At 44.4% G+C, this 56,367-nt stretch carries 59 protein-coding genes and 2 pseudogenes (1 of these 61 running past the window's edge); 39 read left to right on the plus strand and 22 right to left on the minus strand.

The annotated features are described in order from the left end of the window. Positions 1 to 201: 201 nt before the first annotated feature. Complete coding sequence (locus tag QMG91_RS08400; protein ID WP_281830270.1) at positions 202 to 729, minus strand: DUF2726 domain-containing protein; 528 nt, start codon at positions 727 to 729, stop codon at positions 202 to 204. Positions 730 to 1,567: 838 nt separating this feature from the next. Next, entirely contained in the window at positions 1,568 to 2,923 is a 1,356-nt protein-coding gene (locus tag QMG91_RS08405) for a hypothetical protein (protein ID WP_281830272.1), read from the minus strand. A 255-nt stretch (positions 2,924 to 3,178) separates the two neighbouring features. Between QMG91_RS08405 and QMG91_RS08410 the strand changes: the two genes are divergently transcribed. Next, a complete protein-coding gene (locus QMG91_RS08410; RefSeq protein WP_281830274.1) occupies positions 3,179 to 3,478 on the plus strand; it encodes a hypothetical protein in 300 nt (99 codons plus the stop codon). 48 nt (positions 3,479 to 3,526) lie between these two features. Here QMG91_RS08410 and QMG91_RS08415 read toward each other — a convergent pair whose 3' ends face one another. The 5 genes from QMG91_RS08415 to QMG91_RS08435 form a co-directional block, all read right to left on the minus strand. Then, entirely contained in the window at positions 3,527 to 3,694 is a 168-nt protein-coding gene (locus QMG91_RS08415; RefSeq protein ID WP_200767248.1) for a hypothetical protein, read from the minus strand. Beyond that, entirely contained in the window at positions 3,694 to 3,924 is a 231-nt protein-coding gene (locus QMG91_RS08420) for a hypothetical protein (protein WP_281830277.1), read from the minus strand. Before QMG91_RS08420 ends, QMG91_RS08415 begins: the two co-directional genes overlap by 1 nt. A gap of 100 nt (positions 3,925 to 4,024) precedes the next feature. Then, on the minus strand, positions 4,025 to 4,768 hold the full coding sequence (locus QMG91_RS08425; protein ID WP_281830278.1) for a putative phage abortive infection protein: 744 nt from the start codon (positions 4,766 to 4,768) through the stop codon (positions 4,025 to 4,027). Between the two features lie 757 nt (positions 4,769 to 5,525). Further along, positions 5,526 to 5,936 carry a hypothetical protein gene (locus tag QMG91_RS08430; RefSeq protein WP_281830279.1) on the minus strand — a complete coding sequence of 137 codons (411 nt, stop codon included), beginning with the start codon at positions 5,934 to 5,936 and terminating at the stop codon, positions 5,526 to 5,528. A 974-nt stretch (positions 5,937 to 6,910) separates the two neighbouring features. After that, entirely contained in the window at positions 6,911 to 7,441 is a 531-nt protein-coding gene (locus tag QMG91_RS08435) for a hypothetical protein (protein WP_281830281.1), read from the minus strand. Positions 7,442 to 7,615: 174 nt separating this feature from the next. On the opposite strand from QMG91_RS08435, the pseudogene QMG91_RS08440 reads away from it, so the two are divergent. The 4 genes and pseudogenes from QMG91_RS08440 to QMG91_RS08455 all read left to right on the plus strand — a co-directional run. Then, a pseudogene (locus tag QMG91_RS08440) lies at positions 7,616 to 9,177 on the plus strand (phage/plasmid replication protein, II/X family); the annotation flags it as partial. A 21-nt stretch (positions 9,178 to 9,198) separates the two neighbouring features. After that, entirely contained in the window at positions 9,199 to 9,468 is a 270-nt protein-coding gene (locus tag QMG91_RS08445) for a hypothetical protein (protein WP_345739838.1), read from the plus strand. Between the two features lie 137 nt (positions 9,469 to 9,605). Beyond that, positions 9,606 to 10,298, plus strand: coding sequence for a hypothetical protein (locus QMG91_RS08450; protein ID WP_281830282.1), 693 nt, complete (start codon positions 9,606 to 9,608; stop codon positions 10,296 to 10,298). 68 nt (positions 10,299 to 10,366) lie between these two features. Beyond that, positions 10,367 to 10,813, plus strand: a complete 447-nt coding sequence (locus tag QMG91_RS08455) for a DUF3653 domain-containing protein (protein WP_281870231.1) — start codon at positions 10,367 to 10,369, stop codon at positions 10,811 to 10,813. A 768-nt stretch (positions 10,814 to 11,581) separates the two neighbouring features. Here the strand turns inward: QMG91_RS08455 and QMG91_RS08460 are convergent. Then, entirely contained in the window at positions 11,582 to 12,112 is a 531-nt protein-coding gene (locus QMG91_RS08460; RefSeq protein ID WP_281830281.1) for a hypothetical protein, read from the minus strand. A gap of 175 nt (positions 12,113 to 12,287) precedes the next feature. On the opposite strand from QMG91_RS08460, the pseudogene QMG91_RS08465 reads away from it, so the two are divergent. From QMG91_RS08465 to QMG91_RS08480, 4 genes and pseudogenes are all read left to right on the plus strand, one after another. Continuing rightward, a pseudogene (locus QMG91_RS08465) lies at positions 12,288 to 13,849 on the plus strand (phage/plasmid replication protein, II/X family); the annotation flags it as partial. A gap of 21 nt (positions 13,850 to 13,870) precedes the next feature. Next, positions 13,871 to 14,140 carry a hypothetical protein gene (locus QMG91_RS08470; RefSeq protein WP_345739838.1) on the plus strand — a complete coding sequence of 90 codons (270 nt, stop codon included), beginning with the start codon at positions 13,871 to 13,873 and terminating at the stop codon, positions 14,138 to 14,140. A 137-nt stretch (positions 14,141 to 14,277) separates the two neighbouring features. Then, the gene (locus tag QMG91_RS08475) at positions 14,278 to 14,970 is read left to right on the plus strand and encodes a hypothetical protein (RefSeq protein ID WP_281830282.1); all 693 of its coding nucleotides are present in this window, start codon (positions 14,278 to 14,280) and stop codon (positions 14,968 to 14,970) included. Between the two features lie 259 nt (positions 14,971 to 15,229). Then, entirely contained in the window at positions 15,230 to 15,484 is a 255-nt protein-coding gene (locus QMG91_RS08480) for a DUF3653 domain-containing protein (RefSeq protein WP_281870232.1), read from the plus strand. Between the two features lie 129 nt (positions 15,485 to 15,613). Here QMG91_RS08480 and QMG91_RS08485 read toward each other — a convergent pair whose 3' ends face one another. After that, positions 15,614 to 15,970, minus strand: coding sequence for a DUF3693 domain-containing protein (locus tag QMG91_RS08485; RefSeq protein WP_281870233.1), 357 nt, complete (start codon positions 15,968 to 15,970; stop codon positions 15,614 to 15,616). A gap of 250 nt (positions 15,971 to 16,220) precedes the next feature. Between QMG91_RS08485 and QMG91_RS08490 the strand changes: the two genes are divergently transcribed. From QMG91_RS08490 to QMG91_RS08550, 13 genes are all read left to right on the plus strand, one after another. Beyond that, positions 16,221 to 16,802 carry a 3'-5' exonuclease gene (locus tag QMG91_RS08490; protein WP_281870234.1) on the plus strand — a complete coding sequence of 194 codons (582 nt, stop codon included), beginning with the start codon at positions 16,221 to 16,223 and terminating at the stop codon, positions 16,800 to 16,802. Continuing rightward, a complete protein-coding gene (locus QMG91_RS08495) occupies positions 16,799 to 17,113 on the plus strand; it encodes a hypothetical protein (protein ID WP_281870235.1) in 315 nt (104 codons plus the stop codon). Before QMG91_RS08490 ends, QMG91_RS08495 begins: the two co-directional genes overlap by 4 nt. Positions 17,114 to 17,115: 2 nt before the next feature. Continuing rightward, positions 17,116 to 17,367 (plus strand): DUF3850 domain-containing protein, encoded by a 252-nt coding sequence (locus tag QMG91_RS08500; protein WP_281870236.1) that lies wholly within the window; start codon positions 17,116 to 17,118, stop codon positions 17,365 to 17,367. Next, a complete protein-coding gene (locus tag QMG91_RS08505) occupies positions 17,360 to 17,569 on the plus strand; it encodes a hypothetical protein (RefSeq protein WP_281870237.1) in 210 nt (69 codons plus the stop codon). The genes QMG91_RS08500 and QMG91_RS08505 overlap by 8 nt, the downstream gene beginning before the upstream one ends. Then, on the plus strand, positions 17,554 to 18,813 hold the full coding sequence (locus QMG91_RS08510; RefSeq protein ID WP_281830512.1) for a replication initiation factor domain-containing protein: 1,260 nt from the start codon (positions 17,554 to 17,556) through the stop codon (positions 18,811 to 18,813). Before QMG91_RS08505 ends, QMG91_RS08510 begins: the two co-directional genes overlap by 16 nt. After that, complete coding sequence (locus QMG91_RS08515; protein ID WP_281870239.1) at positions 18,806 to 19,123, plus strand: hypothetical protein; 318 nt, start codon at positions 18,806 to 18,808, stop codon at positions 19,121 to 19,123. Before QMG91_RS08510 ends, QMG91_RS08515 begins: the two co-directional genes overlap by 8 nt. Before the next feature lie 217 nt (positions 19,124 to 19,340). Continuing rightward, on the plus strand, positions 19,341 to 19,550 hold the full coding sequence (locus tag QMG91_RS08520) for a hypothetical protein (protein ID WP_281870240.1): 210 nt from the start codon (positions 19,341 to 19,343) through the stop codon (positions 19,548 to 19,550). A 134-nt stretch (positions 19,551 to 19,684) separates the two neighbouring features. Then, a complete protein-coding gene (locus QMG91_RS08525) occupies positions 19,685 to 20,950 on the plus strand; it encodes a virulence factor TspB C-terminal domain-related protein (RefSeq protein WP_281870241.1) in 1,266 nt (421 codons plus the stop codon). Continuing rightward, on the plus strand, positions 20,951 to 21,286 hold the full coding sequence (locus QMG91_RS08530; protein ID WP_281830516.1) for a DUF2523 domain-containing protein: 336 nt from the start codon (positions 20,951 to 20,953) through the stop codon (positions 21,284 to 21,286). It abuts the gene before it with no gap. A 7-nt stretch (positions 21,287 to 21,293) separates the two neighbouring features. Next, on the plus strand, positions 21,294 to 22,622 hold the full coding sequence (locus tag QMG91_RS08535; RefSeq protein WP_281870242.1) for a zonular occludens toxin domain-containing protein: 1,329 nt from the start codon (positions 21,294 to 21,296) through the stop codon (positions 22,620 to 22,622). Further along, complete coding sequence (locus QMG91_RS08540; protein WP_281870243.1) at positions 22,622 to 23,809, plus strand: hypothetical protein; 1,188 nt, start codon at positions 22,622 to 22,624, stop codon at positions 23,807 to 23,809. The genes QMG91_RS08535 and QMG91_RS08540 overlap by 1 nt, the downstream gene beginning before the upstream one ends. A gap of 19 nt (positions 23,810 to 23,828) precedes the next feature. Beyond that, positions 23,829 to 24,185 (plus strand): hypothetical protein, encoded by a 357-nt coding sequence (locus QMG91_RS08545; RefSeq protein WP_281870244.1) that lies wholly within the window; start codon positions 23,829 to 23,831, stop codon positions 24,183 to 24,185. A gap of 831 nt (positions 24,186 to 25,016) precedes the next feature. After that, positions 25,017 to 25,328 carry a hypothetical protein gene (locus QMG91_RS08550; protein WP_281870245.1) on the plus strand — a complete coding sequence of 104 codons (312 nt, stop codon included), beginning with the start codon at positions 25,017 to 25,019 and terminating at the stop codon, positions 25,326 to 25,328. Positions 25,329 to 25,357: 29 nt separating this feature from the next. Here QMG91_RS08550 and QMG91_RS08555 read toward each other — a convergent pair whose 3' ends face one another. The 5 genes from QMG91_RS08555 to QMG91_RS08575 form a co-directional block, all read right to left on the minus strand. Further along, positions 25,358 to 25,750, minus strand: a complete 393-nt coding sequence (locus QMG91_RS08555; RefSeq protein WP_281870246.1) for a DUF3653 domain-containing protein — start codon at positions 25,748 to 25,750, stop codon at positions 25,358 to 25,360. A 233-nt stretch (positions 25,751 to 25,983) separates the two neighbouring features. After that, positions 25,984 to 26,703, minus strand: a complete 720-nt coding sequence (locus QMG91_RS08560) for a transglycosylase SLT domain-containing protein (RefSeq protein WP_281830457.1) — start codon at positions 26,701 to 26,703, stop codon at positions 25,984 to 25,986. 128 nt (positions 26,704 to 26,831) lie between these two features. Continuing rightward, entirely contained in the window at positions 26,832 to 28,898 is a 2,067-nt protein-coding gene (locus QMG91_RS08565; RefSeq protein ID WP_281830316.1) for a hybrid sensor histidine kinase/response regulator, read from the minus strand. Further along, complete coding sequence (locus QMG91_RS08570; protein ID WP_281830317.1) at positions 28,898 to 30,097, minus strand: FIST signal transduction protein; 1,200 nt, start codon at positions 30,095 to 30,097, stop codon at positions 28,898 to 28,900. Before QMG91_RS08570 ends, QMG91_RS08565 begins: the two co-directional genes overlap by 1 nt. Positions 30,098 to 30,199: 102 nt before the next feature. Next, complete coding sequence (locus tag QMG91_RS08575) at positions 30,200 to 30,559, minus strand: hypothetical protein (protein WP_022550734.1); 360 nt, start codon at positions 30,557 to 30,559, stop codon at positions 30,200 to 30,202. Positions 30,560 to 30,817: 258 nt separating this feature from the next. On the opposite strand from QMG91_RS08575, the gene ccoN reads away from it, so the two are divergent. The 11 genes from ccoN (at position 30,818) to ttcA (ending at position 40,925) form a co-directional block, all read left to right on the plus strand. Next, a complete protein-coding gene (ccoN, locus tag QMG91_RS08580) occupies positions 30,818 to 32,245 on the plus strand; it encodes a cytochrome-c oxidase, cbb3-type subunit I (protein WP_022590816.1) in 1,428 nt (475 codons plus the stop codon). A gap of 12 nt (positions 32,246 to 32,257) precedes the next feature. After that, entirely contained in the window at positions 32,258 to 32,878 is a 621-nt protein-coding gene (gene ccoO / locus QMG91_RS08585; RefSeq protein ID WP_281830318.1) for a cytochrome-c oxidase, cbb3-type subunit II, read from the plus strand. A gap of 9 nt (positions 32,879 to 32,887) precedes the next feature. Further along, entirely contained in the window at positions 32,888 to 33,064 is a 177-nt protein-coding gene (locus tag QMG91_RS08590) for a cbb3-type cytochrome oxidase subunit 3 (RefSeq protein WP_004402107.1), read from the plus strand. Further along, the gene (gene ccoP / locus QMG91_RS08595; RefSeq protein ID WP_022590817.1) at positions 33,061 to 34,035 is read left to right on the plus strand and encodes a cytochrome-c oxidase, cbb3-type subunit III; all 975 of its coding nucleotides are present in this window, start codon (positions 33,061 to 33,063) and stop codon (positions 34,033 to 34,035) included. The genes QMG91_RS08590 and ccoP overlap by 4 nt, the downstream gene beginning before the upstream one ends. 79 nt (positions 34,036 to 34,114) lie before the next feature. Beyond that, positions 34,115 to 34,594, plus strand: a complete 480-nt coding sequence (locus QMG91_RS08600; protein WP_281830319.1) for a FixH family protein — start codon at positions 34,115 to 34,117, stop codon at positions 34,592 to 34,594. Positions 34,595 to 34,598: 4 nt separating this feature from the next. Further along, positions 34,599 to 36,971, plus strand: a complete 2,373-nt coding sequence (locus tag QMG91_RS08605; protein ID WP_281830320.1) for a heavy metal translocating P-type ATPase — start codon at positions 34,599 to 34,601, stop codon at positions 36,969 to 36,971. Next, complete coding sequence (ccoS, locus tag QMG91_RS28945) at positions 36,964 to 37,197, plus strand: cbb3-type cytochrome oxidase assembly protein CcoS (RefSeq protein ID WP_004403503.1); 234 nt, start codon at positions 36,964 to 36,966, stop codon at positions 37,195 to 37,197. The genes QMG91_RS08605 and ccoS overlap by 8 nt, the downstream gene beginning before the upstream one ends. Before the next feature lie 8 nt (positions 37,198 to 37,205). Further along, complete coding sequence (locus QMG91_RS08615) at positions 37,206 to 37,874, plus strand: sulfite exporter TauE/SafE family protein (RefSeq protein ID WP_281830321.1); 669 nt, start codon at positions 37,206 to 37,208, stop codon at positions 37,872 to 37,874. Between the two features lie 99 nt (positions 37,875 to 37,973). After that, on the plus strand, positions 37,974 to 38,720 hold the full coding sequence (locus QMG91_RS08620; RefSeq protein ID WP_004400333.1) for an FNR family transcription factor: 747 nt from the start codon (positions 37,974 to 37,976) through the stop codon (positions 38,718 to 38,720). Between the two features lie 167 nt (positions 38,721 to 38,887). Continuing rightward, entirely contained in the window at positions 38,888 to 39,829 is a 942-nt protein-coding gene (gene uspE, locus QMG91_RS08625) for a universal stress protein UspE (RefSeq protein WP_004400331.1), read from the plus strand. Between the two features lie 166 nt (positions 39,830 to 39,995). Then, a complete protein-coding gene (ttcA, locus tag QMG91_RS08630; protein ID WP_004400327.1) occupies positions 39,996 to 40,925 on the plus strand; it encodes a tRNA 2-thiocytidine(32) synthetase TtcA in 930 nt (309 codons plus the stop codon). A 37-nt stretch (positions 40,926 to 40,962) separates the two neighbouring features. Here the strand turns inward: ttcA and melA are convergent, their stop codons facing one another. The 5 genes from melA to QMG91_RS08655 all read right to left on the minus strand — a co-directional run bounded on the left by melA (position 40,963) and on the right by QMG91_RS08655 (position 48,394). Further along, entirely contained in the window at positions 40,963 to 42,318 is a 1,356-nt protein-coding gene (melA, locus tag QMG91_RS08635; protein ID WP_281830322.1) for an alpha-glucosidase/alpha-galactosidase, read from the minus strand. A 204-nt stretch (positions 42,319 to 42,522) separates the two neighbouring features. After that, complete coding sequence (locus tag QMG91_RS08640; protein WP_281830323.1) at positions 42,523 to 44,133, minus strand: ABC transporter ATP-binding protein; 1,611 nt, start codon at positions 44,131 to 44,133, stop codon at positions 42,523 to 42,525. After that, positions 44,126 to 45,250: an ABC transporter permease gene (locus QMG91_RS08645; protein WP_281830324.1), complete on the minus strand. Its 1,125-nt coding sequence runs from the start codon at positions 45,248 to 45,250 to the stop codon at positions 44,126 to 44,128. Before QMG91_RS08645 ends, QMG91_RS08640 begins: the two co-directional genes overlap by 8 nt. A gap of 2 nt (positions 45,251 to 45,252) precedes the next feature. After that, positions 45,253 to 46,275, minus strand: a complete 1,023-nt coding sequence (locus QMG91_RS08650) for an ABC transporter permease (protein ID WP_045964159.1) — start codon at positions 46,273 to 46,275, stop codon at positions 45,253 to 45,255. Between the two features lie 106 nt (positions 46,276 to 46,381). Beyond that, a complete protein-coding gene (locus QMG91_RS08655; RefSeq protein WP_281830325.1) occupies positions 46,382 to 48,394 on the minus strand; it encodes an ABC transporter substrate-binding protein in 2,013 nt (670 codons plus the stop codon). 180 nt (positions 48,395 to 48,574) lie between these two features. On the opposite strand from QMG91_RS08655, the gene QMG91_RS08660 reads away from it, so the two are divergent. Beyond that, a complete protein-coding gene (locus QMG91_RS08660; RefSeq protein ID WP_052704034.1) occupies positions 48,575 to 49,495 on the plus strand; it encodes a helix-turn-helix domain-containing protein in 921 nt (306 codons plus the stop codon). 45 nt (positions 49,496 to 49,540) lie between these two features. Here the strand turns inward: QMG91_RS08660 and QMG91_RS08665 are convergent, their stop codons facing one another. From QMG91_RS08665 to QMG91_RS08675, 3 genes are read right to left on the minus strand one after another with little or no spacing between them, the layout of a single operon-like run. After that, the gene (locus tag QMG91_RS08665; RefSeq protein WP_281830328.1) at positions 49,541 to 50,191 is read right to left on the minus strand and encodes a DUF2987 domain-containing protein; all 651 of its coding nucleotides are present in this window, start codon (positions 50,189 to 50,191) and stop codon (positions 49,541 to 49,543) included. Further along, positions 50,191 to 51,006, minus strand: coding sequence for a glucosaminidase domain-containing protein (locus tag QMG91_RS08670; protein WP_281830330.1), 816 nt, complete (start codon positions 51,004 to 51,006; stop codon positions 50,191 to 50,193). The genes QMG91_RS08665 and QMG91_RS08670 overlap by 1 nt, the downstream gene beginning before the upstream one ends. Next, a complete protein-coding gene (locus QMG91_RS08675) occupies positions 50,999 to 51,802 on the minus strand; it encodes a DUF2189 domain-containing protein (protein WP_022611442.1) in 804 nt (267 codons plus the stop codon). The genes QMG91_RS08670 and QMG91_RS08675 overlap by 8 nt, the downstream gene beginning before the upstream one ends. Before the next feature lie 463 nt (positions 51,803 to 52,265). Here QMG91_RS08675 and potA point away from each other — a divergent pair, with 463 nt between their 5' ends. The 5 genes from potA to QMG91_RS08700 form a co-directional block, all read left to right on the plus strand. Next, the gene (gene potA, locus QMG91_RS08680; protein WP_022590825.1) at positions 52,266 to 53,369 is read left to right on the plus strand and encodes a spermidine/putrescine ABC transporter ATP-binding protein PotA; all 1,104 of its coding nucleotides are present in this window, start codon (positions 52,266 to 52,268) and stop codon (positions 53,367 to 53,369) included. Continuing rightward, a complete protein-coding gene (potB, locus tag QMG91_RS08685; RefSeq protein WP_022550723.1) occupies positions 53,353 to 54,210 on the plus strand; it encodes a spermidine/putrescine ABC transporter permease PotB in 858 nt (285 codons plus the stop codon). The genes potA and potB overlap by 17 nt, the downstream gene beginning before the upstream one ends. After that, entirely contained in the window at positions 54,210 to 54,980 is a 771-nt protein-coding gene (potC, locus tag QMG91_RS08690) for a spermidine/putrescine ABC transporter permease PotC (RefSeq protein WP_022550722.1), read from the plus strand. Before potB ends, potC begins: the two co-directional genes overlap by 1 nt. 89 nt (positions 54,981 to 55,069) lie before the next feature. Beyond that, on the plus strand, positions 55,070 to 56,104 hold the full coding sequence (locus tag QMG91_RS08695) for an extracellular solute-binding protein (protein WP_223093833.1): 1,035 nt from the start codon (positions 55,070 to 55,072) through the stop codon (positions 56,102 to 56,104). Positions 56,105 to 56,270: 166 nt separating this feature from the next. Then, positions 56,271 to 56,367: the 5' end (the start) of an extracellular solute-binding protein gene (locus QMG91_RS08700; RefSeq protein WP_004400474.1), read on the plus strand. Its footprint extends 947 nt past the window's final position; only the first 97 of its 1,044 coding nucleotides appear in the window; it begins with the start codon at positions 56,271 to 56,273; its stop codon lies beyond the right edge, outside the window.

Raw genomic sequence — 56,367 nt, forward strand, 5'->3', positions numbered from 1 at the left:
AAAAGTGACCAAAAACAGTGAGAGATGTCTTGTTTTATTGTTTCATATATCAATAGCAGGGCGAAAATTAATCAATGACTTCCAATTGGCATTCATTGATCTATGAGAGGTGTATGGAAAAGAGAGACCTTTAGCAACACAAGAGAATATGCGTCGCTAAAGGCGAGGGTGTAGGTAATAAAGCCTTATTTAATAAGCGTTTTAAGCAAAAGAAGCTGCTGCTTCAGGTGTGGTTTCATCAAAAAGTGAGGCAATGTTTTCTGGGTTGTAACCCGAACTCACAGGTACTCGAATAAGCTTTACTCCGGCACTTTCACAAGCGTGTTCGATTAACTGATCGCGTTTGATACGAGAAGGTTTCTGGTGAGAAGCGTCATCCAGTTCAACCGTATAAAGAATTTCCAAGGTTTTAGGGCAGCACAGCACGTAATCAAAATGCTTCGCGCTAATTTGGTTAAACGCAATTCGCCATTCTTTCTTGTTGTATAAGCCTTTCTTAGGGGCAATGACATCAGCAATCCGCACTTTACTGAACACTCTGTATTTGTCGCCAACTGCGTTATTAAGCGCATGGTAGAAAGATGTCTCTGCTTTTGTAGTTAAGTACTTTTTAGGCTGGTATTGGTATTTGCTACCCGAAGCGCTAGCACCTTTACGCTTTTTCCCAGCAGAGAGCGCCAAGAGAATAAAGAAGAAAGCCAAAATCAAGATTATTTGTAGTGTTGTCATAGTCCTAGCCAGATTTGTTATTTTGTCTGAGGATTATGAAATGCCGATCCTTCGATAAAAAGATCTGCGGGCTGGAATTGAGATTCATTTCAAAGGAAGAGTAGGGTGTTCGTTTTGGTATTGGTGTCGTGGTAGCCGGCTTATTATACGTCATTACAGTTTAATGCTCGAAATATAACAGTGAAACCGTATTTCACGTGAGGATCATCCCAGGAGGACGTGAGCTTTCAGCATATGATCTCCAAGAACTGGATATCAAAGTATCGCTGGGTCAGAACGTCGTAGAGTTCAGGCGAAAAAAAAACCGTACCAGAAAAAGTAACTTGATGTTGCGTAGACAAAAAAATAGGGCGCTTTTGCGCCCTAGGTAATTTTTACTATAACACTCACCGATATGATGAAAGTATAAAAAAATTTAAATACTAGAGTTTGGAAATAAGACAATGTCTCTTTTACATTTATAGCACTCACCTATAGAGGAAAGGTATAGACAAAGCTTTAAAGGATATACTTAACTTCAAAATCTACTTTATTATTTATAGGATAAACCTATTGATAATATATCCACTGAGGATAATTATATTCAACTTTTATAAGGATAAAGCTATGTATTATGCTTTCTACGATATTTTTATTAATGAAGAAACACTCTTATCTACATTATATTTAATGAGATTTATTTTAAGATTTATTTTTAATATGAATTCAACAAGAGTTTCTTCAGGGTATTATAGACCTGTCCGTGGCGAGTTTAAATGTGTAAAATTTAAGGAAAAATAATTTAATGTTGACCAAATATCAAAATAGGGCGCTTATACGCCCTAAATGAGATGGTTTGTTAGACGTTTGTAGTCTCAGCGTTGTTGGCAGCCTTAGGTGTTTTCGCTTTTGAGATCTTTGAACCTGAAACTTCAAATTCTCCAGTACCAAATGGCACTTTAATTTTGTCAGCACTCCTTACTAGTGCTGAAGCTAGTTGATCTGCTGGATGTGAAACGTCGGAGATAGTATTACTTTTATCTTTAAAAAGCCCTTCAGTAATTGAATTTAATAGTTGGTTAGGTATTTCACCATCTTTTTGCTGATCCCACTCTAAACACATCTCAACAGCAAGGTGGGCTCTATTTAGGTCTCTGACAAATTGTTGATTTTCCAACTCTTGTTGAGCGAGTCTGTTTGCCCACGTGTTAAACCATTTTATGATGTATATTAGAGACGAAACAAGAAGAGCTGAACCCAAAAATATTCGGGTATATAAGAACCACATATAAGTTGACACACCGCCTCCAATCTCAGTTGGTGTTTCGGTTGGCGTTGTGATATGTAGCAGTTGCCTAATTTCAGAAATTGATGAAATAGTGTTCCATATAGCAATTATCATTAGAAAGGCGGCAAAAATAAATGTACCGTTACTATATCTTTGTACACTTTGAGAGAAATTAAAATTCTTAGCTTTTTCTTTTACTTCATCAAGCATCGAAGTTGTAGTTTTTCGCCTCGCTGTCGTATTATCAGAATCCTCGATTAGTTTTTGTCTTTCATCTAATTCTAATTTTCTATTATTATATTCTGTTTCAAGCTGTTCTAACTTGGCTCGGTATGAACTTTCGAGAGTTTCAGCTTTGTTATCGAATTCTTCGGTTTGCGCTGCAATGAATTCTTCTCGTTCTTTCTCGATTTTAGTATTTCTTTCAACTTGTTTGTCTATTAAGTTTGCCGTGTGATTTTCTAGCTTTGAAAGTACCTCGTGATGTAGCGACAACATTGATTCGTAGTTGAAATCATTTGAGTTGATACTCTCACAACTAAAGAGAATTTCTTGAATTTTTAAATGTGAGAGTACAATATCTTCTGGAACCTCACCTGTAGGAAGTTCGATTGAATCAATTAGAGATTCACTAGATCTGTTATATGAAAATCTGTGATTTCTTATATTTTTATCATGTATATAGATGCGTTGAATAGACGAGGTAGAAATGCTCTCATCTTTAATTCTCTGAATTATGTCTGGAATATGTAAGTGCTCACCAGACTCAGTATTTAAAATTGTGCATATATAGGTATTAGAACTAATATCTATAATCACACGTAAAGTGTTATTAAATCCGAATTTTTCGTAATTTGATAAAACTTCATCTACAAATATTTTGACCAGCCGACTGTCACTGATTCTTGGGCAAGAAACGGTACTCATAATAACTCCTAATTTTTAGGAGATCTTATAATGTTTGTATGCAATTGAGTCAATAGTGGGTCTGTTTTTAATGTTGATTTAATGGTATTTCAACAATATCAATTAATTAGTCAATATCATGGCGTTTCATTGTGGCTTTTAACCTGATAGCAAAAACTGCTTTATCTGGTTGCTGCAGCTGGCTGGTTTGATAGCATTCTTCAAGATTTTTAAGCCGGTATCGATTGATTTTGATGGCATTTCAGGGAGAGGAATATGGGAACGTTGACGATTAGACTCGACGACAAGCAAGAAGAGATCATTGGTACACTGAAAAAGCATTATCGCGAATCTGCCAGCACTAAGGCTGTGTTGAAAGCGGCGGAAAATGTGCCAGTGATGCAGAATGAGATCAATAAGCTGGAGTGCGAACTGAGCCAGGTATTAAGAGAGCTTTCCCAGCTTCGCTCTGCCAGTAACAATTTTTTGTCCAGTCTGGAGCATTTAAAGGTGGCGAGTGATAGCAAAAAGACGTCCAGGAACCGGCTCGATCAGCTGGATTTGATAGCAGATTAGCGATACCAGTTCGTCTCGAGACCAAAAAACTGATAGCAAAAAGGCGCATTACGCGCCTTTTTCTATGTCTGCCAGTCGCTTTTCTAACTGCTTGATGCGATTGGCGTGCTCTTTCAGAGTGAGCTTAATCCAGCCTATGTCCACTTTAATGGCGGCGATAGTGCCCACGCTGGAGATTAAGCCTGTCACAATTGCAATGATGTAAGGGTCTTCCATTATTGCCTCCCAAATCGTTTATCCAGCCAGTGCTCAAAGCCCACGCGCAACATGCGCCGGAATCCAAAGGTATCAATGTAAATCATGGCGAGCACATACCAGTAATCGCGAATGATTTCTAATGGTTTGGTGAATTTGCTTAAAAAGCCGGGGAGGGATTTGGGATCAGATTGGGAATGTTGAGAAAGCTCATCCTGAGCCTTCTCTATTTTAGCTAAAACGTCTTTCATGTGCTTGTTCCTTAAAGAGTATTTAAGAAACCAAGCGGTTTTCATCTATCACACATATTGTATAAAGTGATTATTATATTTTCAATGGAATGAATGTTATTCAGGTGAAGTCTAATTTTGGTGCCGCACCATTCGCATCATTCTTAGTTGCAGTAGAACTACTAAAAAAATCATTACTACCAAAGGCTTTTCTATCATACTGCGGTACCAATCTTTTCATCAAGTTATTCTCAATAGGCATATGTTCTAACATCGCGTACCTTTCAATGAGAAGCCTATAGGAATAGTAACTGTGGGACTCATCCGCTAGGTAATTTATCGCTAGTAGCTGAGTTAGCTCGTAATTTAGAAAAGATCGAATGATGTTCGTATACAATTTTTCATTATCCGTAACTTCTTTACTCTTCAAATGATCTTGGATTTTATCTCTTGCCGAAGATACAGTAGCCCCTGGACAATTGGTTGCTACAAATTTTAGTAACTGGTATAGAACTCTAAAGTAATGGCTACATTCAGAGTTATTTGATTTAAAGTCACCCTTAGCTTCATCTATGAAGAAATTTCTATCAATTACTTGGTCGTATAGTCGATCTAACTTGGTAACAGTGCTTCCTTTTGGGCATTCATTCAGTTGTTCAAGCAATTTGTTGTGCTGCTCGAGCAAAGAGAAAAATGTGGATTCAAATCTTTGCAAAGATAGGTTTTCTTCTTGAGATTCATATATTTTTTTGCTTTCTTCGTGTGCATTAGCAGCCCTCTCCAGTTGCTCCGTACTTTGTTTGAGTTCTTTGCTTTGAATAACGATAGTAACCAAAACTCCAACGAACATTAGGAAAGTTAGCATTGGGTTTATGAATCCACCTATAAAGTCACCCATTGGACCATAGGGTTATCTTTGAGCAAATTAACAAGAAGAGTGAAAAGCAGAATTATTAATGCAAATGAAAATGCCAATATGACAACTATTGAAGCAACTGCTAGTAAGTGGGAAAGATTACTAAAACCATTCCTTTCATCTAAATGTTTCCCTAAGCATCTATTTAAAATTAGATAGTTAACAGATAAATATCTTTTTAAACGACTATGGGTGTTTTTAAAAGCCATCATTTTTACTCAATTTGTTATAAAACCAATTGATTATACATTTATAGGTCTCTGCTAAGCCATCGCGAAGCGATAATACTGCCTATATCCTCTCAATATCTGCTAAAGCCAATCGTCTTTGAACCTGAACTTTCAACATCTGTAAGGCGCCAGCTCGCTCGCGAGCAAGAAGCGCCGCTTCATTAACTTATCCCCGATTTACTCGGGGTAAGGTTATAAGTTTCTTAGATTTATTAAGATCATTTGTTCTAGTCGAAGACTATGACGTCCAGTTATTACGAGTAACAAATAGGAGTGACAACTAGGAGTAGTTAATTATGGATATACAACGGGTTATCCACAGAAGTGGTGAGAAAGTAGGGGATAGGTTGAGGAATTCACCCAGAAATTGACTAGAATTGAAGTGGTGACGGCGTCACAATGGTAAAAAGTAGGGCATTTGATATATGGCGAAAACGCGCTCGACGCCAATAAAGACGCATAGAGAAAGGTTTTAGCTAGATTGGTATCGGTACGGCTTCTCTTCGGCGCATACGCAGCAATGTGATTGGGGTTTGAATGTATCCAAGCTTACGAGCGTACGCTTTGAGCCAATCTTTCGAGACTCGCTTGGCTGCCATGTAGTCTTCAAAGATACCGAGGTCTTTAAAGTAGTCCTCAGTGACGCGCTTGATAGACGCTAAACCGCACCACTTTTGGAGATTGTCTTTGCCTGTATAAGTTTCACGAGGTTGTTTAGACGTGATACAGCCTTTGTTATAGGCAAATTTGATGCACTGTTTAACGCGCCAGAGTGGTAGATTGCATTGTTCAGCAATGAATCCCCAGGAACGCAGTGCAAAGCCGTCTTTGGTCGCCACACCAATTTTATTGGATCGCAGGCACATTTCATTGACTAGAACGGTCATAACACGGGTAATTGAGTTATGAACTTGCCGCAGAGGTAGCTCAATTACTAGGTTTAGATGTAGATTTGGTTGTCTTAGCGATATTGCTGAAAGGTCTAAGAATCAGCGAGCAATAGAAAAGCTAGAGAAGATATTAGAGAAGTTTGATGCCGCTTAGGTATCAGTCAGAAAGCAAAGCTAATCATTTGATTTAATTGAGTTATTAGCTTTCTTTTTTAGTCCGAACAGTGCGCATTATGTAGGTGGAATTATGTTGAGTGGTTTGTCGTCAGTACCATTGCGCAGCACTGGCGACCTTGAAGCAGCAAAGGGAGGGGGAGCAAGGTAGCGATTCCACGCCTAGCGTGCTGAGGAACGAAGCAGGGCGACAGCGTGTGAAGATGGCGAGGGAGAACCGCTTTGCAATGAAAGCCCGTACACATAATTTCCATAATACGCTGACTACTAAAAAACTGAACGCAATAGAAAGGGGGGATCGTTTATCGATCCCCCTTTCAGCGTTTAGATAACCAGCCCCGCAGGGATAAGCGATTGCGGAGCGAGAGCGTGGCACCAAGCCCCTCGACTAACTCAAATATGCCTCTGAACTTAATGGGCGCGGTCAGTGTGCGTCAGTTATTAAGAGATTCTACTCCCCATTCCCTGCTAAGCCGGAGCGAAGCGACCCTCTTATGTCACAGCAACTGATGACCGGTTGGTCACACTTTCGCTCATAAAGATACGACACATTTGTGTTGATGCCAGCCAAAACGAGCCCCTATAGCCTTGCGCAGTATATTTCAAAAAAACAGGGGAATATTCATGAAATTTGAACGTGTTAAGGCTCTACTTTGTTTAATTATCTGCTTCTTCAAGGTGCTCTTGGAATGGCTTAAATACTTGAACTTCTAATATGGGGATGAAGCAGGGCACATAGTTTGAAGTGCCCTGATATGCTGCCAAAAAGCCGCATGCTCTAATAGCGGCTTATGGTTTCATTCTGATTTTTTCTTGGATTCTTCTATTTTTATTGAAGGGGTAAAATGCTCTTCTGCTACATCCTTCACTTCTCTCATTAATTCGCCAAATTGTATTAATGACTCAGTTTCTTTATGAGCTTCTTCTTTAAAGCCCGTGGTTACTTCATTGATAGCACTATGTATTTTTTCATGCTCACTAAATGGGAACTTCCCAATGAGCCTTTCTAACTTCTCTAATCGTTGGTTGATTATTTGTTCTGTCTGTCGTTGTTGACCAACAAAAGCCTTAAGCATTAAATCAGGAATGTCTTCAAATGCCTCTCCGATTCTTTCGATCTTGTTATCGCCATGAACAAAGTGATTTATGCCAATTCCTGTCACTCGAGAGATCTCTATGACATCAGAAAATCTAGGGTCTGTTTGACCTGCTGCAATCCTTTTTAAAGTTCTTAGGTTAATGCCAGTGCATTCACTTACATGTTCGTATCCGCCTGCAGCTTTAATTGCTTCTTTGATTCTCTCTGCCCTAGCTTGAAGTTCGCTCATAACTCAATTTCCCAAATAACTTACTGTCCTAAGTATACCCCCACTTTTTTTACTTAATTTTTGGGTGCCATATTTGTCACTTTTTAGTGTCATTTTTTGTTGATTGATAATTCCCAATATGGAACAATGATTGTCACTTGGAATGACAAATATGACACTTGACAGGTTTTTCGCTTGATAGACATGCTTAACATCAACATCCCTTTTAAAAAAGACGTGATTATCCAAATGGCTGATTGCGGCTTTGTTGATTACGTAAAGCTGTCTGAAGAAACGGGGCTAAAAATTGCCTGTGGCGATGTTGAATTTTCCGTAGTCAATGATAAGAAAGAAGTTCGTACCGATGATTTATATCATCCATGGTCAAAGATTCCTTCTTCATACACCGATATCGCTTGTAAGGTGTTCGATGCAGAGCCCAGAGCTAATGTGTACTGGGGATACCTACAGATAAAAGCGTCTCCGGCTAAGGTAATGCAAGGGCATAATGTATATGGGTCGGCTGACTTCCGTTTATGTGTTGAGCATCTATTAGACTCATTACAGCAAGCACAGCCAGAACTATGGGATATGCTGGACATTGGTTTAGCAGAATTGACCCGCATTGACTGCACATATTCCATAAAGTGTGCCAATCCTGACATTCTCCGCCAAACCATCAAGCAACTGGGCAACGTCTCCAATCGCTACATCAAGCCAGCCCGTAACTCTGATTACGAAACTACGCTTTACTTCAATCGAGCCACTAAATCGAACCCAGGGGCAGGGCGTTCATTCGAACTGTGTATTTATACAAAACACGATGAGATAGAGCATCAACTGAATGACTTAAAGCGCCGCGCAAAGCAGGGAAGTAGCGACCGTTTCAATCGTGTTATCGATGAGCTATCCAAGCCTGATTTACAGGAGTTCGCCTCTAACCGATTACGCTTTGAGGGGCGTGCTAAGAAACGTTTTATTAAGAAGCACATTGGTAGCTGTAACGTATGGAAAGTCATTAGACACGCGGAAGAGTTCGAAGCACTGAACGGTTATCGCTTCTGTGAATGGATGTTCAAAACCTTGTTCCATGACTTGCTGGAATCGTTCCAAGGTGATGAGTTAGAGCTATATAACGACAACAAAGTCAAAGGGTTGCTTCGCTCAACTTACAACTCCATCACACCTAAAGGCAACATCTCTTACGCCAAAGCTGACCGCCTGTTCCGCTTTTATATGACTCTGTGTGACCGTGGTTACGACGAACTTAAAGCCCACAGCTCAAAAGCGACTCTGCACCGAAATATGCGAGACCTTATGGCGATTGGCTTCTCTAAAGCGGACTTACAAAACCTGAGTGATGGCGAGCGCATGCCATTGGCACACGTACTGAACTTTGACTTCGACAGTCAATGCCCGAGTGATTATGTTGAGCCACTCTCTCCAACTGCACACATTGAAGATATGTCACGCCTAGCCATTGCATACGGCGTGTCACATCGACTTGCTCACGAGCTGGGACTCTCGGAAAGTCCGATTGATGATCTTAAAGAGAAATTAAATCTCTCTGAGGACATTGATGTTGATGCTCTTATCGAAGGAAAAGCGATCCCAATCAGCGAGCGTAAAGCACTCTCATTAGTTATCTTACCAGATGGCGAGATGATATTAACGCAACACGATATTACACCTGATTTATTCACTGGTAGCGTCCATCCAGTCAGCACTGGAATCTAGCTACCAACAGACCAAAAGGGAACATTATGAAAGTTGTATTTATGGGCATTAGCCAACGCAGTGGTGTATCTAACAAAGGGCAAGGTAACCCTTATGAGATGAGCAAAATTCATCTCGCGATGCCAATCGAAGAAATCAATACTCCCCACATGACCGCAACGGGTAATGGCTATCAAGAACGTCAACTTGATATTGACCCGTTGTGCGTTTCTCAATTTCAACAACTTAAGCCTTTCGCCAGTATCGACGTCAACGTCGAGCCTAAACCTAATAACTTCAGTCAGACTTGGGTTGTTGGCTTAAACGGCTAAATCCTTTGGGTTGCATGCCAGTGTTTACCTCTTGCATGCGCTTGAAATCAACAGTATGAAAAAACTGCCAACCCCTTGCACTGCAAGGGCTGTGCAATGCATGCAATACATTCTTAATTAGATATAGGAGCAACATAATGAATGCAAATAAAGTAACAGGAGAGGAATTCCAGGCGGCTCGAATTTCTCTAGGTCTTTCTATTTCCATGGTTGGTAAACAGCTACTAGATGGCAATCGTAATACCTTAAGTCACTTCGAAAAAGAAAAGGGTACGTTGACGTTACGTGACAAGAAAAAGCTGATTAATTTCTATGAAGAGTATGGCTATGACTTCGGTCAACCTGATGATGAAGAAGTTTTGTCCGAGCATGTGAAAGAGAACATAGAGCACTCTATTGGTAGCCTTGAGAAGGTTGATGATAGAGAGGTAAGTGCAGCTATGATCGAACTAGTTCACGATGTCATGGATGTACTTTCACTGGTTAAACGACCAGTTGTTCAAGAAAGCTCTCCAGTATTATCAGCAGAATCACAGCAGCTTTCTGATGAACTGGTTAAACATTTTGAAGCGGATAAGCAGGGACAGTTTAAAGATACAACAGGCTTTTTTGGCGATAGCGCAAGTGGTCGAGGTGAAAATTTAATGGGTCTATTGGCGTATTTGAAACTGCAAGAGCTCCAGGCCTTAATGCCGGATTTACTTTCTTTATCACTGCAAAAGACGACGGAAAAAAGTGATAACCGTCGGTTGCTTAGGGCGATAGGTAAAGTATTTGATTATGAAAGCTTATCTGAATTCAAGCGATACAGCAGTGAGCAGATTGCTTAACAGAGAAGCGGGCTAACTGACTGGTACTCAGTTAGCCCTGAATCGCATAACAGAGAAGGATGACTTCCATGCAAGAGAATGATAGCAGAAAGTATAACGGCAGTTCAAAGAAAGGCTCTGCAAAGAGAAAAAACGAGCTTACTTTAAAGGATGAGCTTGCTCAAAATGGTTTGGCTATAGGGCACTTAGTAGATCTTTTGCTGTATAACTTTGACTCATTAGCTGAAGCGTCAGAGTATTTTGGGTGTACAGAGCCAACGTTGAAACGATGGATTGATACAAAGAGATGGCCGGTACCCGTGGCTCGTTTATTACTTATCAAGCACAGAGGATTTTTACCGCCAACTCGTGAATGGCGAGGATATAAAATACGAGGAGATGAGATAATCACGCCTTATGGGAAAGCTATCAAAGCTCAAGATTTACAGTTGTTCCAGTTGAATCTTGGGTTGAAAGACAGAGAGCCAGTGGCTTACCTGAAAGCAGAAAATACGACTGAAGCGCGAACATCATAGTCACGTAAATAATCAATCTAAGTGCGTATTATGTAGGTGGAATTATGTTGAGTGGTTTGTCGTCAGTACCATTGCGCAGCACTGGCGACCTTGAAGCAGCAAAGGGAGGGGGAGCAAGGTAGCGATTCCACGCCTAGCGTGCTGAGGAACGAAGCAGGGCGACAGCGTGTGAAGATGGCGAGGGAGAACCGCTTTGCAATGAAAGCCCGTACACATAATTTCCATAATACGCTGACTACTAAAAAACTGAACGCAATAGAAAGGGGGGATCGTTTATCGATCCCCCTTTCAGCGTTTAGATAACCAGCCCCGCAGGGATAAGCGATTGCGGAGCGAGAGCGTGGCACCAAGCCCCTCGACTAACTCAAATATGCCTCTGAACTTAATGGGCGCGGTCAGTGTGCGTCAGTTATTAAGAGATTCTACTCCCCATTCCCTGCTAAGCCGGAGCGAAGCGACCCTCTTATGTCACAGCAACTGATGACCGGTTGGTCACACTTTCGCTCATAAAGATACGACACATTTGTGTTGATGCCAGCCAAAACGAGCCCCTATAGCCTTGCGCAGTATATTTCAAAAAAACAGGGGAATATTCATGAAATTTGAACGTGTTAAGGCTCTACTTTGTTTAATTATCTGCTTCTTCAAGGTGCTCTTGGAATGGCTTAAATACTTGAACTTCTAATATGGGGATGAAGCAGGGCACATAGTTTGAAGTGCCCTGATATGCTGCCAAAAAGCCGCATGCTCTAATAGCGGCTTATGGTTTCATTCTGATTTTTTCTTGGATTCTTCTATTTTTATTGAAGGGGTAAAATGCTCTTCTGCTACATCCTTCACTTCTCTCATTAATTCGCCAAATTGTATTAATGACTCAGTTTCTTTATGAGCTTCTTCTTTAAAGCCCGTGGTTACTTCATTGATAGCACTATGTATTTTTTCATGCTCACTAAATGGGAACTTCCCAATGAGCCTTTCTAACTTCTCTAATCGTTGGTTGATTATTTGTTCTGTCTGTCGTTGTTGACCAACAAAAGCCTTAAGCATTAAATCAGGAATGTCTTCAAATGCCTCTCCGATTCTTTCGATCTTGTTATCGCCATGAACAAAGTGATTTATGCCAATTCCTGTCACTCGAGAGATCTCTATGACATCAGAAAATCTAGGGTCTGTTTGACCTGCTGCAATCCTTTTTAAAGTTCTTAGGTTAATGCCAGTGCATTCACTTACATGTTCGTATCCGCCTGCAGCTTTAATTGCTTCTTTGATTCTCTCTGCCCTAGCTTGAAGTTCGCTCATAACTCAATTTCCCAAATAACTTACTGTCCTAAGTATACCCCCACTTTTTTTTACTTAATTTTTGGGTGCCATATTTGTCACTTTTTAGTGTCATTTTTTGTTGATTGATAATTCCCAATATGGAACAATGATTGTCACTTGGAATGACAAATATGACACTTGACAGGTTTTTCGCTTGATAGACATGCTTAACATCAACATCCCTTTTAAAAAAGACGTGATTATCCAAATGGCTGATTGCGGCTTTGTTGATTACGTAAAGCTGTCTGAAGAAACGGGGCTAAAAATTGCCTGTGGCGATGTTGAATTTTCCGTAGTCAATGATAAGAAAGAAGTTCGTACCGATGATTTATATCATCCATGGTCAAAGATTCCTTCTTCATACACCGATATCGCTTGTAAGGTGTTCGATGCAGAGCCCAGAGCTAATGTGTACTGGGGATACCTACAGATAAAAGCGTCTCCGGCTAAGGTAATGCAAGGGCATAATGTATATGGGTCGGCTGACTTCCGTTTATGTGTTGAGCATCTATTAGACTCATTACAGCAAGCACAGCCAGAACTATGGGATATGCTGGACATTGGTTTAGCAGAATTGACCCGCATTGACTGCACATATTCCATAAAGTGTGCCAATCCTGACATTCTCCGCCAAACCATCAAGCAACTGGGCAACGTCTCCAATCGCTACATCAAGCCAGCCCGTAACTCTGATTACGAAACTACGCTTTACTTCAATCGAGCCACTAAATCGAACCCAGGGGCAGGGCGTTCATTCGAACTGTGTATTTATACAAAACACGATGAGATAGAGCATCAACTGAATGACTTAAAGCGCCGCGCAAAGCAGGGAAGTAGCGACCGTTTCAATCGTGTTATCGATGAGCTATCCAAGCCTGATTTACAGGAGTTCGCCTCTAACCGATTACGCTTTGAGGGGCGTGCTAAGAAACGTTTTATTAAGAAGCACATTGGTAGCTGTAACGTATGGAAAGTCATTAGACACGCGGAAGAGTTCGAAGCACTGAACGGTTATCGCTTCTGTGAATGGATGTTCAAAACCTTGTTCCATGACTTGCTGGAATCGTTCCAAGGTGATGAGTTAGAGCTATATAACGACAACAAAGTCAAAGGGTTGCTTCGCTCAACTTACAACTCCATCACACCTAAAGGCAACATCTCTTACGCCAAAGCTGACCGCCTGTTCCGCTTTTATATGACTCTGTGTGACCGTGGTTACGACGAACTTAAAGCCCACAGCTCAAAAGCGACTCTGCACCGAAATATGCGAGACCTTATGGCGATTGGCTTCTCTAAAGCGGACTTACAAAACCTGAGTGATGGCGAGCGCATGCCATTGGCACACGTACTGAACTTTGACTTCGACAGTCAATGCCCGAGTGATTATGTTGAGCCACTCTCTCCAACTGCACACATTGAAGATATGTCACGCCTAGCCATTGCATACGGCGTGTCACATCGACTTGCTCACGAGCTGGGACTCTCGGAAAGTCCGATTGATGATCTTAAAGAGAAATTAAATCTCTCTGAGGACATTGATGTTGATGCTCTTATCGAAGGAAAAGCGATCCCAATCAGCGAGCGTAAAGCACTCTCATTAGTTATCTGGCCAGATGGCGAGATGATATTAACGCAACACGATATTACACCTGATTTATTCACTGGTAGCGTCCATCCAGTCAGCACTGGAATCTAGCTACCAACAGACCAAAAGGGAACATTATGAAAGTTGTATTTATGGGCATTAGCCAACGCAGTGGTGTATCTAACAAAGGGCAAGGTAACCCTTATGAGATGAGCAAAATTCATCTCGCGATGCCAATCGAAGAAATCAATACTCCCCACATGACCGCAACGGGTAATGGCTATCAAGAACGTCAACTTGATATTGACCCGTTGTGCGTTTCTCAATTTCAACAACTTAAGCCTTTCGCCAGTATCGACGTCAACGTCGAGCCTAAACCTAATAACTTCAGTCAGACTTGGGTTGTTGGCTTAAACGGCTAAATCCTTTGGGTTGCATGCCAGTGTTTACCTCTTGCATGCGCTTGAAATCAACAGTATGAAAAAACTGCCAACCCCTTGCACTGCAAGGGCTGTGCAATGCATGCAATACATTCTTAATTAGATATAGGAGCAACATAATGAATGCAAATAAAGTAACAGGAGAGGAATTCCAGGCGGCTCGAATTTCTCTAGGTCTTTCTATTTCCATGGTTGGTAAACAGCTACTAGATGGCAATCGTAATACCTTAAGTCACTTCGAAAAAGAAAAGGGTACGTTGACGTTACGTGACAAGAAAAAGCTGATTAATTTCTATGAAGAGTATGGCTATGACTTCGGTCAACCTGATGATGAAGAAGTTTTGTCCGAGCATGTGAAAGAGAACATAGAGCACTCTATTGGTAGCCTTGAGAAGGTTGATGATAGAGAGGTAAGTGCAGCTATGATCGAACTAGTTCACGATGTCATGGATGTACTTTCACTGGTTAAACGACCAGTTGTTCAAGAAAGCTCTCCAGTATTATCAGCAGAATCACAGCAGCTTTCTGATGAACTGGTTAAACATTTTGAAGCGGATAAGCAGGGACAGTTTAAAGATACAACAGGCTTTTTTGGCGATAGCGCAAGTGGTCGAGGTGAAAATTTAATGGGTCTATTGGCGTATTTGAAACTGCAAGAGCTCCAGGCCTTAATGCCGGATTTACTTTCTTTATCACTGCAAAAGACGACGGAAAAAAGTGATAACCGTCGGTTGCTTAGGGCGATAGGTAAAGTATTTGATTATGAAAGCTTATCTGAATTCAAGCGATACAGCAGTGAGCAGATTGCTTAACAGAGAAGCGGGCTAACTGACTGGTACTCAGTTAGCCCTGAATCGCATAACAGAGAAGGATGACTTCCATGCAAGAGAATGATAGCAGAAAGTATAACGGCAGTTCAAAGAAAGGCTCTGCAAAGAGAAAAACGAGCTTACTTTAAAGGATGAGCTTGCTCAAAATGGTTTGGCTATAGGGCACTTAGTAGATCTTTTGCTGTATAACTTTGACTCATTAGCTGAAGCGTCAGAGTATTTTGGGTGTACAGAGCCAACGTTGAAACGATGGATTGATACAAAGAGATGGCCGGTACCCGTGGCTCGTTTATTACTTATCAAGCACAGAGGATTTTTACCGCCAACTCGTGAATGGCGAGGATATAAAATACGAGGAGATGAGATAATCACGCCTTATGGGAAAGCTATCAAAGCTCAAGATTTACAGTTGTTCCAGTTGAATCTTGGGTTGAAAGACAGAGAGCCAGTGGCTTACCTGAAAGCAGAAAATACGACTGAAGCGCGAACATCATAGTCACGTAAATAATCAATCTAAGTGCGTATTATGTATATTATGTTAAATAAGGTGTCAGTCTACGTCGATTCTGATGCTTTCGGCTCTCCCTTTCCCTTCAAAAGCCACTCAATTTAACAATAATTCTATTTACCATAAAATACCTAATGCGAAAAAATCGCAAACGTTCGCGGACAAGTATAAAGCTCCGCAAGTCATTGAAATTCTTGCTAATCCTTGTCCGTTACACTTTTTTGCGATGTCTTCCCATAAGTGTTTGATGCTAGGATTTTCGTTTTTGTCTGCGTGAATTCCGATTAAAGCAATCTGAGGGTCAATACCTGCATTTTCAGCAAGAAAAACTGCTTCAGAATCATTGAGATAGCGACGACCTTTGCGGAAATCACTGATTCTCTGCTTAGGCAGGTTCATGTCCATAGCTATTTGCTTGTCTTGTACGTAATTATTCGCCTTTTTGTAGGCATCTAGCAGTTGGTTTTGGTACATGTTGAAGTCCTCCTAAATCCCATCATAGCTCAAAAGTCACAAATTTTTATGACTTGTGGTCATAGAAAATTGTGACTAGATTACCACCGAGTCACACATATTGGTGACCAATTGGATATGCCCTCGCCGCTTTCTCTTTAAGGGCGGCTTGGACTCTCTCTTAGGCTCAGCGGTTCTGGGTCGTCTGTCCTTGAAACTTTCGTTCTTGGGCTGCTGAGCCGCTCAATGTCAACTATTCAAGGTGGTTGAAATGAAAACACTAAACATCGAAAACGCTGTCATTCTTGATACTGAAACCACGGGGCTTGGTAATGATGCTCAAATCGTTGAGTTTTCAGCTATCTGTGCAATGACTGGCAAAGTATTGGTTAACGAATTGGTGAAACCAACGGTATCCATACCCTCTGAAGCAACGGCGATTCACGGTATCACGGATTCAGATGTTGCTGGCGCCCCAGACTTTCACGCAGTGTTTTCAACCTACTTTCTTCCACTTCTGAATGGTCGCGGCATCATCATTTACAACTCGGATTATGATACTCGCCTTATCATTCAATCTCTTAAGTTGCACTGTAACGATGCCTACATACAGTCTGTTGAAGAAATGTTTGAACTCGTCAAAGTGGATTGCGCGATGCTCTGGTATGCCGAGTTCTGGGGGGCAATCAATCCTTACCACGGTGACTACGCTTGGCAAAAACTGACCAATGCCTGCAAACAACAAAATATCGATGTTTCTGACCTCACCGCCCACCGCGCCTTGGCTGACTGCGAAATGACACGCCGCCTGATTCATTCTGTTAACACTCAGATTGAAGGGGCGTCAAAATGAAATTGAAATCACTGGCTAAGCAAGCCCAATCATTCATATCTAACGTCATCCCTTTCGTTGTGGTGATTCTGATTATAGGAGTCATCACTTTCGGGTCCATGTATTTGGGACCTTTCATTTTGTCTCTGCATGAGGTTAATGCGAATAAGTATTCCAGGCTGGTTGATATTTACACTGAACATCCTGAGTCGCGCCCTTTAATCAAACAGGCATTTGAGGATGGCGAGGTTTCTTACCAAGAATGGGATGTTATCCGTAGAGCGGTTGGTCCAGAGGGTCAGCTTGCCACTCTTATCGAGTCGGAGAAATAGCCATGAAAACAAAACCAACTCATCACGAGATAAAAATAGAGTCACCTTTCTTTCACGCGGTTTTGTCTGGCGATAAAACCTTTGAAATTCGTAAGAATGACCGTGATTACAAGGTTGGCGATACTCTTGTGCTTGACTGCCACGGTCGAAAGTCTCCTCTGTTCGAAATAACTTATCTCACAAATTATGCTCAGCGTAATGGGTATGTTGTCTTTTCCTTTGTTGCTTCATCAAAGGAGATCGGTTGTGCCTAAATCAACAGTCTATTTCTGGCGCGAACTCGACGGCATGCATTGCTCTATTGATGGTGAGCCGGACTACTTCCACACACCGGAAGAAATGTACCTCTACGCTTGTGACACGAAAAAAGACGTCATTGAAGTGACCGATGAAAACGAACCTACGCTACGTGCGAACGGTGCTTTCGAAGGGGGCGCATCATGTCACGCACAATAATCGATTACTGTTCGTTCTCTGGCTGCCCCACTCTGCTCACTCGCTGCAAAGAGATGGCAAAACAACGCTTTCAACTTGGGCGCTCGCCTTATCAGTTCGAGTCCCAGCATCCTCTGGCCATCAAAGAGCGTGAGCAACAGAAAATCAGTCACTTTGCTGAGAGTCTAGCGGTCACACTGGGCTGTCATGAGCGTGATAACTACGCCAACAAAGACCTCTACTTTGAGGCTTTGAACGATGAGCTGGCTAAAGCAGACATCCACATTGATGAAAGCAAGTCATTCAACGACTGTTACAACGAGCTTATCTATAACATCGGTATCGATATGCTGGATGTGCTTTGTCACGGTGAAATCGAATCGTTTCTTGAGCTTCTGAATACTGAAATCACCTTTGAGGGCAACGTCTGGACACTGGAAAAGCGCGGCGGTTTCTCTGGTTATCGCTACTCTGCCAACCTTCTAGTTAACGGCACTCAGGCTGGGAAAGTCGCTTGGGGTGCAAAGAACTTTGGTTACATGGTCTCGTTCTCTGGTAAGGGCTGCGAGGCGGTGGATTTCAAAGTGCTGCACAAGTGCCTCAATCAAATGCCAGGTGCGAAACTGACTCGCGTCGATTTGGCTCTGGATGATTTGGAAGGCTCGGTATCTATCGACCACATCAAAGAGCTGTATCAAGACGGACTCTTTCATATGCGCGGAAAAATGCCCGTTTGGGGTGAGTTTCTGGGCGGCTCCGGTACGGCTACCGACCATCGCAAATGCGGACTCAAACCAGACCGAGGTCGCACCTTTTACGTGGGTGACCGCTCCAATGGCAAGGTATTTCGTGCCTATCACAAGGGCGCACAAATGAAGTGCGAAGAGTACCCAGAGTGGAATCGGTTTGAGGTGCAAATTGGCAACCGTGACCGAGTGATTCCATTGGATATTCTGATAGACCCAGACCCATATTTTTCGGGGTCGTACCCTGCTCTATCAACGTTGATTAAAGACGTTCTACCTATTCGAATCTCGACCTCTAAGGTCGTGTTCAACACCAATTTAGAAAACATGGTGAAGCATGCAAAGGTGCAGTACGGAAAACTCATCAATGTACTGGCTCACCTGTACGAATCGCCTGATGAGGTCATCAAAAAACTGACCCAAGGCTTTGATATTCAATCTGATATACCCGACCGATTAAACCTTCCAGTCGGTCAATTAACCACTCTACAAAAATCTGGAGATTTAGATTATGGCTAACAAAGTAACCCTAACCGTTCTTGGCTTTGAGCATTCTTCTGGCATTTCAAAGCAACAACGTCCTTATGACTTCGCCAAGTTGAACGTGCTGAAAAAGAACGACGGCTGGACACAATCGGCGAACGGTCAATGTACTCGCATCGGCTTGATGCAAGACCAGTTGGACATGTGCCACACCAACCCAACACTGCTCACTGAGTTAGCCAAATTAGAGGGTCAGTTCCCTCTCGAACTTGAGTGTCACATCGACCTCAACCCTGAAAACCTACAACGTAACTGGGTGGTTGATTTCAAGGTCATCCAGCAATAAAGAGCAACCCTAGCGAGCTGCAATGAAATATGTACTCGTGTGTGAAAGTGAGATTGTAAATAACCTCTGTCCCACTGGATTTAAGTCGGTGCTACTCAGCGAGATAACACCGCAATTTATGACCCTAGCAGAGTTCCAAGCGCTAGCGCCCTATACGCTCACGTTCTTGGCAACCTGCTGGGTGTGGAAAAAACTTCGTTAATAAGGAAAACGTAATATGAAAATTCGCAATATCGTTAAAAAATTCGCGCCTAAAGTCATTCTGACCGCTGGTATGGCTGGCTCGTTCGCAGCAAACGCTTCTGTCGATGTCGGTGATGCGGTGACCGTTATCGCAACAGGTCTCGCGGCGATTGGTGCTATGGGTGCGGCTTACTTGGGTCTGACTGTACTTAAGAAAGTATGGGGAAAAATCGGCGGCAGTTAATCACACCTTCACTTGTTCAACTCTGGGGCATTCGTGCCCCTTTTTTATTCGAGGTGGAATATGGGAATCACTGTCGATACATACGTAATTATTGTTCTGTTGCTTGGGTTTGCAATCTTACATTGGGGGAATTGATGACTAACATAAAACTATTTTCAGTCTTGTTATTGCTGTTCTTGGTTTCATTTAAGGCTAGCGCGAGTTTAAAAACTTTTGTCGGTCAGACGTGTCAGCAAGCCAATGAGCAGTTTTATCAGATGATAGACCAGTATCCCTCTGACATGCCTGTCACCGTTCTTTCAATGCGCCATCAGCCGTCTGATATTGTTAATGACAAGGCAACGAAATGCGTCTTGACGGTTAATTTGGACTTTAGTCAGGATGACCCAGACGGTTGTCACAGAAAGAAAAATTGTGAGGCACCATCTGGCGACCCTTTTCCGGAAGACCCTAACGCGCCTGACCCGACTCCAGAGCCAAGCCAATGTCCTGAGGCTGGCACAAACATGGGCTTAAAGGATTTCCCTGTTGGGACTTCGCCAGTTGCTTATGTCTGCTCAAATGGCTGTGAAGGAAAGCTACACTCTTCCGGTGGTTTTGCTTGTGATGATAATTCCTGTTTCGGCTCTTACATTGCAACGGGTGACACTTGTGATGGTTCCGGCTCCGGTGGCGGTGGCGCACCTACTGAGCCCACTGACCCTACACCAGACCCTACCGACCCAACTGACCCTACGCCAGACCCTACCGACCCAACCGACCCCAATCCAGACCCCACTGACCCGACCGACCCTAATCCAGACGGGGGCTCCGGTGGCGGTGGTGATAACAGTGATGGCGGTACAGGTGGAGGTGGTAGTGATACCAATCCTGACCCGAAACCCAAGCCTCCTACGGGTCCCCCTGCTGGCGGCGGTGGAGGTGGTTCCGGTGGCGGCTCTGGTGATGGCGAATGTAAAGAAGGTGAAGACTGTGGCGATGGCAAAGCAGCTGCCTCTTACAGTTGTGAGCAAGAAAAATTCAGTTGTAAGGGCGATGTCATCCAGTGCCTGCTGGCTGATATCCAGTACAAAGAGCACTGCATTGAAGACGACTTAAAAGAACTTGAAACTGCACTTAAGCCCATCACTGAGGTTGATAATGTTGCTGCCATCCTGCAGGACGAGACTCAAGACTTCTCCAACATGGATATGAAGTACATGAACGGGCATGGTGTCAGTGCTCACGGTAGCTGCCCGCCAGACCGAACGTTCACCATAACCATTGGCTCTATGAGCAAAACTTTCTCTCTGCCCTATCAACCACTGTGTGATGCGGTCACCACTTACCGCCCTATCGTTATTCTGTTCGGTTGGATATCTGGGCTTGGCATCATCGGACGTTCTCAGGGAGTCTTCTAAATGCCTTATCTAATTACATTCTTTGCCACGGTCATTGTGCCGCTCATCCCTTCAATTATTCGCGGTCTGGTGAGTTATGTTGCGGTGTCGGTGGGCTTTTCACTTGTCGCCTATACAGGCGTATCACTGGCTATCGACCAGTTGGTCGGACACATCCAAAGCAATATCGACAGTCTGAGCTCTGAGGTCATGGCGATTGTTGCCATGTCAGGACTGCCGGAAGCCATCAACGCAACCATTACTTGCATGGTGTTCTCATTCACTCTTAACGGCATGATGGGTGCAACGGGCTATCGTCCGAGATGGCGCAGACCATCAGACCCTAACGCTCTGTGAGGTTAATATGTTACATGGATTCAGTGGCTCACCGGGTACGGGCAAGTCACTTAACGCAATCAAGTTCATCATTGAAAATGAGCACTTTGCCAATCGTCCGGTTTACTATCATGGCATACGTGTTCTGCTTCTTGATTATGATGCCTGTGACAGCTTTCAAGGCTGGCTCTACGGGGTTCACTACCCTGCGAACGAAAACAACACGGCGCTGAAAAACAAACTCAAGCGTATCGATAAAGAGCATCGTCTGGCTACGCTGGACGACTTCCCTTATCTCGCTTACGAATACAAACAGCATGACCCTGTTGCTCTCTGGCTGGCTTGGTTTAAAAAGGTCGCATCAAAGCAGCGTTTGGATCTGCTTAACGAGTCCCTCGAGGTACTAGGTATCTCTGAGGATGAGCTGACGGGCGAGCGAATCAAAGAAATGGGGCTCTCATGGACTCAGTTTCATGACCCGACTTTGATACACGAACTGCCGTCTGGCTCAGTCATATTGTGTGATGAGGTGCAAAATATCTGGGGGACGCGCCAGTCCTCCAAGACCCCACCGCCTGACGTGGAATTTGTCGCAACGCACCGCCATAACGGGCAAGACCTCGTCTATATATCTCAGGACTTCCGAGACGTTGACCAGTTCATCCGGAGGCGGATTGCGCACTATACGCATTTTGAGTTTCTTGGGGGCGACTGGTTAGAGCGCTATCACAACAACAACCTGTTTGACCCGTCATCCAAGGCAGACCTGCGCAAAGTAGGCAGTAACAAGGTGCTTCGGGATAAGAAGTTTTACGGGCTGTATCTGAGCTCTATCGACCACACTCAGAAAGTCGGTCTGTCTGCGTCCATGAAAAAGGCACTCAAAATGGGGGCGTTTGCGCTGCTGCTTCTGATTGGTGGGGTTGTTGGTGTATTTCAGACTCCCCTGTTTGCCAATGTCCTGTTTGACCCAGAGCCCGAAGAAACCACGCTAGAGGGTGGCGAAACATCGACCCAAACGACTCAGGGAGGCGCAACGCATAATCAGCCTATCGAGACCTACATATCCAAATACGTACCAAGACACACCGCTGTCCCTTGGTCAGCTCCGGTCTACGATTCCGCAACCCGTGAAGCGCAATCCTATCCTCGCCTGACCTGTGTCAAAACAACATCCAACTGTGAGTGCTTTACCCAGCAAATGACCAGCTACGACATTGAGGCAATGTACTGTGAAGTGATTGCAGAGAATGGATTCTTTGACCCGTTCCAGCCCAATGCAGATGGCAGGAAGCTCAAGAAATCCAACACCCAGGACAAGAAAGCCACACCAGAAAACGTAAAAGGAATATTCTAATGAGAGTGTTAGTTATTGTACTGCTGCTTATCACCTCTTCTGCTCATGCTCAGGTGTCGTCCAACTTGGCCGGCAAAACATTGGGTGAGTTCTTTCTGGTTGCATCAACCGTGTTTGATAAGACCATCATTGTTGACCCAGAGGTAAATGGCCAGGTAAAGGTTTATCGCGTGCAGAGCGCTGCAAACTTCCGCGATGTGTTCTTTAGTGTCATGCGAGCCCACAATCTGACTTACGTCGAGACCGATAGCGTGATTCGGGTTGCACCGCGCAACCAAATGAAATCCGGCGATATTGTCACAACCAAGACCTTCAAACTCAGGCACGTATCAGGCAAAGACATTGCCCCCTCTATCGCCAAATCGTTAGAGGTGCAGTCCTCCACGTGGAAAGTGCAAGGGGTGACGCACGTCGATTCCATTCTGGCGGATACCGTTCTTATGATTACCGCGCCCACGTCCATGCTCTCGAACGTGAGCAACTTGCTGTCTCATATCGATACGCCTCAGCACCAAGTTAAAATCACCGCTGTGATACTGGAGCATACCACCGGAGATGCCAAAGAGCGCACTGTGGATTTATCCGCTGGCGCTGGGGCGGTTCAGGTTGGCTTTAACGGGTCGCCTCTTAGTGTCACCAGTGCGCTGGCAAACTTTACAAGTAACAGTGCAGACCTCACCGCTTACGTGAAATGGATGGAGCAAAACGGGAAAACACAAATCCTGTCTAAGCCGTCGTTCACCGTGCTCAATGGTCGCTCTGGTTTGATTAGCGTCGGTCAGGAAGTCCCCTTTCTGACAGGGCAATATAAGCAAGATGGCGAATCCAGTGACAAGCCCTTTCAGACCATCGAGCGCAAAGATGTGGGGCTACTTCTGAACATCAAGCCAGTGATAGGCTCAGAGGGTGACATTACCCTGACCATCAATCAGGAACTCAGTCGGGTTGATAAGTCTGTGGAGGCTAGTGACATTGTCACAAGTAAGCGTCGAATTTCGACCACACTCAAGACCAAGTTTGGAGAAACAATTGCGTTGGCTGGCATGACATCCAATGAGAAGCAGACACTAGAGTCAAAAGTCCCTGTCCTTGGTGATATTCCCGTTCTCGGGCTCCTGTTCTCATCAGAAAGTGGGACTGAGAAAAGCAAAACATTGACTGTCCTGCTTAAGATAGAAAAAGCATAGATAAAGGGCGCAAATGCTTATGGGTGCGATGGTTCGGCACGAAACACGCACCATGAGCATTGCGCCTTATCCGGTCTTTCAAAAACTTAAATTGAATAATCAAAATTTGATTTTGATAAGTAGCCAGTATCGAGGTATAATAAATCAAAATGGAGATTTGATGATGCAAATTAAAGATTTGAAATTGTTATTTGATGCTGGTTCACTGAAAAAAGCCGTTGTTTGCCAGTCGCCTATGGGCAAAGGTTACCTATTGATGTGTGATAAGCATGTAATGCAAGCACAAAGAGGTGGAGAGAGAGTGTTTAAGACAATTGATGCGGCTGTCGAATCTGCTTCAAAGGTCGGCTTTGCTTCGGTTGAGGTGCAGCTCTAGCCCCGCAGGGATTAGGGCTCATCGCTACACATAAGGGGTTGATGCGGTTTGTCAGCCCGATACCCGCGAAGCGGTACACGATTAAGACTCTTGAAAAATCACCTCCTTTCTTGCTAGACCAACCCTCGCAGAGCCTTACAGCATCAGTGGGGCGCTCTCCTACTGGAACATGATATCTTTCAACAACAAAGCCTTGAGAGTGCCGAGCAAGGCGCAAATTTGGTCATCCCGTATAGTAATACGGGGTGAATAACTTCCCCCGTCCTCGCTCTTCTTGCATATGTACTTTCGTAAACTTACGGTTTAGACTAATACTGTTTATATATACAGTATTGGTGGGTTATGCCTTATATCAGGTACTTAAAAAATTGCAGTTCGAAAATTATTGACGATTCAGGTTGTGAGAAGCCACCTATCATCTTTCCAGTTACCGTAATTGAACCTAATGGTGAGGTGGAATTTGTACGTTTTAGCGGTTTCATTGATTCAATGGACGTACATTCAGATTCGACTCTGGTGAAGTTTACAAAGGTCTTGGGTTACAACCTTTCGAACTACGCATTGAAAGACTGGATTTACTTACCAAGAAATTCGGCTGTTATTGGCTGCTTCTATGCAGATGAATATAAGATCATTCTTTGGGATAAAGAGCCAAAGACTGTTCCCTATCAGGATGATTTTGCCGCTCGAACGCGGTCCGATAATGTGGTTTCGTTAAGTCGTTACAGTACTAGAACATAGAAATAGTGAGCCCTCTCGAATCCATTCGTAAATGATCTATTACTGTGTTTGTCCATGTGTTCAACTCTTTGAAAAATATAAGGGTTGGCTATGAAGAAAACAATAATAGTTCTGGTGCTCATGTCACTATCATTTGCTTTACGCGCGGATGATTCTGACAATAACCGAGTCGCGGCACAGATTAAGTATCAAGTCGAATGGGCGATTAAGCATTACTACGATGGGTCATATGGTTTTTGTGATGTCATGATTACTATGCGCCACAAGGGACGACATGCAATTGTCAAAAAGGTCTCTCATACTGGAAGCCGAGAATATTGCTCCTTTATTAAGAAGCAAATAAGAAAAGGCTCTAAGTATAGATATGATGTTGAGGAAAAATTGATTCAGCTTAGTTTCTAGAAATATGCCCTGCAATGCAGGGCTTTTTATTATGAGACTTTTATATTCTTCTGCGTAATATATCCTTTGGAAATAATTCGAGCATATTTCAACAGCTTTCTCTTTATTTCGATTTCCAAGTCTGTATTTATCTCTATTAATGCCAATCCGGTGATAAGTTGTTGAGGCGTCACTCTTTCACCATCTGGAAGAACGAGCCTGTTCCCTGTGATTTTAAAGCCTTCCCAATCCTTGTGATGGCTTAATTGCTTTTTTGCGTGATACCTCATTAAACGTCTGCACTCTTTTGGTATCGGAGAACCCCTATCCCATTTTTTGACTGTTCTCACACTTTTAAAACAAAGTTTTGCCGCTTCCTCTATCGATAGTCCGCATTCAAATTCCCGAAAACATATATTTTCTGTGTATTTTCTATTTTTCATGTCCCTAAACCAACTTAATATAAGGAGCATGAATAATATTAGAATTCTCATTAGTGAGAAATGACTGGGGTCTATTTAACATAACCATACCTAATAGTCATTTCTTTAATCAGAGATTAAGTAAATGACTATTAGCTTTAGTTCATTTGGGCTCTTGCATCTACAACTTCAACTTTGCATCGTGCCGTTGTCGTGTACATTAAACTCTTATTACGCGCACGAACGTTTTTGTTCTAGCAACACAAGTTGGATTGCAGTCCTTTTTCCAACTTGGTTCTGACTTGATATGAAGCGTCTGCTATGGTGATCTTCCCTGACTTTTTGCGGTCGAGTCCAGCGTTCTGGCGATAAGCGATTGTTCCTTTCTTGAATAAGACGTGAGACACCGGCTTTCCAATCGCTGCGGGATAAAGAATCGCCATGTACACATCTTCCAGTGAGCTCATTCTATTACAGTACGGTTTGAAATAAGCTTCGACATAGTCAAGTTGGTCTATAGCATTCATTCTAGCCAACTTTTTTGTGCATGTTCCCAATCCTTTTGCTGTCGCAGGCATAAACTGAATCAAACCGGTAGCTCCACTGCCCGCTCCATTTTTAATGGCTGGGCTGAATGTTTCTGCTGTTTCGAATGCCATACAAGCCATTAGGAAGTTAGGATCGATATTAATGCGCTTACTTATCTCTTCGACTTTGACTCGAAATTCAGGTGAAACTTTCTCTCCCCAGGCGAGCTTTCCTGATGCGCGATAAGTTTTTGATACCGGTGGCTTTCTGCTATTTGAACGGCTTGATGTAAATGGGATGACTTTTAAGAATTTTTGAACTTGCGACTGGATCCGCTTGGGAAAGGAAAAAAACTTGTCTATTTTGCGTTGAAGCTTTTTAACTTTTAATAGTTTGTACAATAACCTGGAAATGGCTTTCACGATACAACCTTTCTGGGAAAACACAGCAGAACAGTAATTCATTTGATTGGCTTTTGATATCAACCTTGGATGTTGAGTACAAAAGCGTGAAATGAATCACTGTGCGTTGTAAGCAAAGGCTAAGGCGTGTAACTAAACGCAAATATTGTCGTTTAGCAGTAGGCTTTTAAGATTTCCTGTATGTCTTTTGCTCTGATTGGTTTGGCGACAAATTTGTCCATGCCAGCCGCAAGACATTGGTCTTTGTCGGTATTCATTGCGTGCGCGGTTAGCGCAATGATGGGTAGCGTTACCCCTTGTTTGCGAAGTACTTTGGTGGCAGCCAGTCCGTCCATTTCTGGCATCGAGATGTCCATGAATATTACATCCAGGTTGTTCTGGTTTTTCTCGACATGCTCAACGGCTGCAACCCCATTAGGCACAATGTGGACGCTGTGACCAAGATTAGATAGCATCAGTTTTATCACCATCTGGTTTGCTGGGCTGTCTTCTGCAACAAGAATGTTCAGTTTGTTCTGAGAATGGATAACGTCGCTGTTGCTGGCGTTTTTACTTACATCACTTTTGGAGCCGATTATCGGTAAGGTTACGGTGAACTTGCTGCCTTGGTGGCGTGCGCTGTTTACTGTGATATCACCGCCTAGTAATCTGGCGAGCTGCTTAGATATTGCAAGCCCTAGCCCTGTGCCACCGTATTTTCGGGTTATCGAACCATCGGCTTGGACAAATGGTTTAAACAGCTTCTCTAGTACGGAATCATCCATTCCAATACCAGTATCGGCAACCTGTATCACCAACGTTTGATTGCCCTGCGTGCGAACATCGACGTTGATCTCTCCCGACTCTGTAAACTTGACGGCATTGCCAACCAGATTAAACAGAATCTGCGACAACCTGGTCGAATCGGTGTGAATTTCTTTAGGAATGTCTTCTGCTAGATTCAGAGAGAGCTGTAGGTTTTTATCGCTGGCAAGTGACTGATAATGCTGCAGGTTTCCTGTGACAATGTCACGTATGATGACGTTCTTTGTATCCAGCTCAAAGCTGCCCGACTCTATTTTTGACAGATCGAGTACGTCGCTGATAATGGCGAGCAAGAGCTCAGCGGATGACTCCATCATCCTTAAAACGTCGGTATTGTTTTTGTTGGTGCACTTGGAAAGCTGAACATCTATCAGCCCAAGAATTGCATTCAGAGGCGTTCGGATTTCATGGCTCATCATTGCAAGGAATTGGGATTTTGCCTGATTGGCTTTTTCCGCCTCCATTCTTGCACGTTGCAGCTCAAGGTAACGCTGCTTACTCTGAGAGATATCTTTTACCGTACCACGGTAGCCGAAGAATTCGCCTTCTAAATCGTAAAGAGGAGCGCCGCTTATACTTAGCCAAATCCCTTCTTCTTGGTTGTAGCACCATTCTAAATCGCGTATTGGTTGACGTGATTCCATTGCCGCATTGAGCTTTTCAAGCTCTGGAATGTCGCCCAACATGGCTTGAATACACTGACCGTGATAATCCACTTTGATAGGTGAAATATCAGAGATGTAAGTGACGCGGTAACTACTGTTGGTCTCCCACAGACAATCCCCTACACTGTTAGCGAAGTCTCGGAATCGCTCCCGGTTTTGTCTGAGTTCACTGGTTCGGGTTGCGACCAAAGACTGCAATTTCTCTTTGTAGTCGATATCAATAACAGCCCGTTCAATAAGCGGTATCAGTCTGGCGAGAATATCCTTACAGGCAACGGAGAACTGCCCCTTGCGGTTGCCAATGAACAGAATCACCGACTGACTGGCTTCAGATTCTACGCCTGTCATCAGTAGAGATTTGACCTGATCTTGCAGGATGGAGTTGAAATGGCTGAATTGCAGCAGAGACTCTGGCTGGTAGATGATGATGCTTTCACCCAGAATAGCGCGGTCGAGTTTGTCGTCCTGTTGCCATTCCTGGTCGCGAAATACCTTGTTGGTGCTCAGCAGAGTCTGAAAAGCCGTTTCCCCTGGACTGCGGGAAAGTACGATGGCATCTTCAAAATGGATGTATTTGCGCAGAACCGTAAGCAGACCATTAAATATCTGGTGTTTGTTGCTTGCCCCCGTCATCGATGAGAGAGAGGCAAGGATCGCTCTGTTTTCATCAAGCAGTTTTTGTTCTTTTTCTTTGCTTTTTTGTAATTCAAAAAGGGCTTCTTGGAGCTGCTCTTTATCAAAAGCGTTCATTAGACTCTCTTACTTTGATGAAACACAACGGAAGACACCATAAGGTTGCCGTGCGCATTTATACCGTTTTCAAACCTACCCTGTTCGCCATACGTGAATGGGCAGATAAAAGGTTGATTCTTAAGTGCACTGTGTACCTGTTCGCACACTGTATTCATTGCACTTTCTATGTGAAGCATGGATCCCGCGCAGAATATGTTGATGGCTCCTAACGGTTCGCCCATATCAATACACGCATCATTAGTTAACTGAATGACTTTGCCAGCCCGGCTGATGAGTCGTTCTTTGGAACCCGTCATGAGGTGGACACGTTCGCCTTCTGCGATTTCTGTAAACAGCTCTATCCCTTCCCCATTGCTGGAAGTTTTCACTGGATGAGACAATTTGTAGATCGGCTGATAATCGATGCTGCCAACGATTCTTCCTAATGGAAATAAGTTGGTGGTGGCAAACAGGCTTTGTTCATCGACAATGTGATTGCCAAGCGACTGGCACCATGTCTGATAAACGTCTAGTGCGGGTTTGTGGTCTATTTCAAGTATGGAGCGGTGCCCTACTTTCGTAACTTCTCCGCTGACACCAGTTGTGGAATAGCCTGTGTGGAACCCGGTTTCGCAAGGTGACGAAGGAAACAACACCGAAATGGATATTCCTTCCTGAGATGTGGCTTGCTCGGTGAATACGTGCCATTTGCCTTCAAGTGAGTGATCGGCGGCACTGCCACCAATAAGAGGCACTAGTGTGCCAAACTCTTGGTAGATGGCGTCGATAACTGGTTCTTCAAACCCTGGGGTTGCATGCACAATAATAAGGCTTGGCAGTTCGCCAACTCTTCCGCTGTTCTGAATGGCTTCTCTCAATACCTTTTTGGTGTTTTGCGCAGCCGAGGTCAGGCAGCCGTCGCTTATCCCTGTTCCATAAGCTGAAGTACTCTGAGAGTCGGCAAGTATCATAAGCCCGACAACGGGTCCTCTATGGAACCCCTTTTCTGTCAAAATGCCACGGCAGGACGTACATCCTTGAATCGGGGTATCCGGAAACTGTTGAGTCAGCTGATTTTTAAGTGCTTTGGCGGAGTATTCTTCAGTGAAGTAGCAAAGAATGAGAGATGGGTAGATATCGTCAGGAATTTGCGAACTCAGATCAATTACAGCTTCAGATTCATCAGAGCAATGGGAAAACGCGGATATCAACTTCATTTTTTACGGTATGAAACAAGTAACTAATTCTATTTTGTTTTATACAGGAATAAACGGTTCACCGCATCTATTTATTACCAATTGCTCAATAATATGAGAGCGCTATTTTTCTTTATGAATGACCTTCACATAATCCCCGTTTTCTTTATTTGTTATCAAAATGTGATCATATTTTTGTTGTTTGGAAATTAACCAGTTTGAATTATTTTTATCCGCACTAACTATATTGTTATTAACAGATACGCGAAACTTATCAGAGTCACCTACAATATAGATGTCATGTTCGGTAACGCGTATTTCGAATGGTTGCTTGTTTAGTGAAAATTGGCATGTCTTAACCACACAATTGATAATGTTTCCTTGATCTTGATCAAGTGTGCGCCACGTAAATGCTGCTATTAAAATCAATAACATGACGACAATTTGAGTGAGTCGGGCTGGTGTTAATTTCTGTGCAGGCATTTAAGTTTTTCCTCTATGTAACAAACTTCAAATTTTTAACAATTAGTTGAATGACCGGAGTATAAGTGAGGTTAATTTCCTGTCATTGATATGTTAGTTCCAGTATAGTGGCACATTGAAAATGCCGCTTTTTATTAAAATCGTTAAAAGGAATTAACAGTATGAAAAAACGACAATTCCTCGACCGATTTGGTGGCATTACGACAAATGTCGTGTTGGAAGCAAAAGTGTAGTTAATAAAAATTTGGAAGCATGCAAATGAGCCAAGAAAAGCAGCTAGAACAAAACTACAACTATACGGTCGTTCGGCAGTTTACCTTAGTTACCATACTCTGGGGAATTGTCGGAATGGCAGTTGGTGTTTTGATCGCCGCTCAATTAGTCTGGCCACAGCTTAACTTTGATACGCCGTGGTTGACGTACAGTCGCTTACGTCCTCTCCATACTAATGCGGTTATTTTTGCGTTTGGTACTAGCGCCCTTTTTGCAACGTCCTATTACGTTGTGCAGCGTACGTGTCAAACTCGTTTATTCGGTGGTCCTCTTGTCGCCTTTACCTTCTGGGGATGGCAGGCAATTATCTTAGCCGCTGCAATTACTCTGCCTTTGGGTTATACCTCGGGTAAAGAATATGCAGAGCTTGAGTGGCCTATCGATATCGCAATCGCCCTTGTTTGGGTTGCCTATGCCGTCGTATTCTTCGGTACTTTAATCAAGCGAAAGACCTCTCATATTTACGTAGCAAACTGGTTCTTCGGTGCCTTTATTATTACTGTCGCGGTTCTTCATATCGTGAACAGTATGGCCATTCCAGTTGCAATGGGTAAATCTTATTCTATTTACTCCGGTGCCGTCGATGCGATGGTACAGTGGTGGTACGGTCACAACGCCGTAGGTTTCCTTCTTACCGCAGGTTTCCTTGGCATGATGTATTACTTCGTTCCAAAGCAAGCTGAACGACCAGTTTATTCTTACCGTTTGTCTATCGTTCACTTTTGGGCACTGATTTCTCTTTACATCTGGGCTGGTCCTCACCACCTACATTACACAGCACTACCCGACTGGACTCAGTCTTTGGGTATGGTGATGTCTCTGGTTCTGTTTGCTCCATCCTGGGGTGGCATGATCAACGGTATTATGACTCTGTCTGGTGCGTGGCATAAACTTCGCCATGACCCTATCCTTCGATTCCTGATCGTTTCGCTGTCTTTCTACGGCATGTCGACGTTCGAAGGCCCTATGATGTCTATTAAGACGGTCAACGCACTTTCTCACTACACCGACTGGACAATCGGTCACGTACACTCTGGTGCACTTGGCTGGGTTGCGATGGTTTCTATCGGTTCGGTTTACCACCTGATTCCGAAACTGTTCGGTCAGGAGCGTATGTACTCGGTTAGCCTGATCAACACGCATTTCTGGTTGGCAACTATTGGTACGGTTCTATACATCGTCGCAATGTGGATCTCTGGTGTAATGCAAGGTCTGATGTGGCGTGCGGTTAACTCCGACGGTACGCTAACTTACAGCTTCGTTGAATCTGTAGAGCAATCTTACCCGTTCTACTTTGTTCGTTTCCTTGGTGGTTTCATCTTCTTGGCTGGTATGTTCTTAATGGCATACAACGCTTATAAGACAATCACTGCCCCTAAAGACAGCTTAAAAGCTGTAGCGCAACCGGCATAAGGAGATTGACTAATGAGTTCGAATTCAAATAACCGCCACGAGATTGTTGAGAAGAACGTTGGTCTGATGGCCATCTTGATTGTCTTCGCAATCAGTCTGGGTGCGTTGGTAGAGATTACTCCGTTGATTTTCCAAGATCAGACAACAAAACCTGTTCAGAATCTTCGCCCGTACAGTGCGTTAGAAATGGAAGGTCGTGACATCTACATCCGCGAAGGGTGTAACGTTTGTCATAGCCAGATGATTCGTCCGTTCCGTGCTGAAACTGAGCGTTACGGTCACTACTCCATTGCTGGTGAAAGTGTTTGGGAACACCCATTCTTGTGGGGTTCCAAACGTACTGGACCTGATTTGGCACGTGTGGGTGGTCGTTACTCCGATGAGTGGCACCGCGTTCACTTGATCGACCCTCGCGAGTTGGTACCAGAGTCCAACATGCCAGGCTTCCCTTGGCTGGAAGAAAATATATTAGATGGCAAACTGACTCAGAAGAAGATGACAGTCTTCCGTGATCAATTTGGCGTTCCTTACACCGACGATCAAATCGCAAATGCAAAACAAGACGTAGAAGGTAAAACAGAGATGGATGCCATCATTGCTTATCTTCAATCTCTTGGTCATGCGATGAAGTAAGGGGGAATTATGGATATCGGTACTATTCATAGTATATGGACCATAGTGTTGTTCGTTAGCTTTTTAGGCGTGGTTTGGTGGGCTTACGGTAAAAGCCGCAAAGAACGTTTTGAAGAAGATGCAAACCTGGTGTTTGCCGACGAGCAGAAACCCTCTGAAAGTGACGAAGGAGTGACCAAAGAATGAATACGTTTTGGAGTCTCTGGGTAATTGTTATTACCGTTGGTACGTTGCTGGGTTGTGCTGCCCTACTTTACTGGTGTGTAAAGGACAAAATGGGTGTGGAAGATGGTGTTGATATGGGGCACGAATACGATGGTATTCGCGAACTGAACAACCCCCTTCCGAAGTGGTGGACGTATCTGTTTGTAAGCACCTTTGTGTTTGCTGTTATTTATCTGGCTTTGTTTCCGGGTTTAGGTAACTTCAAAGGTTTTCTGGGTTGGCAGAGTTCCGACCAAACTGTAACAACGATTCAGGAATCTCGTGATCGAATCGCGCAAGCGCAAAAAGACAAGCGACTGGATCAATACGCTAAAGAGCTGGACGATGCTGACACCTACTTTGGTGAAGCGTTCCGCAAACTGGCATACAACGAAGCGGGTGAACTGAACGACATTCCCGAAATCGCTAAAAATGAAGAAGCGATTAAGGTTGGTCAGCGTTTGTTCCTGCAGAACTGTTCGCAGTGTCACGGGTCGGATGCTCGTGGTCAGAAAGGTTTCCCTAACCTTGCTGACAATGCGTGGCTATACGGCGGTGAGCCTCAGGCTATCGTTAACACTGTAATGAACGGTCGTATCGGTGCGATGCCAGCTTGGGGCGAATCGTTCGGCGAGCAAGGCGTACGTGAAGTTGTCACCTACACCTTGAGCTTATCTGGTCGTAAAGTGAATGCACGTGAAGCCGCGGCAGGTAAAGCGCGCTTTGCAGCATGTGCAGCGTGTCATGGTACAGATGGTAAAGGTAACCCAGCGTTTGGTGCTCCTGATCTGACTGACCAGATATGGTTGTTCGGTGATACACGTGCCGACATCACTGAGACGGTTATGTACGGTCGTCAGGGTGTGATGCCAGCTTGGAAAGACATTCTGGGCGAAGACAAAGTTCAGCTTGTTTCTGCTTATGTCTGGAGCCTGACTAACTCAGACAAATAGTACATATCTATACAGCCCCTTTTCATGGGGCTGTCTTTTCTTTAAGTTAAATCTATATTCCGTTGTTGAGAATTTTTCTATGGTAAAGCCTTGGTATAAACAGTTTTGGCCGTGGTTCCTGATCGCGCTTCCAGCTACCGTTGTTGTGGCAAGTTTCGTCACGCTTGGTATTTTTTCTAAAAACTCTGTGTCTCTGGTTGCCGAGGATTACTATAAAAAAGGAAAAGGTATCAATATCGATATCTCGAAACAGAATGTGGCAAAAGATTTAGGGTTAACCGCAAGCGTCTCAACCAGCGGTGACCGAATCATTGTGGACTTTAACAAAGGGGAACTGGATCATTTTCCTGCACTTATCGTGACATTTTCTCACCGTACTCTGGCCGACAGAGACTTTTCTCAAACCTTATCTGCCAATGGTCGTGGTCAGTATGGTTTTAGCCTTGATAACGAAATTCAGGGCCCTTGGTTTGTAGAAGTAGAGCCTCACAACAAAGAATGGCTCATTCAGGGCAAAGTCACATTCCCTTCCCAAGCTCCGACGCAACTAGGTAACTGAATCGATGACAAAAGAGTGTTACCACTGTGGTGAAGAAGTACCAGCCAACACTGAGTTTAAAGTCGAAATTTTAGGGGAAGAGCGCGATATGTGCTGCCCCGGTTGCGAATCCGTCGCCCAAACCATCGTTGATAGCGGTTTGGTTTCTTATTACCAATACCGAACTGCCCCTGCAGAAAAAGCCGATTTAGTTCCAGAGCAACTTAGAAACCTGATTCACTATGACAATGAGGAAGTGCAGTCTGAGTTTGTGCGTCAGTCAGAACATCAGTCAGAAGTGACATTGTCACTCGAAGGAGTGTCTTGTGCTGCCTGTGCTTGGCTGATTGAGAAACAGCTGGTGAACCAGCAAGGTGTGTTGTCGATTCGCGTTAACACAACCACCAACCGAGCCATACTGGCATGGGACAAGTCCAAAGCAAAACTGAGCGACTTACTGGCAACAGTACACCAGTTGGGATACAAAGCGGCACCATTCGAAGCGGATCAGCAGGAAGCCAGTTACCACCGAGCGATGAAGCAGTACCTTTACCGCTTGGGGATCGCAGGTTTAGCCACCATGCAGGTGATGATGCTTGCTGTCGCACTTTACCTTGAAGTGTTCGGGGATCTTGATGCCGAGTTCAAACAGTACTTCCGCGTTGTGAGCCTTATTTTTGCCACACCTGTTCTGCTCTACTCTGCTCTGCCTTTTTACATGAATGCCTGGCGCAGTTTGAAAGGACGAACACTGGGTATGGACGTGCCTGTATCACTTGCGCTTATCTTTGCCTATATCGCCAGCCTAGTCGCAACGGTTACTGAGCAAGGTGAAGTCTTTTTCGAATCCATTACCATGTTCACTTTCTTCCTTCTATTAGGAAGATTCCTGGAGATGCGTGCCCGGAGAAAAGCCGCCGCTGCCAGCGCAAACCTGCTAAAACTGATTCCCTCTATGGCGACCAAGTTGGATGGTTCACAACTGCCAGTAAAAAGTCTGAAAATTGGTGATCAGGTTAGAGTGTTACCCGGTGAACATATTCCAGCAGATGGCGTTATTCTGAATGGTCGTGTCCATATTGATGAATCCATGCTGACAGGCGAGTCCATTCCCGTTGTGAAAAAGCAAGGCGATATGGTCTTTGCCGGGACGTTAAACGGTGAAGAATCTTTCGACTTGGAAGTGAACACCAGTAAAGCCAACTCGATGATTTCCAACATCGTGCGCCTTCAGGATGAAGCGCAGATGTCCAAGCCTAAAATTGCTGAGATTGCGGATGTGGTTGCCCGCTACTTTGTGGCAGCCATTTTGATCATTGCAGCAGGCACCTGGGCGTACTGGCATCAGACTAAACCCGATGATGCGTTCTGGATTATGCTTGCCGTGTTAGTTGCGACCTGCCCTTGTGCGCTTTCACTTGCAACGCCAACAGCGATAACCTGCGCAACTTCCCGGATGGGGAACCTTGGTATTCTTCTTCGCAAAGGTCACGTTTTCGAAACCTTATGCAAAGTTAACCATTTGGTGGTGGACAAAACGGGAACGCTCACCGAAGGTAACATTCAGATAGATCGAACCGAAGTGTTGAGCGAGCAACTCACTGAACAGGAGTGTCTCGCTGTCGCAGCTTCACTAGAGCGGCACGCCAATCACCCGATTGCTAAAGCGTTCAAAACCTTTGCTGAAGAAGGCGTTGAAGTGACCAATGTTGAAAACCGAATTGGCTTCGGCATTGTAGGCGAGTATCAAAACGCATCCTGCAAAATAGGTAGTGCTGCGTTTGTACTCGGTGAAGAAGTAAATGCCTCACAACCTTGCGTTTATCTCTCTCTAGACAATCAGCACGTTGCCACTTTCTACTATCACGACCCTATTCGTAAGCAAAGCCAGACATTGGTTTCAAAACTTGCTGAAGCTGGTATTAAAACCACGCTGCTGACTGGCGACTCGATGGCAAATGCAAAACCTGTTGCTGAAGAAATTGGGATTGAATCTGTGGTTGCTGGTGCGACACCGGAAGACAAGCTTGCGTTCCTTTCAACACTTGATGACAACGAAGTCTCCCTAATGATTGGTGATGGGATTAACGATGCCCCTACACTTGCCGGTGCGCACCTTTCTGTAGCAATGGGTGGAGGTGCGGATGTGGCTAAGTCGTCCGCCGATATGGTGTTACTGGGTGACAAACTGGATAAATTGATTGAAGCACGTTCACTCGCCCTCAAAACACGCAAAATTATTAGAGAAAATCTTGCGTGGTCGCTAGGATACAACTTATTGATTTTGCCCTTGGCAGTCGCGGGCTTAGTTGCTCCTTATATTGCCGTCGTCGGCATGTCTGCCAGTTCCATCATTGTTGTTACTAACTCACTCAGGTTGCTCAAAGAAAATGGCTAGTCTTTATATATTGATCCCGATTGCGATTGTTCTTGTCTGCCTGGCAGTTGCCGTTTTCTTGTGGGCGGTAAAAAGCGAACAATTTGAAGATCTGGAACGTCAGGGACACAGCATTTTGTTTGATGAAGATGAAACGAATGACAAGCCGGAAGACAAAAATGCTCGAAGCCACATTGATCAAAATAGAAATGATCAAAATAGCAATGCTCAAAGTAGTAAAGAGTAACGGTATTTATGGCTGATTGGTTAGGGGCACTGATCATCGGTATTTTAGGAGCTGGTCACTGCATGGGAATGTGTGGTGGCATCGCTTCCGCAGTCGCAGTAGGTAACCCGAATTCAACTCGTACTCTGCTTATCACCCTGTTTTATAACCTTGGCCGTCTGTCCTCCTACGCCGTAACTGGTGCGGTGATTGGTGGCGCGGTGTCGTCAATAGCACAGTTTTCAGACTTTAACCTCGCCCTCACTTACCTGCGTTTGGTGTCGGCTGTGTTTATGGTTTTACTGGGTTTATACATTGCGAAATGGTGGCAGGGTTTGCTGGTGGTCGAAAAACTGGGGCAAGGTATATGGAAGTTCGTATCCCCTGTCGGTCAGAAGCTATTACCACTGCGATCCCCTCTTCACGCACTGCCATTCGGATTTGTCTGGGGATGGCTGCCTTGTGGGTTAGTTTATTCAACCCTCACCTGGGCAGCGGTATCTGGCAGTGCACTTGATGGTGCCGTAATTATGTTTTCATTCGGGCTTGGCACCTTACCCGCCATGCTTTTAGTCGGCATGAGCGCGGTGAAATTTCAGAAGTGGCAAAGAAATGAAACGTTCCGACAGTGTGGCGCAATCATACTGATTGCTTATGGGTTATACACTGGTTACGATGCGTTCACGTTACTTTCATAAATTGTCACATCCCTTTGTTTCGATAAATCTTTTTTCACTACCCTTTAGTATTAGGAAGTGTTAAAATATTGATGTATATCAAAATAGCGTTTGGAAGTTATGATTTCAGATAAGCCAGCAACAAAAAGAGTTCAGTCCGGTGGATGTGCCATTCACTGCCAAGATTGTAGTATTAGCCAACTTTGTATTCCTTTCACTCTCAATGAATCTGAGCTTGACCAATTAGACGAAATCATTGAGCGAAAGAAACCTATCCAGAAAGGTCAGGAAATCTTTAAAGCCGGTGATGAACTTAAATCACTGTATGCTATCCGCTCCGGCACTATCAAAAGCTACACCATCACAGAACAAGGCGACGAACAAATTACTGCTTTCCACCTGGCAGGTGATTTAGTCGGCTTTGACGCCATTACTGACGACTCTCACCCGAGCTTCGCACAAGCGCTAGAAACCTCAATGGTTTGTGAGATTCCATACGAAACCCTCGACGACCTTGCTGGTAAAATGCCTAAGTTACGTCAGCAGATCATGCGTCTGATGAGTAATGAAATCAAAGGCGATCAGGAAATGATCCTGCTGCTATCCAAGAAGAACGCTGAAGAGAGACTGGCTGCATTTTTGTATAACCTTTCTACTCGTTTCTCTCAACGTGGATTCAGCCCGCGCGAGTTCCGTCTAACCATGACGCGTGGCGATATTGGTAACTATCTTGGTCTGACGGTTGAAACCATTAGCCGCCTGTTAGGTCGCTTCCAGAAAGCTGAAATGCTGAGTGTTAAAGGCAAGTACATCACTATTCTTGATCACGACGCACTGCAAGAATTAGCGGGCGTTTCTGCTGAATAACCAGCTCTCAATCCTAATTGTTGAACCTCGGTTCCATGAAGTGGCTCAGTTCTGAGCCACTTCATATTTCTCTTCTAATAATCTCTGTTTTCCTAAATTTTTCTGCTCTACTAAGCTACAGTTAACTTAAACCATGCCTCTAACCTTTTGGTTTCTAAGGAGCTGTTATGAGTATTTACAATAAGATCCTCGTTGTTGCTGATGTTAATAGCGATCAGCAGCCAGCACTGGCCCGGGCGATTCAGCTGAGTGAAAGTAGTCGTTCTGAAAGCCACATCACGTTCTTCTTATCGATTTACGATTTCTCCTATGAAATGACTTCCATGCTTTCCGTAGACGAGAGAGACGCAATGAGACGTGGCGTTATTCAGCAACGCGAAGCCTGGATGGAAGAAGTGGCTGAACCTTACCTCAATGAGTCCGTTAAACTGGACATCAAGGTGGTTTGGCATAATCGCCCTTATGAAGCGATCATCGGTGAAGTATTTGCAGGTGAGCATGAAATCGTAGTTAAGGCGACTCGTAAACATGACGTATTGGAGTCGGTGATCTTTACTCCAACCGACTGGCATATCTTACGCAAGTGCCCCTGCCCTGTACTTTTAGTGAAGAACCACGACTGGCCCGTAAACGGTAATGTTATGGCGTCTGTCCATGTTTCATCTGAAAACCCGACTCACCAAGACCTGAACGACGCAATGGTTGAGCAACTGCAGGACATTAGCGGTCGCTTGAACGCTCAATATGTTCTTGTTAATGCCTACCCTGTGACGCCAGCGAACATCACCATAGAGCTGCCTGAGTTTGATCCAACCACTTACAGCGACGCGGTACGTGGTCATCACCTTACGGCAATGAAAGCATTAAGGCAGAAACACGGAATTGATGAGAGCAATACACGAGTTGAGCAAGGTCTGCCAGAAGAAGTGATTCCCAAAATCGTAGATGAACTGGATGCGGGTTTGGTTATTCTGGGAACGACAGGTCGAACGGGCTTGTCGGCCGTTTTCATCGGTAATACGGCAGAACACGTTATTGATAAGATTAATTGCGATGTTCTGGCGTTAAAACCAAAGGGCTATATCAGCCCGCTGGATCCGAATCAGTAACAAATTACTTCTCAGATAAAACAGGCAAGCCATTGGCTTGCCTGTTTTGTTTCTATACTTTTAGTTCGCTATGCCTTTCGCACCTTAAAACACTGGCATCTAGCGCGGATATCCGTATTATACGCACTTCAATTTCTTGTCGAGATAACAACAGAAAAAGCTGGATATGACTGAGCAAAGTAAAGAGCGCACCAAAGCTCAACAGTACAACTTTAACAAGTTGCAAAAACGCATTCGCCGCAACACCGGTAATGCCATCAAAGACTTCAACATGATTGAAGATGGTGATCGCATTATGGTGTGTCTATCTGGTGGTAAAGACAGTTTTACCATGTTGGATATCTTGATGAGCCTGCAAAAAAGTGCGCCAATTAACTTTGAGCTGGTTGCGGTAAACCTTGACCAGAAGCAGCCAGGTTTCCCAGAGCACATCTTGCCAGACTATTTAGAAAGCTTGGGTGTCGAGTACAAAATCATAGAAGAAGACACCTACTCTATTGTTAAAGACAAAGTACCAGAGGGCAAAACCACCTGTTCGCTTTGTTCTCGTCTGCGCCGTGGTATTTTGTACCGCACAGCAAAAGAACTGGGTGCAACAAAAATCGCGCTAGGACACCATCGCGATGACATCATTGAAACCATGTTCCTGAACATGTTCTACGGTGGCAAGATCAAAGGCATGCCACCAAAACTGGTTTCAGACAATGGCGAACACGTGGTAATTCGTCCACTGGCTTATTGTCGTGAAAAAGACATCATCAAGTACGCTGATATGCGAGAATACCCAATCATTCCGTGTAATTTGTGTGGTTCACAGCCAAACCTACAGCGTCAGAATGTGAAGCAAATGCTGAATACTTGGGATAAGCAGTTCCCAGGTCGTATTGAGACCATGTTTACTGCGATGCAAAACGTGGTTCCTAGCCACCTGGCAGACTTTGAACTGTTTGATTTCAAATCCATCAACCGCGATTCAGGTGTCATTAACGGTGGTGATATCGGCTTTGATAAAGAAGAGATGCCGCAAGTTCAAACTACCGACGAAGATGCGGTAGAGTTTGATCCGAAATTGCAGTTGGATGTAACCAACATCTGATTTAAAGAAGGGGCTCAGTGGAGCCCCTTTTCATTTCTTACTTTCTTGCCCATTCAGGTAACCAGTCTGCGTGCGCCTGACGCAGTTCATCCACCAATTGCCAGATCTGTTCAAGGTCCAGTTCCGCTCCGGTATGTGGGTCCATCATGGCGGCATGGTAAATATGTTCTGGGTTTTCCGTCATAAGAGCTTCCACAACCAACGCCTGCACACTCACGCTACTCTGAATAATGGCGTTAAGTTGTGGTGGCAGACTTCCTACTTTGGTTGGCTGAATACCCATTGCATCAACCAGACATGGCACTTCAACGGCACAGCCCTCCGGCAGCGAATCGATTAGGTCGTTGTTTGGAACATTACCGTAAATCACTTCTGGCTCATTGGTCCACGCCGCATTAATGATTGCTGAGGCATATTCGTTGCTCTTGTGAACTTCGATAGTGTCTTCAGACATGAGTTTTTGAGATTGCTCGTGCCATTTGTCTATCTGTTCAATACATCGTTTGGGGTATTCATCTAAAGGAATGGCGAATTTTTCAATAAGATCTTCCCTGCCCGATTTGATAAACCATGGCGTGTATTCCGCGAAGTGTTCAGAGCTTTCGGTGACAAAGTACCCTGTGCGTTTCAGCATTTCGTAACGCACAATATTTTGGCAGCGTGGCATCTCCTGGCTTTCTGGTCTTGGGTAAACACCCGACTCATAGCCTTCAAGAAGCTTCGGATACAAATCTGCGTACTCCCCATTTTCCAAACGTTCTTCAAAGCTCAGGAAAAACGCAATGTGGTTGATGCCAGCGCAGCGGTATCGAATGTTCTCTATTGGTATTTGCAAGTCAGACGCTAAACCCTCGGAAGTGTGTTGCACCGAATGGCAAAGACCGACTTGCTTGATCTGCGGGTATTTCTTCGCAATCGCCCAAGTATTGATTGCCATTGGGTTTACATACTGAAGAAGCAACGCCTCTGGACAGACTTCAAGCATATCTTCACAAACCGACCAAAGGTGTGGAACGGTGCGCAAGCCACGCATGATGCCACCAATGCCCAAGGTGTCAGCAATGGTTTGCTCTAGTCCAAACTTCTTGGGGATCTCGAAGTCGGTGACAGTACAAGGTTCATAGCCCCCAATCTGAAAAGCGACGATAACAAAGTCTGCGCCTTCCAGTGCTTCTCTCTGGTTGAGATGAGTCGAAAGTGTCGCCTCACACTTCAACGTAGACACCATTTTTTGAGCGACAATATGGGACTCATTGAGTCGACCTTCATCAATATCCATCAACGCCACATGAGCGCCCTGAAGGGATTCTCTTTGGAGTACATCGCCAACGATGTTCTTCATAAACACAGTTGAACCGGCTCCAATAAAGGTGATTTTTGGGTACTTCTTCATTTTTCGAATGTTCCTTTCTTATTTGGTTCACATCTCGATTATGATGATTTGTAGTCGGTAAACTCTTCCGGAAACATCCGATAAAGTTCCGGTTTTCAATAGCTGTGCAAAACAAAAAAAGCAGCCAGTTGGAAACGTTGGCTGCTTATAAGTTGAATTTAATAGTTTTATTCAGAGGTTGTTTACGTTCCTGAGATGAAGACGTCAGGAAACAATTTCAAACGCTGCTTTTACCAAACGCTTGGTGTAATTTGTTTTGGGAGATTCCAGCACATCTAGGGTGTCCCCTTCTTCTACAACCTTCCCAGATTTCATGACTATGACCCTGTGGCAGAGAGCTTTTACTACTTTTAAGTCGTGACTAATAAATAAGTAGCTAAGCCCGTTTTTCTTCTGGAGCTTTCTGAGAAGTTCAATAATTTGCGCTTGGATTGACAGGTCGAGCGCAGAAGTCGGTTCATCAAGCAATACAAACTCCGGTCTCAAAACAATCGCTCTCGCAATGGCAAGGCGCTGTCGTTGACCTCCCGAAAATTCATGCGGGAATCGGTTCAGACAAGAGTGAGGCATTTGCACATCATCCAGTACCTCCTTAATCAGTTCCAGCCGCTCTTCGGGAGTTTTGCCAATTTCATTGATGATCATGCCTTCTTCAAGAATTTGTTGAATGATCATCCTGGGATTGAGTGAGGAGAACGGGTCTTGAAAAACAACTTGTAGCTTGGAACGAAATGGTCTCATTTCCTTTCGGGAAAGCTTCTCTAGCCTCTTACCGAGAAAGTTGATTTCTCCATCCTTAATTTGAATTAACCTGAGCAAAGACATGCCAAGCGTTGATTTACCAGACCCAGACTCGCCTACAATACCAACGGTTTCACCCACTTTGATATTTGCAGATACCCTATCAACCGCTTTTAGGATCTTATTTTTCCTGCTGAAAAGACCTCCCGATTTCAGGTTGAAATGTACCTCAATCTTTTGCGCGTTTAATATTGAGTCAGCATTCTGGGTAATGGGTTCCGGTAAATATTTGGGTTCAGAGTCGATCAGCTTCTGTGTATACGGGTGCTTGGGGTTGGAAAAGACATGCTGAGTTTCACCAGTTTCAACTACGTCTCCTTTTTTCATCACCACGACTCTGTCAGACGTTTCTCTTACAACATTCAAATCGTGAGTAATCAGTATCATTGCCATGTTGTGTTTGGTTTGAAGGCGTTTCATCAAACTCAGGATTTCAGCCTGAACCGTGACGTCCAATGCGGTCGTAGGTTCATCGGCAATCAGCAGATCAGGTTTGTTTGCGATAGCCATTGCTATCATGACTCGTTGTCTCTGCCCTCCAGAAAGTTCATGAGGGTACTGATCGTAACGCAATTCAGGTTCAGGTAACTGGACCTCATCAAGGAGTCCTATTACCTCTCTTTTTAGTTCCGCTTTGCCGACTAAGCGGTGGCTCAGGATGATTTCTTCTATCTGAGTTCCTATTTTGTAAACTGGGTTGAGACTGGTCAGTGGTTCCTGAAAGACCATTGAGATCCTGTCACCGCGTATCGCCATCATTTCAAGCTCTGAGCATTCTGAGATGTCTCGTCCTTCAAAAATGTACCTAGAGCTTTGACCGACGATGGCATTAGGCGGAAGCATTCCCATGACTCCCCGAACAGTGATCGATTTTCCTGAACCAGATTCACCAACAATGGCAAGGGTTTCTCCTCTGGAGACTGAAAAAGATACGTCATTTACCGCAGATATGATCCCGGTGACGGTTCTGAATTTAACGTCCGCGTTCTGGACTTCTAATATAGGTTTAATCATTGGCATGCGGGTCCATTGCGTCACGTAATCCATCGCCCATGGCATTAAAAGCTAATACCGAAAGCATAATCATAGCGACAGGTGCCATTAGCCATGGTGCCGCTGAGAATGATTGAAAGTCTCTGATTTGATTGAGCATTACTCCCCAGGAAACCATAGGAGCCTGAACGCCTACACCAAGAAAGGAAATAAAGCTTTCTACTAGTATGATTTCGGGCAGTGTGTAAGTTGCCCACACGATAATGTGAGAAGCCATGTTAGGGGCAATGTGTTTTGCTAACACTCGGGTATCGGTCGCCCCAACGGCTATAGCACTCTGGACATACTCCACCGAGCGAAGTGAGAGCACCTTCCCCCGAAGCTCACGAGCCAGATCTGACCACCGGAGCAGAACCAGAATCCCTGCAAACATCATGAATACGGTCATGGGTTCAGATCGGGTCGGCAATATGGCAACCAGAGCGAGGATCAGCGGTAAGTCCGGGAAGGCTTTAACGAATTCCACCGTTCTTTGGATGATCACATCGTAAGTGCCGCCAAAGTAGCCGGATGAGACACCAAGAGCGATGCCAATGAGACCCGACAAAATCATCACAATAAATGCCATAACTAAGGTAATCTCTGTACCAAACATCATTCTGGAGAACACATCCCGACCAAGGCTATCGGTTCCCAGTATGTGAATGTAGCCATTCCCTTCAACACCAAATAGGTGAGTATCGAATTCCATGCCAAGTAGTGTCCATGTATCACCACTGGTAAAAAAGGTGAGGTAGTGTTTTGTTTCCCCCTCGACAAACGTAATTTCAAACGTGACTGGATCCATGGATTCTTCGAATTCCACAATGTATGGCCAAGATGGTCCATCGTCCCAGATGCTGATCCCCTGCGGCGGAGAATAAATGGCATTTGTGTCTTTGTTACTGGGCGAATAAGGAGCAAAGAAGCCAGAGAAAACCGCACTGAGTAACACCATTAATGTGATGATCGCGGCTGCTATGTTGTATTTTTTACGTGTATAGCGCATGCGAACGAGTTGCCAGTAGGAATAAGAAACAGAGTTTTCCAACTGCTTTTCAACTTCCGATTTGACATCAAAGTCTATTGTATCTGTCATCATTAGCTCCTTGTTCCAGCCATGCGACGAATTCGTGGGTCAATGAGCATCAGCACTAAATCCGCGATCAAGTTACCGACAACCAGAAGAATGGCGACCATAAGGAAAATAGCCGAAACGACGTACATATCCCGCTCTGCAACCGATGCGAGAATTAGAGGACCAAGTGTGGGAATACCAAGGACGATGGCGATTTCTAATTCGCCTTTGATCATGTAGTCAAAACGGCTGCCAATGTTCATCACGACTGGATGTATGGCGTTGGGGATGGCATGTTTAATCAATACTGTGCGTCTGGATAATCCCTTGGCTCTGGCGGTTTCTATGTATTGCATTTTCATCACATCAAGCAGGTTACCTCGCATCATCCTGGCCGTGTATGCCTGACCAGCCCAGATTGAGATGAATAATATCGGCCAGGTATGGAGTAAGAAGTCCCATAGCTTTCCAAACGAGAACTCGTCTTGAAGAATGTACTCAGGTGAGTAAAGGGAGCCAATGTAAGGCGAGTGCCAGATGAACGCTAATACGTACAATATAATCAGTGATAATACGAATTTGGGAATGACAATACCAAGAAAGGCAATGACGGTTGTTACGGTATCCCCAAGTTTGTGCTGGTTAACAGCGGCATACACACCTAAACCGATTCCGATTAACTGGCCAAGAATGAGAGTTGTGATGGATAGACCGATCGATCTGGGAAGCCTTAATCCAATAACTTCCGTTACTGGTCGGTTGTGGGCGAAAGACATACCAAAATCACCATGAAAGACGATATTAGACACCCAATGCAGATATTGGACAGCAACAGGCTGATCGAGCCCTAGTTTGGTTCTCAGCTTCTCTGCCTGAGGCAGCAACTCATTGTATGACTGACCTGTCATTGCCATAGTTTGTGTAATCCACGAGTCTACGTAGTCACCAGGTACGGCTACGATGATGGTAAAAGAGACAATCGATATCCCAATCAGCAGGACCAATGTTGCGAATACCCGTTTAACTAGAATTTCAAATATGTTCATAAGTGCGCTCTTTCGTAATGAATATTTTAATTTTCGATAGAGTCGATTAGCCCAGCTTCCCTTTGCATGAACGGGTTATGCACAGTTTGACTGGGCTGCGAAAGGCTTAATACTTAGCAATAACGCCCGGCATTAGCTCTTTTTTCTGTAGTGATTTAGGAACCCATAGGCGCTCTCGAATGACGGAGTCCTCTGCCCATTCGTACATGAAAACAGGCGTGCCCGGATGAACATTCTGTATTCGCTTATTGACCAGCAGTGCCGCAGGTATTTGAATCGTCCCAATGCTGTAAACGTTCTCGGTGAGTAGCTGCTGAATTCTGTTTAAGGCATTGATCTTATCTGTCTGAACGTCGGTACTAACGAATTTGTCGTAGGCATCAATAAGTTGTTGCTCAAACGGCAGCATATCGCGTTGACCGTTAACGTCCTGATGATATGGGGGGCAGTTTGTGGCAATTGGAAGCACTGTGCATGTTTCTCTGGTGGGCAAGACAGAGTTCACTCGTCCGAACGCAGCGTTGAATTTTCCTGCTTTGTTTTGTGCCTCGTAGCTGGCTTCATCCAACCCTTTAGGGAGTATTCGAATACCAACTTCTGCAAGTTGTGAAGCAATGGAGTCGACTTGTTTTCTGTCTTCATTACGATTGGATTTGAATATCACATCAACCGTAAAGTCTTCACCAGTACTGGGTAAATTTCGGATACCGTTATTATCAGTATCTTTCAGACCAAGCGCATCCAATGCTTTATTTGCTTCTGCTGAGTTTGGCTCTATGTAGAATGTGTCTTTTTTGCTGTAAAACGGTGAGCCAGTCGCTAAACCTCCTGTGTAAGGATAGGCAAATGGACCTCGGGCAACGGTTTGCCCAACAGCATTTCGGTCAATCGACTGGCTCAGTGCCACCCGAAAATCCTTATTGCGGAAAAACTGGCGGATCTCTTTCTCTACGTCGTCGTTGGCGCTTTCTAATGAAAAATTGAGTTCAAGACGCCATGCGAGAACGCGAGGACCAAAGAAAGCGGCAACGTTACTGTTTTTACCCTGAGTTTGCTTTAGTACTTCAACATAGTTCCCAGGGTTTTCCATGTTGGAAAAATCGCCTGTTCCCGCGACTGCCTGCGTTGTGCGGTCGTCCCAGGTGGACAATTTAAAATGCACTTCATTGAAATATGGGAGCTGTTGCCCTTTCTCATCCACTTTCCAATAGTATGGATTGCGCCTTAGTACCACCAGTTCGTCTGCTTTGTGCAATACCGGAACCCAAGCTCCAAGCACGGGTGTACTCGGGTCATCAGCAGGAAACGCGTTTGTGTACTCGTCGTAAGTTTTTCCTTTTTGATATCTTGGGTGGAAGTTCTTAAGCACATGGCTTGGACCCGGGCAGCCCTGGATATAGGCAAGGCTCTCTAATAGGGATTCTGTCTTGGGCTCAGCAAAGTGAAACGCGAACTCATACTGACTGATAATCTCAAGCTTTGTATCAACTCCGAACCCATCTTTCGGTAGGCGTGAAGCCACGTTTTCATCCTGAACGTTGTCTTCCCACCAAAAACGTATATCCTCGGTATCGAACGAATCACCATCAGACCATCTAATGCCTTCAACAAGATTCATTTTTAGTATTTTCTTGTCTGAACTCCACGTCCATGACTTGGCTAAATTAGGTAAGGGGCCAGTTTGGAACTCAGAACTTATCTGCCATCTTGGGCCCTGACGAACCAGGCATTCCTGAATTGACATATTGATTCCGCCCCATCCCTGATGAAGCCCAGCCATCCAATTCCATCCCTGTGGTCTTGCTCCTATCACGTGTCGAAATACCCCGCCATATTCTCCAATACCATCAGGCATGGACTTGGCTTTGAATACCAGAGGCGTTTTCGGAAGTCGTTCTTTGACTGGGGGAAGTGTTTTATCGGAGACTAGTTTGTCGAGAAACGGTGCTTGGCTGTATTTTTCAAGTGACTGGTAAGAATATAACTCTTCTGGTGAAATGGATTCAGTTTTCAGTCTTCCTAAATTGACCTCTTCTGGCATTGGTGCTGCATTCGTCGTACCTATTGAGAGGGAGCCTAGAATCATCCCTACAGACAGCGTAATACTGTGTTTTCTCATCGGTAAACCTCCATGTTTAAGTGTAAACGAAATGTAAAATTTACATTTACAGGATGTCTCCTCGCCGGATTCTAAATCTTCCAGAAAACACCAAAAAATTTCCGAGAAAGTAAGGCATGCTTGCAAGTAAAGTCATTTCACTCCAATGTAATAGTGTGGGACAAAAGGAGCTGTATCTATATGAGTGGTGTTTCTCATGGCTATCTAAACTCTAGTACTCTGAGCATTGAAGAGCCAATTTACCCAAACGAGTGTGGCATTGTCCTTGAAGACATAATGCCGGACATATTTGAGGATTCGCATTACCACCATCATGCCTCTATCGAGATGAATTACCTCCATCAGGGAGAGATGACCTACTCGTTTTCGGGCGACGACGTTACTATCAAAGGCGGCTGCTTTACGCTGTTTTGGGGAGCGAACCCACACCGTGTTCTCAGTTTGAATGGCGCATCGCAAATTACTAACGTTTACATCTCTCTGTCTCAACTCCTGCAATGGAACCTTCCCTCCTCATTCATCAGCGCTTTGCTTAGCGGTTCCGTAATTTGTGCCAGAGAAAGAGATCCTATAGATGTGCAGTTAGTTAACCGTTGGGTAAAGGAAAAAACACTCGAAGGCAATTGGCACCGTCTTCATGCTTTGGAAGTTGAAGCAAGACTGCTCAGGCTGTCTAACGAGGGGTGGTCGACAATATTGCGACGGGAAAAGCAAGATGCCAGTTCACTTGTTGGCGGCAAAGCCATATTGCATTTTGAAGCCATGCTTCGTTTTATGAGCGAACATTTTTCCTCTCCTATTGGTTTGCAGGAAGTTGCCGACTACACAGGTGTTTCGAAGGGTTATGCCATGTCGCTTTTCAAAAAGTTGCTTGGAAAAACCATTAAAGAGCACTTAACAGATTTGCGAATGTATCACGCCAAGATGCTACTGGCTGAGTCGGATACCAAGATAGTTGCAATTGCCCTGGACAGCGGATTTGGTTCTTTGTCTGCTTTTTACGACGTATTCCAAAAATATGAAGGTATCTCACCCGCAGCCTTCAGGAAGCGAAACATTACAGAAGAGAAATTGCACTCCAGCCAGGATGGCTGGAGCTGAGTGTGAGTTGATTAGAATTATTATCTACAAGTGACAGTGTGACGTCTAGTCGGCTTTAGGCAGATATGGAAGCACACGGGTTGTTGCTTCAGGCAAAGTAAAGCTTCCGTTTTCTGTGATTTGGTTCAGTGCTAGGTACGCACGACCGTCTACCACATCGATCGTTTTGCCGTTAGAAAGCTTGATTTCGCTGTTCAGTTCGTTAGCAAATTCCAGTGTTACCCCTTCCACATCCGGTGTAAACCAGCTTGCGAACATACCGCCTAAATCTTCAAGCATTACCTGCATCTGAGGCAACAGCTTCTCGACATCGCTGTATTGAACTGTTCCGCTGAACTGCTCTTTTGCCATCACAACCATGGAGAAATCGCAGCGTTTATCTTTTTCGGTACGCACAAATACCAAAGGGTTTGCCGATTTTAAGTTCTTATCGACGGGGACTTTGAGTTCAAAGCTCGACGTATCAAACTCTTCGTAGTGTTCTTCCTTCTCCATCCACGCCTTCTCAAGTTTGCAGAGCTTTTTGGTGTCTGCATCAATAAAGAAAAGCCCGACTTTAACGTCGTCGTGCCCTTCTTTAGCGTTGTTTTTCATTTGGGTATAGAGCTTGGAATAAGTGAACATGTATTCCTGCGCTTGAATCGGCAGTGCTAAACCTAGCGAAACAGTTAGGGCTAATAAAGATTGAATTTTCATTATTGTTTTCCGGACTCAGACCAATATTTTTTGTTGTGTCTGATCATGGCTTGCAGTTCATCTACGTACGCCTGACCACGCTCCGAATAGTGACTTAATCCTTGCGTCAATGCGAGTGCCGTCTTCTCACTTTTCAGGTCTTGTCCCGTTTGTTCCAGCTCGGCTCTGATTGTACGCAATTCCGCGTACGCTCGGTTACGGTTAACGTTCATAAAGTAAGCGGCAACAGACTCTTGTGCGGAATTGAACTTCGCCACTTCGTGGGTTGCACCTTCTGTTCTTCTAAGTGGCACTAATCCACACCCTGCGCGATAGCACCACTGACCAAAGTAGTTGTTCGCCTGAGTAGCAAATCTTGACGTTCCCCAAGCGGATTCATTGGCAGCCTGCGTTAGAACGAGCGCTGGAGGTAACACGTTCACACGAAGCAACATGGCTTGGATCCAACTCTGAGTAATGCCTTCAGAAGGTGTCGCGTATCGATAGGCTTTCGCGAGTTTTTCAGCTTTGGCGAGATTATTTGGGTTTTGGCGAGCGGTTGATTCCGTTTCTAGCATTGAATTCAGAAAATCTCTTTCTTGTTGAATTCGGTGATTTTCTATTGCGATTGCCGGGGAAAGAAAGCCAAAGAATGCCGTCTTTTTCTCGCCTACATTGCCAATGGCTGTGAAATCAGGCGTAGCGCCCATTTCAGGTAGTGGCTTGGCTGTTGGTTGTTGAACAACGGGAGCAGGTTCTTTTTTTGGGTAGAAAGGAAATAAAATCGCCACTGTGAAAAACACAGCAGCGACAAGTTTTAGCAGGTTTTTAAGCATCAAATGTTCCGGAATTATCTGGACCTTGTTGAGGTTTCGCTGGAATATCAGAAGCAACGATTTTGAGCTGAATGCCAAACATGTTGCGATACAGTATGCCTTTGACATGAAAGAAGAAAGGCACAACAAAGATAAGACCAATACCATAGAAAATGGTCGCCATAAAGAACATGAAAGCGACAACGAGATAAATGCCAGCTATTGGAAGTATTTTTTTGTTTACAGCTCTCAAAGACAGCAATAAAGACTGCATCGGCGGAATTCGTTTTTCGCAAATCAGCAAGATTGAATGGCTAAACGCAATGGTCAGATAAATGGAGAGGAAAGGCAGCAACTGCCCCGCTACACCCTGTAACAGCAGGTTGAACATGGTCGCCAGAATGATCGGAATCGTGTATTGAAGACCTTTTGCCATATGACGAGATTTGGTTCTTAACCCCGCGGCGTGGCTCATCGCCATCAAACTGATACCCGCTGAAAGAGGTGCACTGATTAGCTCATAGCTGAAATTGGCAAAGAGAAGTGAACTGACGATTTGCGGATCCATTTTCTCTGGGGTTTGAAGCAAAGTGAGCAACACTGATGGGTCACCAAGCTGCATTTTTAGTGCGATAAAGAAAATCAAAGCCTGAATGACGATCAGTGCCATAATTGCTGGGGAAAACGAGAAGAAGTTTTTAACCGTGTATTTCCAAGCTTCCTGAATGACGTCGCTGGGTTTGAGTTCGTAATTCCCTGAAAGAGCCTGTTCGATGCTCCCCCCCAGATTGAAATCTTTTACTATCTCATTATTCATAGATACTTCCGGGTCAGTGCCCTGACCTTATAGCTTTCTTGGTACAACTTGCTCTGCGGCAAGTACTAAATGATGGCGATTATACGTGCGCTCTGCGAAGTCTTAAAAGCAAGAATGCAACACTTGTTTAATTTTAGATTCAATTGACCAATAATTGCACTTTCTTGCCATTTCTTTTGGTTCGATTCCGTTGTCGGGCAAAAATTCCGTCTATAAATCGAAAGATTAGGGTCATAGATTAAAGCTTGAATCAGCATTCGAACCCTTGATGAATAAGGGTTCAGAGATGAGGTACAAACACGTAAACAAAAGCCGCAAAAATTTTTAGGATTTTGTGTAAGAAAATGCTTTGCGAACACCGTTTTGAGGAATATGATTCGCTCCCCATTCCACATACGTTCTGGGATGTTTTTTTGGAATCAAGCAGACCAGTGCTGGCTTTTAATTAGGAGAAAAACAGACATTGAAAAAGCCAACTCATGTTGTACAGCTGTCGTCCATCGAAAAAAGCTTTGATGGTAAAAAAATCATTGATGGATTCGACTTAAACGTGAATCACGGCGAGTTCCTGACCATTCTTGGTCCGTCTGGCTGTGGCAAAACAACGGTACTGAGGATGATCGCGGGCTTTGAAACCAGCGATCAGGGAACCATCAAACTTGATGGTGTCGATGTGACGGCTACGCCAGCAGAACAGCGCCATGTGAATACGGTTTTTCAGAGCTACGCTCTGTTCCCGCACATGACGGTGTTTGATAACGTCGCATTTGGTCTGCGTATGCAAAAAGTGCCTTCGGCTGATATTGAACCTCGCGTGATTGAAGCGCTAAAAATGGTGCGTTTGGATCATATGGCTTCGCGTAAGCCGCATCAGCTTTCTGGCGGTCAGCAGCAGCGTATTGCGATTGCGCGTGCAGTAGTGAACAAGCCTAAAGTACTCTTGTTGGATGAATCTTTGTCTGCACTCGACTACAAACTGCGTAAGCAGATGCAAATCGAGCTGAAACAGCTCCAACGTCAGTTAGGTATTACCTTTATTTTCGTTACTCATGATCAGGAAGAAGCGCTGTCTATGTCTGACCGCATCATCGTGATGAAAGACGGAAAGATTGAGCAAGACGGCTCCCCTCGCGAAATCTACGAAGAGCCGAAAAACCTGTTTGTGGCGAAATTCATCGGTGAGATCAACGTATTTGATGCGGATGTGATTGCACGTATCGACGACAAACGCATTAAAGCAAATATCGAAGGCGTGGAGTCTATCGTCTATTACGACAAAGCCGTTAAAGGTGGCGACAAGCTACAGGTATTGCTTCGTCCAGAAGATTTAAGACTGGAAGAAATAAAAGAAAATGAATCAAAAGGCATTGTCGGGCACGTAATTGACCGAACCTATAAAGGCATGACACTGGATTCCGTGGTGGAACTGGAATCGGGCATGCGCGTAATGGTCAGTGAGTTCTTCAATGAAGATGATCCGGATGTAGACCATTCTCTGGGTCAGAAAGTCGCCGTAACTTGGGTTGAAAGCTGGGAAGTGGTACTGGCAGATGAACAAGAAGCTTAATCTACAAAATGCCATCATCGGTCTTATTGTAGGCTGGCTGGTGATATTTGTGCTGTTTCCGAATCTGATGATCATTGGAACCAGCTTTCTGACCCGCGATGAAGCCAATCTGATTGAGATGACCTTCACGCTGGAAAACTACGCGCGTTTGGCAGACCCGCTCTATTTCAAAGTGCTGTGGCATTCGTTCTACATGGCGATTGTTGCGACACTGCTTTGTTTGGTGATTGGGTATCCGTTTGCCTACATCGTGGCAAAAATGCCCGAGAAATGGCGTCCGTTTATGTTGTTTTTGGTGATTGTGCCGTTCTGGACCAACTCATTGATTCGCACATACGGTTTGAAAATTGTGTTAGGCACGCAAGGCATCATCAACAAAAGCCTAATTGCGATGGACATTATCGATAAGCCGATTCGTATTATGTACACCGAATCTGCTGTAATGATTGGTTTGGTTTATATCCTGCTGCCGTTCATGATTTTGCCCTTGTACTCCGCGATAGAAAAGCTGGATGACACCTACCTGGAAGCAGCTCGCGATCTGGGTGCAAACAAGCTTCAGACGCTGTTGAAAGTGGTATTGCCACTGACTATGCCGGGCATCATCGGCGGTTGTTTGTTGGTTCTGCTTCCTGCATTAGGGATGTTCTACATTTCTGACTTGCTGGGTGGTGCGAAGAACCTGCTTATTGGTAACGTCATCAAGAGTCAGGTGCTTAATGCGCGAGATTGGCCGTTTGGCGCGGCAACCAGCATTGCACTGACGGTTGCCATGGCGATTATGTTGTATGCCTACTACAGGGCAGGAAAACTATTGAATAAGAAAGTGGAGCTAAGCTGATGGGCAAGTCAATTAAGTTTAGCTTTATGACGTTGGTGTACGCGTTTTTGTATCTGCCAATCATTGTGTTGATTGTTAACTCCTTCAATGCTAGCAAGTTTGGTATGAAATGGGGAGGCTTTACCACGAAATGGTACGAAGCGCTGGTGAACAACGACAGCCTGATGCAAGCCGCATGGCACTCACTGAATGTGGCGGTGTTCAGCGCAACAGCAGCCACCATCATAGGAAGCCTGACAGCGGTTGCCCTATTCCGCTATCGCTTTAAAGGCAAAGGCATGGTGAATGGGCTGCTGTTCATTGTGATGATGTCTCCAGACATTGTTATGGCGATTTCGTTGCTTGCTTTGTTCTTAGTGGTGGGTGTGCAATTGGGTTTCTTTACCCTTTTCTTTGCTCACATCACGTTCTGTTTGCCATTTGTGGTGGTAACGGTTTACTCCCGCCTGAATGGCTTTGATGTGAAGATGCTGGAAGCGGCGAAAGATCTGGGTGCGAGCGAATGGGTGATTCTAAAGCAAATCATCCTGCCTCTGGCGAAACCAGCGGTTGCGGCAGGTTGGCTGTTGAGCTTTACGCTGTCTCTGGATGACGTAATCATCAGTTCATTTGTCACCGGTCCAACGTACGAAATTCTGCCATTGAAGATTTACTCAATGGTCAAAGTCGGCATCTCGCCAGAAGTGAATGCACTGGCAACTGTGATGTTGGTGGTATCTCTTGTGTTGGTTGTGATTTCACAATTGCTTGCAAGAGAAAAAGTGAAGTAAATTAGGGTGATAAACTTATTTTACTCATTCGACAGCGCAGTGTTTGACTGCGCTGTTTTCTTATCCCGTTTAGTTTGGAGCTAACGTTAATGAAAAAATGGGCTACTTTTTTAGCTGGTAGTGCATGTGCGCTTTCTTTACTGACTCAATCAGTACAAGCGGACGAAAACAAAGAATTGGTATTCATGAACTGGGGACCGTACATTTCGAGCGATCTCTTAAAACAGTTTACCGATGAAACAGGCATTAAAGTGATTTACTCGACCTACGAGTCAAATGAGACCTTGTATGCCAAGCTGAAAACCCATAATAAAGGTTACGATTTGGTGGTTCCGTCGACGTATTTTGTTTCCAAAATGCGCGATGAAGGTATGTTGCAGAAAATTGATAAGTCCAAGTTAACTAACTTCGACAAACTCGATACCAACTACCTCGATAAGCCTTATGACCCAAACAACGACTACTCGATTCCTCATGTTGTCGCTATTACGGGCTTAGCGGTGAATACCGACATGTATGATGCAAGCCAGTTTAATAGCTGGGGCGACCTATGGAATTCCGATTTGGAAGGTCAGTTGATGCTGATGGATGACACTCGTGAAGTGTTCCACATTGCCCTGCGTAAGCTCGGCTATTCCGGTAATACCACCGATGAAAAGCAAATCGATGAAGCGTATGCAGAGCTGCAAAAACTGATGCCGAATGTGCTGGTGTTTAACTCAGATAACCCAGCCGCGCCTTACCTTTCTGGTGAAGTGGGTGTTGGTATGCTCTGGAACGGTTCAGCCGCTGCGGCTCAGGCTGAAGGTTTGCCGTTGGAACTGGTCTTCCCGAAAGAAGGTGGTATTGGATGGGTGGATAACTTCGCGATTTCTTCCGGTGCAGCAAATGTGGATGCCGCGCATAAGATGATCGACTTCCTGCTTCGTCCTGAAGTCGCAGAGCAAATTTCAAAAAACGCAGGCTATTTAACTGCAGTAAAAGAGTCTAACGAGAAATTTAAAGACGTGTCACCACTCTTTCCTTCTCAGGAAGATTTAGATCGAGTGGAATGGCAGGCAGCGGTCGGCGATAAGACCGTGAAGTATGAAGAGTACTTTATGAAGCTAAAAGCTGGTCAATAAAATATCATCTGAATGTTATTTCTAAGGGCAATTTCGATTGCCCTTTTTCATTCTTCACAAACTGGAGTACAATTCTGCCACCTAATTTTGAGAGGTTGAGCACATATACTCAAGTTACACATAACACGTGCCACGACACTCTCCCACTAACAGATAAAGGGAAACAATGAAAAATTGCTCTAAGCTGTTTGCTGGTCTTATCAGTGCTGCATCTATCCTTTCTTTCAACGCTTCTGCTGCAGACGAAGAACTGTATTTCTACA

This window comes from Vibrio nigripulchritudo, assembly GCF_027924785.1.
Lineage (GTDB): Bacteria > Pseudomonadota > Gammaproteobacteria > Enterobacterales > Vibrionaceae > Vibrio > Vibrio nigripulchritudo.

What these genes read in the sequence shown, in the direction of transcription:
- QMG91_RS08410 (WP_281830274.1), top strand. Translation starts at nt 3,179, where the DNA reads ATGGGAACGTTGACGATTAGACTCGACGACAAGCAAGAAGAGATCATT.
- QMG91_RS08400 (WP_281830270.1), bottom strand. Translation starts at nt 729, where the DNA reads ATGACAACACTACAAATAATCTTGATTTTGGCTTTCTTCTTTATTCTC.
- QMG91_RS08420 (WP_281830277.1), bottom strand. Translation starts at nt 3,924, where the DNA reads ATGAAAGACGTTTTAGCTAAAATAGAGAAGGCTCAGGATGAGCTTTCT.
- QMG91_RS08545 (WP_281870244.1), top strand. Translation starts at nt 23,829, where the DNA reads ATGGGTGCGATGGTTCGGCACGAAACACGCACCATGAGCATTGCGCCT.
- QMG91_RS08490 (WP_281870234.1), top strand. Translation starts at nt 16,221, where the DNA reads ATGAAAACACTAAACATCGAAAACGCTGTCATTCTTGATACTGAAACC.
- ttcA (WP_004400327.1), top strand. Translation starts at nt 39,996, where the DNA reads ATGACTGAGCAAAGTAAAGAGCGCACCAAAGCTCAACAGTACAACTTT.
- QMG91_RS08435 (WP_281830281.1), bottom strand. Translation starts at nt 7,441, where the DNA reads ATGAGCGAACTTCAAGCTAGGGCAGAGAGAATCAAAGAAGCAATTAAA.
- QMG91_RS08655 (WP_281830325.1), bottom strand. Translation starts at nt 48,394, where the DNA reads ATGAGAAAACACAGTATTACGCTGTCTGTAGGGATGATTCTAGGCTCC.
- QMG91_RS08660 (WP_052704034.1), top strand. Translation starts at nt 48,575, where the DNA reads ATGAGTGGTGTTTCTCATGGCTATCTAAACTCTAGTACTCTGAGCATT.
- QMG91_RS08405 (WP_281830272.1), bottom strand. Translation starts at nt 2,923, where the DNA reads ATGAGTACCGTTTCTTGCCCAAGAATCAGTGACAGTCGGCTGGTCAAA.
- QMG91_RS08430 (WP_281830279.1), bottom strand. Translation starts at nt 5,936, where the DNA reads ATGACCGTTCTAGTCAATGAAATGTGCCTGCGATCCAATAAAATTGGT.
- QMG91_RS08600 (WP_281830319.1), top strand. Translation starts at nt 34,115, where the DNA reads ATGGTAAAGCCTTGGTATAAACAGTTTTGGCCGTGGTTCCTGATCGCG.
- QMG91_RS08510 (WP_281830512.1), top strand. Translation starts at nt 17,554, where the DNA reads ATGTCACGCACAATAATCGATTACTGTTCGTTCTCTGGCTGCCCCACT.
- QMG91_RS08460 (WP_281830281.1), bottom strand. Translation starts at nt 12,112, where the DNA reads ATGAGCGAACTTCAAGCTAGGGCAGAGAGAATCAAAGAAGCAATTAAA.
- QMG91_RS08530 (WP_281830516.1), top strand. Translation starts at nt 20,951, where the DNA reads ATGCCTTATCTAATTACATTCTTTGCCACGGTCATTGTGCCGCTCATC.
- ccoS (WP_004403503.1), top strand. Translation starts at nt 36,964, where the DNA reads ATGGCTAGTCTTTATATATTGATCCCGATTGCGATTGTTCTTGTCTGC.
- QMG91_RS08495 (WP_281870235.1), top strand. Translation starts at nt 16,799, where the DNA reads ATGAAATTGAAATCACTGGCTAAGCAAGCCCAATCATTCATATCTAAC.
- QMG91_RS08645 (WP_281830324.1), bottom strand. Translation starts at nt 45,250, where the DNA reads ATGACAGATACAATAGACTTTGATGTCAAATCGGAAGTTGAAAAGCAG.
- QMG91_RS08570 (WP_281830317.1), bottom strand. Translation starts at nt 30,097, where the DNA reads ATGAAGTTGATATCCGCGTTTTCCCATTGCTCTGATGAATCTGAAGCT.
- QMG91_RS08525 (WP_281870241.1), top strand. Translation starts at nt 19,685, where the DNA reads ATGACTAACATAAAACTATTTTCAGTCTTGTTATTGCTGTTCTTGGTT.
- QMG91_RS08695 (WP_223093833.1), top strand. Translation starts at nt 55,070, where the DNA reads ATGAAAAAATGGGCTACTTTTTTAGCTGGTAGTGCATGTGCGCTTTCT.
- potC (WP_022550722.1), top strand. Translation starts at nt 54,210, where the DNA reads ATGGGCAAGTCAATTAAGTTTAGCTTTATGACGTTGGTGTACGCGTTT.
- QMG91_RS08445 (WP_345739838.1), top strand. Translation starts at nt 9,199, where the DNA reads ATGGGCATTAGCCAACGCAGTGGTGTATCTAACAAAGGGCAAGGTAAC.
- QMG91_RS08550 (WP_281870245.1), top strand. Translation starts at nt 25,017, where the DNA reads ATGAAGAAAACAATAATAGTTCTGGTGCTCATGTCACTATCATTTGCT.
- melA (WP_281830322.1), bottom strand. Translation starts at nt 42,318, where the DNA reads ATGAAGAAGTACCCAAAAATCACCTTTATTGGAGCCGGTTCAACTGTG.
- QMG91_RS08415 (WP_200767248.1), bottom strand. Translation starts at nt 3,694, where the DNA reads ATGGAAGACCCTTACATCATTGCAATTGTGACAGGCTTAATCTCCAGC.
- QMG91_RS08475 (WP_281830282.1), top strand. Translation starts at nt 14,278, where the DNA reads ATGAATGCAAATAAAGTAACAGGAGAGGAATTCCAGGCGGCTCGAATT.
- ccoO (WP_281830318.1), top strand. Translation starts at nt 32,258, where the DNA reads ATGAGTTCGAATTCAAATAACCGCCACGAGATTGTTGAGAAGAACGTT.
- QMG91_RS08450 (WP_281830282.1), top strand. Translation starts at nt 9,606, where the DNA reads ATGAATGCAAATAAAGTAACAGGAGAGGAATTCCAGGCGGCTCGAATT.
- QMG91_RS08555 (WP_281870246.1), bottom strand. Translation starts at nt 25,750, where the DNA reads ATGAAAAATAGAAAATACACAGAAAATATATGTTTTCGGGAATTTGAA.
- QMG91_RS08670 (WP_281830330.1), bottom strand. Translation starts at nt 51,006, where the DNA reads ATGCTTAAAAACCTGCTAAAACTTGTCGCTGCTGTGTTTTTCACAGTG.
- QMG91_RS08535 (WP_281870242.1), top strand. Translation starts at nt 21,294, where the DNA reads ATGTTACATGGATTCAGTGGCTCACCGGGTACGGGCAAGTCACTTAAC.
- QMG91_RS08455 (WP_281870231.1), top strand. Translation starts at nt 10,367, where the DNA reads ATGCAAGAGAATGATAGCAGAAAGTATAACGGCAGTTCAAAGAAAGGC.
- ccoN (WP_022590816.1), top strand. Translation starts at nt 30,818, where the DNA reads ATGAGCCAAGAAAAGCAGCTAGAACAAAACTACAACTATACGGTCGTT.
- QMG91_RS08605 (WP_281830320.1), top strand. Translation starts at nt 34,599, where the DNA reads ATGACAAAAGAGTGTTACCACTGTGGTGAAGAAGTACCAGCCAACACT.
- QMG91_RS08515 (WP_281870239.1), top strand. Translation starts at nt 18,806, where the DNA reads ATGGCTAACAAAGTAACCCTAACCGTTCTTGGCTTTGAGCATTCTTCT.
- QMG91_RS08425 (WP_281830278.1), bottom strand. Translation starts at nt 4,768, where the DNA reads ATGCTAACTTTCCTAATGTTCGTTGGAGTTTTGGTTACTATCGTTATT.
- QMG91_RS08485 (WP_281870233.1), bottom strand. Translation starts at nt 15,970, where the DNA reads ATGTACCAAAACCAACTGCTAGATGCCTACAAAAAGGCGAATAATTAC.
- QMG91_RS08590 (WP_004402107.1), top strand. Translation starts at nt 32,888, where the DNA reads ATGGATATCGGTACTATTCATAGTATATGGACCATAGTGTTGTTCGTT.
- ccoP (WP_022590817.1), top strand. Translation starts at nt 33,061, where the DNA reads ATGAATACGTTTTGGAGTCTCTGGGTAATTGTTATTACCGTTGGTACG.
- QMG91_RS08520 (WP_281870240.1), top strand. Translation starts at nt 19,341, where the DNA reads ATGAAAATTCGCAATATCGTTAAAAAATTCGCGCCTAAAGTCATTCTG.
- QMG91_RS08665 (WP_281830328.1), bottom strand. Translation starts at nt 50,191, where the DNA reads ATGAAAATTCAATCTTTATTAGCCCTAACTGTTTCGCTAGGTTTAGCA.
- uspE (WP_004400331.1), top strand. Translation starts at nt 38,888, where the DNA reads ATGAGTATTTACAATAAGATCCTCGTTGTTGCTGATGTTAATAGCGAT.
- QMG91_RS08650 (WP_045964159.1), bottom strand. Translation starts at nt 46,275, where the DNA reads ATGAACATATTTGAAATTCTAGTTAAACGGGTATTCGCAACATTGGTC.
- QMG91_RS08565 (WP_281830316.1), bottom strand. Translation starts at nt 28,898, where the DNA reads ATGAACGCTTTTGATAAAGAGCAGCTCCAAGAAGCCCTTTTTGAATTA.
- QMG91_RS08575 (WP_022550734.1), bottom strand. Translation starts at nt 30,559, where the DNA reads ATGCCTGCACAGAAATTAACACCAGCCCGACTCACTCAAATTGTCGTC.
- QMG91_RS08540 (WP_281870243.1), top strand. Translation starts at nt 22,622, where the DNA reads ATGAGAGTGTTAGTTATTGTACTGCTGCTTATCACCTCTTCTGCTCAT.
- QMG91_RS08500 (WP_281870236.1), top strand. Translation starts at nt 17,116, where the DNA reads ATGAAAACAAAACCAACTCATCACGAGATAAAAATAGAGTCACCTTTC.
- QMG91_RS08620 (WP_004400333.1), top strand. Translation starts at nt 37,974, where the DNA reads ATGATTTCAGATAAGCCAGCAACAAAAAGAGTTCAGTCCGGTGGATGT.
- QMG91_RS08470 (WP_345739838.1), top strand. Translation starts at nt 13,871, where the DNA reads ATGGGCATTAGCCAACGCAGTGGTGTATCTAACAAAGGGCAAGGTAAC.
- QMG91_RS08615 (WP_281830321.1), top strand. Translation starts at nt 37,206, where the DNA reads ATGGCTGATTGGTTAGGGGCACTGATCATCGGTATTTTAGGAGCTGGT.
- QMG91_RS08675 (WP_022611442.1), bottom strand. Translation starts at nt 51,802, where the DNA reads ATGAATAATGAGATAGTAAAAGATTTCAATCTGGGGGGGAGCATCGAA.
- QMG91_RS08640 (WP_281830323.1), bottom strand. Translation starts at nt 44,133, where the DNA reads ATGATTAAACCTATATTAGAAGTCCAGAACGCGGACGTTAAATTCAGA.
- potB (WP_022550723.1), top strand. Translation starts at nt 53,353, where the DNA reads ATGAACAAGAAGCTTAATCTACAAAATGCCATCATCGGTCTTATTGTA.